Origin of the sequence: Phenylobacterium sp., from assembly GCF_041913825.1 — a bacterium.
Lineage (GTDB): Bacteria > Pseudomonadota > Alphaproteobacteria > Caulobacterales > Caulobacteraceae > Phenylobacterium.
The window spans coordinates 55,343-108,921 of record NZ_JAYSEO010000010.1 but is presented as its reverse complement, the minus strand read 5'-3'; the positions used below and the strand labels follow the sequence as shown (position 1 = coordinate 108,921).

At 71.0% G+C, this 53,579-nt stretch carries 60 protein-coding genes and 1 riboswitch (2 of these 61 running past the window's edge); of the genes, 35 read left to right on the top strand and 25 right to left on the bottom strand.

All coding sequences use genetic code 11. The annotated features are described in order from the left end of the window. The 4 genes from ACE3Q8_RS10270 to ACE3Q8_RS10255 all read left to right on the top strand — a co-directional run. Positions 1–1,212, top strand: the 3' portion of a protein-coding gene (locus ACE3Q8_RS10270) for an O-antigen ligase family protein (RefSeq protein ID WP_374470186.1). 36 nt of this gene lie to the left of the window's left edge; 1,212 of the gene's 1,248 nt are visible here — the last part of the coding sequence; its start codon lies beyond the left edge, outside the window; its stop codon occupies positions 1,210–1,212. A gap of 59 nt (positions 1,213–1,271) precedes the next feature. Next, positions 1,272–2,657, top strand: coding sequence for a class II 3-deoxy-7-phosphoheptulonate synthase (locus ACE3Q8_RS10265; RefSeq protein WP_374470185.1), 1,386 nt, complete (start codon positions 1,272–1,274; stop codon positions 2,655–2,657). A gap of 105 nt (positions 2,658–2,762) precedes the next feature. Further along, positions 2,763–3,188, top strand: a complete 426-nt coding sequence (locus tag ACE3Q8_RS10260; protein WP_374470184.1) for a CBS domain-containing protein — start codon at positions 2,763–2,765, stop codon at positions 3,186–3,188. Positions 3,189–3,456: 268 nt separating this feature from the next. Further along, the gene (locus ACE3Q8_RS10255) at positions 3,457–4,833 is read left to right on the top strand and encodes an MATE family efflux transporter (RefSeq protein WP_374470183.1); all 1,377 of its coding nucleotides are present in this window, start codon (positions 3,457–3,459) and stop codon (positions 4,831–4,833) included. A gap of 6 nt (positions 4,834–4,839) precedes the next feature. On the opposite strand, the gene ACE3Q8_RS10250 is transcribed toward ACE3Q8_RS10255, so the two are convergent. From ACE3Q8_RS10250 to ACE3Q8_RS10240, 3 genes are all read right to left on the bottom strand, one after another. Then, positions 4,840–5,871, bottom strand: coding sequence for an amidohydrolase (locus ACE3Q8_RS10250; RefSeq protein ID WP_374470182.1), 1,032 nt, complete (start codon positions 5,869–5,871; stop codon positions 4,840–4,842). Between the two features lie 63 nt (positions 5,872–5,934). Continuing rightward, a complete protein-coding gene (locus ACE3Q8_RS10245) occupies positions 5,935–6,837 on the bottom strand; it encodes a cobalamin biosynthesis protein CbiG (RefSeq protein WP_374470181.1) in 903 nt (300 codons plus the stop codon). A 76-nt stretch (positions 6,838–6,913) separates the two neighbouring features. Further along, positions 6,914–7,921 carry an NADP-dependent oxidoreductase gene (locus tag ACE3Q8_RS10240; RefSeq protein WP_374470180.1) on the bottom strand — a complete coding sequence of 336 codons (1,008 nt, stop codon included), beginning with the start codon at positions 7,919–7,921 and terminating at the stop codon, positions 6,914–6,916. Between the two features lie 105 nt (positions 7,922–8,026). Between ACE3Q8_RS10240 and ACE3Q8_RS10235 the strand changes: the two genes are divergently transcribed. The 5 genes from ACE3Q8_RS10235 (at position 8,027) to ACE3Q8_RS10215 (ending at position 12,360) form a co-directional block, all read left to right on the top strand. Then, positions 8,027–8,950: a Gfo/Idh/MocA family protein gene (locus ACE3Q8_RS10235; RefSeq protein ID WP_374470179.1), complete on the top strand. Its 924-nt coding sequence runs from the start codon at positions 8,027–8,029 to the stop codon at positions 8,948–8,950. Between the two features lie 37 nt (positions 8,951–8,987). After that, complete coding sequence (locus tag ACE3Q8_RS10230) at positions 8,988–9,467, top strand: glutathione peroxidase (RefSeq protein WP_374470178.1); 480 nt, start codon at positions 8,988–8,990, stop codon at positions 9,465–9,467. A gap of 29 nt (positions 9,468–9,496) precedes the next feature. Then, positions 9,497–9,853, top strand: a complete 357-nt coding sequence (locus ACE3Q8_RS10225; RefSeq protein WP_374470177.1) for a globin — start codon at positions 9,497–9,499, stop codon at positions 9,851–9,853. 73 nt (positions 9,854–9,926) lie between these two features. Beyond that, positions 9,927–11,666: a dihydroxy-acid dehydratase gene (gene ilvD, locus ACE3Q8_RS10220; protein ID WP_374470176.1), complete on the top strand. Its 1,740-nt coding sequence runs from the start codon at positions 9,927–9,929 to the stop codon at positions 11,664–11,666. Position 11,667: 1 nt separating this feature from the next. Next, positions 11,668–12,360: an aspartate/glutamate racemase family protein gene (locus tag ACE3Q8_RS10215; protein WP_374470175.1), complete on the top strand. Its 693-nt coding sequence runs from the start codon at positions 11,668–11,670 to the stop codon at positions 12,358–12,360. On the opposite strand, the gene ACE3Q8_RS10210 is transcribed toward ACE3Q8_RS10215, so the two are convergent. From ACE3Q8_RS10210 to xth, 4 genes are read right to left on the bottom strand one after another with little or no spacing between them, the layout of a single operon-like run. Further along, on the bottom strand, positions 12,357–14,015 hold the full coding sequence (locus ACE3Q8_RS10210; RefSeq protein WP_374470174.1) for an acyl-CoA dehydrogenase family protein: 1,659 nt from the start codon (positions 14,013–14,015) through the stop codon (positions 12,357–12,359). The genes ACE3Q8_RS10215 and ACE3Q8_RS10210 overlap by 4 nt on opposite strands. 38 nt (positions 14,016–14,053) lie before the next feature. Then, positions 14,054–14,746, bottom strand: a complete 693-nt coding sequence (locus ACE3Q8_RS10205) for an NnrU family protein (RefSeq protein WP_374470173.1) — start codon at positions 14,744–14,746, stop codon at positions 14,054–14,056. A gap of 29 nt (positions 14,747–14,775) precedes the next feature. Beyond that, positions 14,776–15,519 carry a hypothetical protein gene (locus tag ACE3Q8_RS10200; protein ID WP_374470172.1) on the bottom strand — a complete coding sequence of 248 codons (744 nt, stop codon included), beginning with the start codon at positions 15,517–15,519 and terminating at the stop codon, positions 14,776–14,778. A 39-nt stretch (positions 15,520–15,558) separates the two neighbouring features. Then, the gene (xth, locus tag ACE3Q8_RS10195) at positions 15,559–16,338 is read right to left on the bottom strand and encodes an exodeoxyribonuclease III (protein ID WP_374470171.1); all 780 of its coding nucleotides are present in this window, start codon (positions 16,336–16,338) and stop codon (positions 15,559–15,561) included. A gap of 113 nt (positions 16,339–16,451) precedes the next feature. Between xth and ACE3Q8_RS10190 the strand changes: the two genes are divergently transcribed. The 3 genes from ACE3Q8_RS10190 to ACE3Q8_RS10180 are packed head-to-tail and all read left to right on the top strand — an operon-like array spanning position 16,452 to position 17,892. Continuing rightward, on the top strand, positions 16,452–17,105 hold the full coding sequence (locus ACE3Q8_RS10190; protein WP_374470170.1) for a glutathione S-transferase family protein: 654 nt from the start codon (positions 16,452–16,454) through the stop codon (positions 17,103–17,105). Further along, a complete protein-coding gene (locus ACE3Q8_RS10185) occupies positions 17,102–17,440 on the top strand; it encodes an ArsR/SmtB family transcription factor (protein ID WP_374470169.1) in 339 nt (112 codons plus the stop codon). Before ACE3Q8_RS10190 ends, ACE3Q8_RS10185 begins: the two co-directional genes overlap by 4 nt. Next, positions 17,437–17,892 carry an SRPBCC family protein gene (locus ACE3Q8_RS10180; RefSeq protein WP_374470168.1) on the top strand — a complete coding sequence of 152 codons (456 nt, stop codon included), beginning with the start codon at positions 17,437–17,439 and terminating at the stop codon, positions 17,890–17,892. Before ACE3Q8_RS10185 ends, ACE3Q8_RS10180 begins: the two co-directional genes overlap by 4 nt. On the opposite strand, the gene erpA is transcribed toward ACE3Q8_RS10180, so the two are convergent. Further along, positions 17,889–18,233, bottom strand: a complete 345-nt coding sequence (gene erpA, locus ACE3Q8_RS10175; RefSeq protein WP_374470167.1) for an iron-sulfur cluster insertion protein ErpA — start codon at positions 18,231–18,233, stop codon at positions 17,889–17,891. The genes ACE3Q8_RS10180 and erpA overlap by 4 nt on opposite strands. Before the next feature lie 81 nt (positions 18,234–18,314). Here erpA and ACE3Q8_RS10170 point away from each other — a divergent pair, with 81 nt between their 5' ends. From ACE3Q8_RS10170 to ACE3Q8_RS10115, 12 genes are all read left to right on the top strand, one after another. Then, a complete protein-coding gene (locus ACE3Q8_RS10170; protein ID WP_374470166.1) occupies positions 18,315–19,487 on the top strand; it encodes a deoxyguanosinetriphosphate triphosphohydrolase in 1,173 nt (390 codons plus the stop codon). A gap of 144 nt (positions 19,488–19,631) precedes the next feature. Continuing rightward, positions 19,632–20,438 (top strand): SPOR domain-containing protein, encoded by an 807-nt coding sequence (locus ACE3Q8_RS10165; RefSeq protein WP_374470165.1) that lies wholly within the window; start codon positions 19,632–19,634, stop codon positions 20,436–20,438. Beyond that, positions 20,435–21,448, top strand: coding sequence for a beta-N-acetylhexosaminidase (nagZ, locus tag ACE3Q8_RS10160; protein ID WP_374470164.1), 1,014 nt, complete (start codon positions 20,435–20,437; stop codon positions 21,446–21,448). The genes ACE3Q8_RS10165 and nagZ overlap by 4 nt, the downstream gene beginning before the upstream one ends. After that, the gene (locus tag ACE3Q8_RS10155; RefSeq protein WP_374470163.1) at positions 21,445–22,251 is read left to right on the top strand and encodes a ScpA family protein; all 807 of its coding nucleotides are present in this window, start codon (positions 21,445–21,447) and stop codon (positions 22,249–22,251) included. The genes nagZ and ACE3Q8_RS10155 overlap by 4 nt, the downstream gene beginning before the upstream one ends. Then, entirely contained in the window at positions 22,248–22,904 is a 657-nt protein-coding gene (scpB, locus tag ACE3Q8_RS10150) for an SMC-Scp complex subunit ScpB (protein ID WP_374470162.1), read from the top strand. Before ACE3Q8_RS10155 ends, scpB begins: the two co-directional genes overlap by 4 nt. Positions 22,905–23,003: 99 nt before the next feature. Then, on the top strand, positions 23,004–23,213 hold the full coding sequence (locus ACE3Q8_RS10145) for a twin-arginine translocase TatA/TatE family subunit (protein WP_374470161.1): 210 nt from the start codon (positions 23,004–23,006) through the stop codon (positions 23,211–23,213). A 75-nt stretch (positions 23,214–23,288) separates the two neighbouring features. Next, positions 23,289–23,774 carry a Sec-independent protein translocase protein TatB gene (gene tatB, locus ACE3Q8_RS10140; RefSeq protein WP_374470160.1) on the top strand — a complete coding sequence of 162 codons (486 nt, stop codon included), beginning with the start codon at positions 23,289–23,291 and terminating at the stop codon, positions 23,772–23,774. Then, on the top strand, positions 23,771–24,664 hold the full coding sequence (tatC, locus tag ACE3Q8_RS10135) for a twin-arginine translocase subunit TatC (RefSeq protein ID WP_374470159.1): 894 nt from the start codon (positions 23,771–23,773) through the stop codon (positions 24,662–24,664). Before tatB ends, tatC begins: the two co-directional genes overlap by 4 nt. Positions 24,665–24,728: 64 nt before the next feature. Beyond that, a complete protein-coding gene (gene serS / locus ACE3Q8_RS10130; protein ID WP_374470158.1) occupies positions 24,729–26,015 on the top strand; it encodes a serine--tRNA ligase in 1,287 nt (428 codons plus the stop codon). A gap of 3 nt (positions 26,016–26,018) precedes the next feature. Beyond that, positions 26,019–26,792 (top strand): 5'/3'-nucleotidase SurE, encoded by a 774-nt coding sequence (surE, locus tag ACE3Q8_RS10125; RefSeq protein ID WP_374470157.1) that lies wholly within the window; start codon positions 26,019–26,021, stop codon positions 26,790–26,792. Positions 26,793–26,794: 2 nt separating this feature from the next. Further along, positions 26,795–27,451, top strand: coding sequence for a protein-L-isoaspartate(D-aspartate) O-methyltransferase (locus ACE3Q8_RS10120; protein ID WP_374470156.1), 657 nt, complete (start codon positions 26,795–26,797; stop codon positions 27,449–27,451). A 95-nt stretch (positions 27,452–27,546) separates the two neighbouring features. Continuing rightward, positions 27,547–29,400 carry a LysM peptidoglycan-binding domain-containing protein gene (locus tag ACE3Q8_RS10115; protein ID WP_374470155.1) on the top strand — a complete coding sequence of 618 codons (1,854 nt, stop codon included), beginning with the start codon at positions 27,547–27,549 and terminating at the stop codon, positions 29,398–29,400. Between the two features lie 5 nt (positions 29,401–29,405). Here ACE3Q8_RS10115 and ACE3Q8_RS10110 read toward each other — a convergent pair whose 3' ends face one another. Next, on the bottom strand, positions 29,406–30,245 hold the full coding sequence (locus ACE3Q8_RS10110; RefSeq protein ID WP_374470154.1) for an ATP-binding protein: 840 nt from the start codon (positions 30,243–30,245) through the stop codon (positions 29,406–29,408). Between the two features lie 116 nt (positions 30,246–30,361). Between ACE3Q8_RS10110 and yajC the strand changes: the two genes are divergently transcribed. The 6 genes from yajC to ACE3Q8_RS10080 all read left to right on the top strand — a co-directional run bounded on the left by yajC (position 30,362) and on the right by ACE3Q8_RS10080 (position 35,126). After that, positions 30,362–30,712 carry a preprotein translocase subunit YajC gene (yajC, locus tag ACE3Q8_RS10105; protein ID WP_374470153.1) on the top strand — a complete coding sequence of 117 codons (351 nt, stop codon included), beginning with the start codon at positions 30,362–30,364 and terminating at the stop codon, positions 30,710–30,712. Positions 30,713–30,726: 14 nt separating this feature from the next. Further along, positions 30,727–32,331, top strand: coding sequence for a protein translocase subunit SecD (gene secD, locus ACE3Q8_RS10100; RefSeq protein ID WP_374470152.1), 1,605 nt, complete (start codon positions 30,727–30,729; stop codon positions 32,329–32,331). A 14-nt stretch (positions 32,332–32,345) separates the two neighbouring features. Then, positions 32,346–33,308, top strand: coding sequence for a protein translocase subunit SecF (gene secF, locus ACE3Q8_RS10095; RefSeq protein WP_374470151.1), 963 nt, complete (start codon positions 32,346–32,348; stop codon positions 33,306–33,308). A gap of 16 nt (positions 33,309–33,324) precedes the next feature. Further along, on the top strand, positions 33,325–33,684 hold the full coding sequence (locus tag ACE3Q8_RS10090; RefSeq protein ID WP_374470150.1) for an Mth938-like domain-containing protein: 360 nt from the start codon (positions 33,325–33,327) through the stop codon (positions 33,682–33,684). An 82-nt stretch (positions 33,685–33,766) separates the two neighbouring features. Continuing rightward, positions 33,767–34,384: a hypothetical protein gene (locus ACE3Q8_RS10085; protein WP_374470149.1), complete on the top strand. Its 618-nt coding sequence runs from the start codon at positions 33,767–33,769 to the stop codon at positions 34,382–34,384. A 58-nt stretch (positions 34,385–34,442) separates the two neighbouring features. Next, positions 34,443–35,126, top strand: a complete 684-nt coding sequence (locus ACE3Q8_RS10080) for a squalene/phytoene synthase family protein (RefSeq protein WP_374470148.1) — start codon at positions 34,443–34,445, stop codon at positions 35,124–35,126. On the opposite strand, the gene trmFO is transcribed toward ACE3Q8_RS10080, so the two are convergent. Then, complete coding sequence (gene trmFO / locus ACE3Q8_RS10075) at positions 35,127–36,530, bottom strand: methylenetetrahydrofolate--tRNA-(uracil(54)-C(5))-methyltransferase (FADH(2)-oxidizing) TrmFO (protein WP_374470147.1); 1,404 nt, start codon at positions 36,528–36,530, stop codon at positions 35,127–35,129. A 128-nt stretch (positions 36,531–36,658) separates the two neighbouring features. Here trmFO and ACE3Q8_RS10070 point away from each other — a divergent pair, with 128 nt between their 5' ends. Beyond that, on the top strand, positions 36,659–37,516 hold the full coding sequence (locus ACE3Q8_RS10070) for a hypothetical protein (RefSeq protein ID WP_374470146.1): 858 nt from the start codon (positions 36,659–36,661) through the stop codon (positions 37,514–37,516). Beyond that, positions 37,513–38,352 (top strand): hypothetical protein, encoded by an 840-nt coding sequence (locus tag ACE3Q8_RS10065; protein WP_374470145.1) that lies wholly within the window; start codon positions 37,513–37,515, stop codon positions 38,350–38,352. Before ACE3Q8_RS10070 ends, ACE3Q8_RS10065 begins: the two co-directional genes overlap by 4 nt. Here ACE3Q8_RS10065 and ACE3Q8_RS10060 read toward each other — a convergent pair. From ACE3Q8_RS10060 to ACE3Q8_RS10030, 7 genes are all read right to left on the bottom strand, one after another. Further along, on the bottom strand, positions 38,343–38,954 hold the full coding sequence (locus ACE3Q8_RS10060) for a glutathione S-transferase family protein (RefSeq protein WP_374470144.1): 612 nt from the start codon (positions 38,952–38,954) through the stop codon (positions 38,343–38,345). The genes ACE3Q8_RS10065 and ACE3Q8_RS10060 overlap by 10 nt on opposite strands. Positions 38,955–38,996: 42 nt before the next feature. Further along, positions 38,997–41,897: an excinuclease ABC subunit UvrA gene (gene uvrA, locus ACE3Q8_RS10055; protein WP_374470143.1), complete on the bottom strand. Its 2,901-nt coding sequence runs from the start codon at positions 41,895–41,897 to the stop codon at positions 38,997–38,999. 168 nt (positions 41,898–42,065) lie between these two features. After that, positions 42,066–43,277: a dipeptidase gene (locus ACE3Q8_RS10050; protein WP_374470142.1), complete on the bottom strand. Its 1,212-nt coding sequence runs from the start codon at positions 43,275–43,277 to the stop codon at positions 42,066–42,068. Between the two features lie 80 nt (positions 43,278–43,357). After that, on the bottom strand, positions 43,358–44,029 hold the full coding sequence (locus ACE3Q8_RS10045; RefSeq protein WP_374470141.1) for a hypothetical protein: 672 nt from the start codon (positions 44,027–44,029) through the stop codon (positions 43,358–43,360). Between the two features lie 94 nt (positions 44,030–44,123). Then, complete coding sequence (locus ACE3Q8_RS10040) at positions 44,124–44,594, bottom strand: DUF1203 domain-containing protein (RefSeq protein WP_374470140.1); 471 nt, start codon at positions 44,592–44,594, stop codon at positions 44,124–44,126. 18 nt (positions 44,595–44,612) lie between these two features. Next, the gene (locus tag ACE3Q8_RS10035) at positions 44,613–45,329 is read right to left on the bottom strand and encodes a 2OG-Fe(II) oxygenase (RefSeq protein ID WP_374470139.1); all 717 of its coding nucleotides are present in this window, start codon (positions 45,327–45,329) and stop codon (positions 44,613–44,615) included. 152 nt (positions 45,330–45,481) lie between these two features. Continuing rightward, positions 45,482–45,829, bottom strand: coding sequence for a hypothetical protein (locus ACE3Q8_RS10030; protein WP_374470138.1), 348 nt, complete (start codon positions 45,827–45,829; stop codon positions 45,482–45,484). A gap of 134 nt (positions 45,830–45,963) precedes the next feature. Here ACE3Q8_RS10030 and ACE3Q8_RS10025 point away from each other — a divergent pair, with 134 nt between their 5' ends. Beyond that, complete coding sequence (locus ACE3Q8_RS10025; protein ID WP_374470137.1) at positions 45,964–46,521, top strand: dihydrofolate reductase family protein; 558 nt, start codon at positions 45,964–45,966, stop codon at positions 46,519–46,521. A gap of 1 nt (position 46,522) precedes the next feature. Here ACE3Q8_RS10025 and ACE3Q8_RS10020 read toward each other — a convergent pair whose 3' ends face one another. Then, positions 46,523–47,035, bottom strand: coding sequence for a GDYXXLXY domain-containing protein (locus ACE3Q8_RS10020; RefSeq protein ID WP_374470136.1), 513 nt, complete (start codon positions 47,033–47,035; stop codon positions 46,523–46,525). Positions 47,036–47,061: 26 nt separating this feature from the next. Further along, positions 47,062–48,141: a DUF2157 domain-containing protein gene (locus ACE3Q8_RS10015; protein ID WP_374470135.1), complete on the bottom strand. Its 1,080-nt coding sequence runs from the start codon at positions 48,139–48,141 to the stop codon at positions 47,062–47,064. A 150-nt stretch (positions 48,142–48,291) separates the two neighbouring features. On the opposite strand from ACE3Q8_RS10015, the gene ACE3Q8_RS10010 reads away from it, so the two are divergent. Further along, positions 48,292–49,875 (top strand): ABC-F family ATP-binding cassette domain-containing protein, encoded by a 1,584-nt coding sequence (locus ACE3Q8_RS10010; protein ID WP_374470134.1) that lies wholly within the window; start codon positions 48,292–48,294, stop codon positions 49,873–49,875. Here ACE3Q8_RS10010 and ACE3Q8_RS10005 read toward each other — a convergent pair. The 6 genes from ACE3Q8_RS10005 to ACE3Q8_RS09980 all read right to left on the bottom strand — a co-directional run bounded on the left by ACE3Q8_RS10005 (position 49,872) and on the right by ACE3Q8_RS09980 (position 53,304). Continuing rightward, positions 49,872–50,162 carry a DUF1330 domain-containing protein gene (locus ACE3Q8_RS10005; RefSeq protein ID WP_374470133.1) on the bottom strand — a complete coding sequence of 97 codons (291 nt, stop codon included), beginning with the start codon at positions 50,160–50,162 and terminating at the stop codon, positions 49,872–49,874. The genes ACE3Q8_RS10010 and ACE3Q8_RS10005 overlap by 4 nt on opposite strands. Beyond that, positions 50,159–50,587 carry a PaaI family thioesterase gene (locus ACE3Q8_RS10000; protein WP_374470132.1) on the bottom strand — a complete coding sequence of 143 codons (429 nt, stop codon included), beginning with the start codon at positions 50,585–50,587 and terminating at the stop codon, positions 50,159–50,161. Before ACE3Q8_RS10000 ends, ACE3Q8_RS10005 begins: the two co-directional genes overlap by 4 nt. After that, the gene (locus ACE3Q8_RS09995; RefSeq protein WP_374470131.1) at positions 50,587–51,096 is read right to left on the bottom strand and encodes a 6,7-dimethyl-8-ribityllumazine synthase; all 510 of its coding nucleotides are present in this window, start codon (positions 51,094–51,096) and stop codon (positions 50,587–50,589) included. Before ACE3Q8_RS09995 ends, ACE3Q8_RS10000 begins: the two co-directional genes overlap by 1 nt. Before the next feature lie 82 nt (positions 51,097–51,178). Beyond that, a riboswitch (FMN riboswitch) is annotated at positions 51,179–51,358 on the bottom strand. Between the two features lie 65 nt (positions 51,359–51,423). Next, the gene (locus ACE3Q8_RS09990) at positions 51,424–51,873 is read right to left on the bottom strand and encodes a flagellar basal body protein (RefSeq protein WP_374470130.1); all 450 of its coding nucleotides are present in this window, start codon (positions 51,871–51,873) and stop codon (positions 51,424–51,426) included. A 10-nt stretch (positions 51,874–51,883) separates the two neighbouring features. Further along, positions 51,884–52,195 (bottom strand): rod-binding protein, encoded by a 312-nt coding sequence (locus ACE3Q8_RS09985; protein WP_374470129.1) that lies wholly within the window; start codon positions 52,193–52,195, stop codon positions 51,884–51,886. Beyond that, positions 52,195–53,304, bottom strand: a complete 1,110-nt coding sequence (locus tag ACE3Q8_RS09980; RefSeq protein WP_374470128.1) for a flagellar basal body P-ring protein FlgI — start codon at positions 53,302–53,304, stop codon at positions 52,195–52,197. The genes ACE3Q8_RS09985 and ACE3Q8_RS09980 overlap by 1 nt, the downstream gene beginning before the upstream one ends. Positions 53,305–53,506: 202 nt before the next feature. On the opposite strand from ACE3Q8_RS09980, the gene ACE3Q8_RS09975 reads away from it, so the two are divergent. Next, positions 53,507–53,579 carry the start of a flagellar assembly protein FliX gene (locus ACE3Q8_RS09975; protein WP_374470127.1) on the top strand. 359 nt of this gene lie beyond the right edge of the window, so 73 of the gene's 432 nt are visible here — the first part of the coding sequence; the start codon lies at positions 53,507–53,509; the stop codon falls past the right edge of the window.

Genomic DNA, 53,579 nt, shown 5'->3' with positions numbered 1-53,579 from the left:
CCCGCCGCCTCGGGCGCGGGCGACGGGGGCGCGCTGGGCGTCTGGTGCGGCGGGGTGCTGGTCTTCGGCGCACTGATGACGCCGCTGATGGCCTGGCTGGCGCCGCTCGGTTTCGCGCCCCTTGTGGCGCTGCTGGGGCTGCTCAGCCTGCCGGCGCTCAGGATGACGTCGAACGACCGTCCCGTGCTCGTCGCCCTGCTGGTGGCCGTGCTCTGGGCTGCGACGGCCTCCACCTGGAGCCCGCACCGGGTGGAGGAGGCTGAAGACAGCACCGCCCTGAAGCTCGCGCTGCAACTGCCGCTCTACTGGAGCGCGGTCTGCGGCGCCCGCCGGGCCGCGCCGCGGCTGCGCACGATCGCGCTGCAGGTGCTAGCCTGGGGGCTCGCGGCGCTCGGCCTGATGCTGATCATCGAGGCGTTCACCGGCGCGGCGCTCTACCAGCTCCTGCACGAGCGCTTCTACGAGCCGACCCGGCCGGACCTCGCTGCGCGCAACCTCAGCCGTTCCACCTTCGTGCTGGCCCTGCTGTGGCCCGTGGCCGCGGTGGGCGCCATGCGGGTAAAGGGCATGGGCTGGCTGTCGATCCCCATGGCGGTCGGCGCGGTCGTCGGCGCCGTCGCCTTCGACGCGGACGCGCCGGCGCTTGCGGTCTTCCTGGCGGGCGGCGTGGTGCTGGCCGCGCTACGCTGGCCAGCCGATGCGCCTCGCGCGCTGGGGAGCCTCGCGGCGGTGGCCTACATCGTCATGCCGGCGGTGGTGATCGCCGTCCGCGCCGCGGCGCGGGCGCTGCACTTCACCCCGGATATCCCGCTCTCCTGGGCCATGCGGCTCGGCTACTGGACGCACGCGGCGGACTGGATCGGCGATCATCCTCTGCGAGGCTGGGGGCTCGACGCGAGCCGCGAGTTCGGTCCCGGCATCGTGCTGCATCCGCACAACGGACCGCTGCAGATCTGGCTGGAGTTGGGCGCCGTGGGCGCGCTGATGGCGGCGGCGATCTGGTGGCTGGCGCTCAGCCGTCTCTCCCGGTCCAAGCCCGACCTGATCACTGCCGCCGCGACGGCCTCGGCGGCCGTCTACCTCCTGTTCGGCGGCGTGAACTTCGGCGTCTGGCAGGAGTGGTGGCTGGCCATGGCGGCCCTCGTCGCCGCGGTCGCCGCAGCGGCAAAAGGGCAAAACGTCCTTCGCCCATCGACCGGAAGCCCTATTTAAGGGTAGAACCCGCCCCTCGCTCCCTCGGGGGTAGCCTTCCTCGTTTCAAGTACAAGACCATGACCGAACACTGGACGCCCGCTTCCTGGAGATCGAAGCCCGCCAAGCACATGCCGACGGACTATCCGGACCTCGGCGAAGTGGCGAAGGTGGAGCAGACGCTTCGTGGGATGCCCCCGCTGGTGTTTGCGGGTGAGGCGCGACGGCTGAAGAGCCTGCTGGGCGAGGTCTCCGAAGGCCGGGCGTTCCTGCTGCAGGGCGGCGACTGCGCCGAAAGCTTCAAGGAATTCCACGCGGACAACATCCGCGACACGTTCCGGCTGATCCTCCAAATGGCGGTGGTGCTGACCTTCGCCGGCGGCAAGCCGGTGGTGAAGGTGGGCCGCATGGCCGGCCAGTTCGCCAAGCCGCGCTCGGCCCCCATCGAAACCCAGGGCGAGGTCACCCTGCCGTCCTATCGGGGGGACAACATCAACGCGATGGAGTTCACCGAGGCCGGGCGCAGGCCCGACCCGCAGCGGCTGATCCAGGCCTATTCCCAGTCGGCCTCGACCCTGAACCTGCTGCGCGCGTTCGCCGGCGGCGGCTACGCCGACCTGCATAACATTCATCGCTGGACGCTCGGCTTCGTGGCCGACAGCCCGCAGGGGGCGCGCTACCGCGAGCTCGCCGACAAGATCAGCGACAGCCTGGCCTTCATGGAGGCGATCGGCGTCACGCCCGAGAGCCATCCGTCGCTGCACCAGGTGGAGTTCTTCACCAGCCACGAGGCCCTGCTGCTCGGCTTCGAGGAGGCGATGACCCGCGTCGATAGCACCTCCGGCCAGTGGTACGACACCTCGGCCCACCTGGTGTGGATCGGCGAGCGCACGCGCGACCCGCAAGGGGCGCACGTGGAGTTCTTCCGCGGGATCAAGAACCCGATCGGCCTGAAGTGCGGCCCGACGATGGAGGGCGACGACCTCCTGCGCCTGATCGACATACTCAACCCGAACAACGAGCCGGGCCGCCTGACGCTTTACGGTCGCTTCGGATACGACAAGATCGCGGACCGCCTGCCGCGCCTGCTGCAGGCCACCAAGGCCTCGGGCCGGCGGGTGGTCTGGGCCATCGACCCGATGCACGGCAACACCCTGACGGCGGCAAACGGCTACAAGACGCGGCCGTTCGACCGGATCCTGTCGGAGGTGAAGTCCTTCGTGGAGATCTGCAAGGCCGAGGGCGTCCACCCGGGCGGCGTGCACCTGGAGATGACGGGCCAGAACGTCACGGAATGCCTGGGGGGCGCGCGGGCGCTCTCCGAAGGCGACTTGGCGGACCGTTACCACACCCACTGTGATCCGCGGCTCAACGGCGAACAGGCCCTGGAGCTGGCCTTCCTAGTCGCCGAGAAGCTGAAGGAAGACCGGCTGGACGAGCAGCGCCGCGCGGTGGCGGGCGGCTGAAGTCGGCGTTTCGGCTGCGCCCGCGGTCACGTCGCCGGCGCGATCCTTCCAGGCATAGGCTGGGGGCGCGGGCGGCGTGGTCGCCCCGCCCCAAGGAGCCTGAGCATGCTGCTGTCGAACGTGCTGGACGCCGAACCGAGCCGGGTCGTGAGCGTGCCGCTCACTCTCCACGTCGCCGACGCTGCGGCGGTCATGAAGCGCGAGGCGGTGGGGGCGCTGGTGGTCTGCGAGACGTGGGGCCGCTACCGAGGGATGCTCTCCGAGCGGAACCTGGCCGTGGCCATCGCCCAGCACGGACGCGATCTCTTCCGGCGCCGCGCCGGCGAGCTGATGTGGGCCAATGCGCCGACGGCGGCTCCGGAGGACACGGTCGAGGCGGCCGTCGACCGGCTGCTGGAGAAGGGCGTGCGGCACCTGCCGGTCCTCGAGCACGGAAAGGTGCTTGGGGTCCTCAGCCTCGACGGTCTGCTGCGTCGCCTGGCGGGTAACGCCCAGTCATCCGCAATGAACACGCGACATCTCGCCGCCTGAGGCGACTCTGAGGGTGGGCGGCGGGCAGCGGCGCCACCGCCTCGTCACGCGGCCGCGGCGCAGCCTCGCTCACCGACGGTGGCGAACGCCGTGAGGGCGCCCATGCGCCGCATGCGGGTTCCGTCAGGCGCCTGCAGCGGGCAGAGGCCAGCCTGTGCCCTGGCGGCCACGCGGTCGGCAGAAGGTTAACCGCCACGAAGCTCGACCTTGCGTTTTCGCGCGCGGCCGTCAGTTTCGGCAGCCTTCTTTGACAATCAGGCGTCCCATCATGGAGCCCGCCCAGGCTCAGGCGGCCTCGCAAGGCGAGGCGCGTCCCCATCCCGTTCGCGACGAGCTGCCCCAGCTACTGAAGCTGTCCGGGCCGGTGGTCCTGTCGCGCCTGGGCATCATGGCCATGGGGCTCACCGACGCCGTTGTCGTCGGACGCTATTCGGCGACCGAGCTCGGCTATCATGCGCTGGGGTGGGCGCCGACCAGCGTGGTTCTGACCGCGCTCGTCGGCCTCCTGGTTGGCGTCCAGGTGATGACCGCACGCGCGATCGGGGAGGGGCGGCGCGAGGGCACCGGCGCCGTGCTGCGGCGTGGCGTCGTCTACGCCTTCTGGCTGGGCGTCATCTCCACGGGCGCCCTGGCGGTCGCGGGGCCTCCCTTCCTGCACGCCATCGGCCTGGAGCGGGACCTTGCCGACGGCGCCAGCCGGGCGCTGCTCGTGTTCTCGCTGTCGCTCACCGGCTATTCGGTCAGCGTGGCCTGCAGCTTCTGGCTCGAGGGGCTGTCGCGGCCCGGCCCGGCGGCGATCGCCATGTGGGCCGCCAACGTCGTGAACCTCCTGCTCGTCCTGCTGTTCGTGCCGGGCACGATGGGACTGCCGGCCGGCGGCGCGGTGGGCGCGGCGTGGGCCACCTTCGGCGCGCGGACGTTCCTGGCGCTCGCCATGCTCGGCTTCATCGCCACCATGCCCGAGGCGCGCGCGCTTGGCGTCTTCCGGAAGCCAGAGATCGACCGCCCGGGCGCCGCCGAGCAGATGCGCATCGGCTTCGGGGCCGGGATCTCGAACTTCCTGGAGGTGGCCTCTTTCGCGAGCATGAACGTGATCGCCGGCTGGCTGGGCGGACTCGCTGTCGCCGCCTGGGCGATCGTGCTGAACGTCGCGGCGATCGTGTTCATGGTGCCGCTGGGCCTCGCCACCGGCGCGGCGGTGCTGGTGGGCAAGGCCTACGGCGCGCGGGACAACGCCGGAGTCAACCGTGCCGGCGCGGTGTCTTTCGGCGTCACTGCGGTGTTCGGCGTCCTGGTCACCCTGATCGTCTGGCCGGCCGCCGAGCTGATCACCCGCGGCTACACCACCGACACGGCGACCATCGCCATCGCCGCGCCGGCGCTGGCGCTTGCGGTGCTGATGTTCCTGCCCGATTGCCTGCAGGTGGTGGCGGCGCAGGCGCTCCGCGCCCGCGGCGACGTCTGGCTGCCCACGGGCGCCCATTTGACCAGCTACATCCTCATCATGATGCCGTTGGCCTATGTGCTGGCGATCCCGATGAAGATGCACCTCATGGGCATCGTCTGGGCGGTGGTGATCGCCAGCGTCGTCTCAGCGGTGCTGTTGCTGGCCCGCTTCTGGCTGCTGAGCCGCCGGGCGCTCTGAGGGCGCTCAGGGCTCCAGCCGATAGACCCGTGTCGCCGTGCCCGCGAAAAGCTCCGCCTTCTCGGCGTCGGACGCTCCGGCGGCCAATCGCTTGAACGCGTTCCACAGCGTTGCGTAGTCGCAGGCGCCCATGTCGACCGGGAAGTTCGACTCGAACATGCACCGCTCGGGCCCAAAGGCCTCGATGCAGGTCTCGATGTAGGGCCGCCACTCCCGCGCGAGCTGTTCGGACGAGGCGCGCGGCTCGGCCAGGAACGACGGAAAGTTGCAGAACGCCATGGCGAGGCCGCCCAGCTTGACCGCCACGTTTGGAGCGCGGGCGAGCTCGCGGATATTCTCGCGCCAGGTGGGGAAGCGCTCGTCGCGTCGACCCTCGTAGCGGCCGCGGCCCAGCGGCGTCCCCACGTGATCCAGGACGATCTGCGTGTCGGGGAAGGTCCGAGCCAGGCCGATCAGGTCGGGGAGCTGCGGCTCCAGCAGCCAGGCGTCGAAGGACAGCCCGAGCGGGGCGAGCCGCGCGAAGCCGTCGCGGAAGTCCTCTCGCCGGTAGAGCCCCGCCGCGAGCCGGTTGAGCGGCCCCAGCACCTCGGGATCGTCGTCCTGCGAGGCCGAGTTGCGGATGCCCCGGAACCGGCCGCCGCCGGCTTGCAGATGCGCCTGCAGCACCTCCTCGACGCGCGCGCCCAGCGTCAGGTCGGCGTTGCCGACGATGCCGGCGCAGACCTGGGTCGGACCATAGAGGCCGCTGGCGCTCATCGCGGCGACGCCATTGACGAACTCAGTCTCGCCGACCGGCCGCAGGACCTCGGGCCCATCCGCCTTGTAGAAGGCCCGGCACTCCACGAACACGGTGGCGATCACATTGTGGCCGCTGCCGGTATCGGCCAGCAGTTCGTCCAGCAGGTACCGTTGCGCCGGCGCGATGGCGGTGACGAAGGGATGCTCCGGGCCCTGCGGCGGCGGATAGTTCCGCCGGTCCCACAGGTGATGGTGCGGGTCGACGATCGGCAGGTCCGGCTCGAGGATTTCTTCGCTCACCTGTCCCTCCCTGGTGGTGCTCGGGAGCAGGCTAGAGCGGAGCCTCCGCCGGTCAACCGGCGATCACGACCCCGCGCCCAGGATCCAGCCTTCCTCGCGCTCCGCGTCGAGCACCACGTCGGCGGCCGTTCCAGCGGGCGGGGCGAACATCGCGCCCAGCTTGCCCGCCTCGTCGAGCCGGGCGAAGTGCTCGGCCGTGGTCCGGACCTGCGCCAGGTCCTTCACCTCGCCCGGACCGGGCGTGACCTTCAGCAGCGAGGGGTAGACCTCGGCGACCACGGCATCCACGCCATCCAGGTCGGCTTCGGAAAGGGCCTTGAATCCCGTCTCGAAGGGCCAGGCCTTCACGGCCTCGCCGCGGGCGAGCTTCAGCCGGCGCACGGCCGGGATGCCGAGGATCGCCTGACCGCCAACTGACCCGTTGTAGTAGAGCTTCCAGATCGAGGCCGCGCCTTTGGCGGCGAGGTCCGCATGCCGGAACTCCGGGAGGTCGTCGGGCCCGTGGTTCCGCGTCCGCTTCGGCTGCAGGGTGGTCAGGGCGTCCTTCGGCGGGCAGCCCCAGAAGGGGAACGGCCCGCCCGTCAGGCGTCGGTTGATCTCCGCGCCCACGCCGAAGCGGTTGTTGGTGTTGTCGGCCTTGTCCTTGGCCATCTTGTCGATCTGGTCCCAGGCCGCGCGCCAGGGCAGCTCGCCCGGCAGGTTCAGCGCTGCGGCGAACCCACGCGGGAATCCCAGGGGGAAGTCGAAGCCCACGAGCGCGCGTTCGGACCGCTTCTTGAAGTCGTCCAGGATCGCGTTCAGCCGCTTCTCGGCCTCGCCGCGGGTCGCCGGGTTGTGGCTCTCGAAGGTGAGGCGGAAACGGACGTCGCGCTTCAGCACGCCGATCCAGACGGAATCCGGGCCGGTGGTCGGCTTGGACGCGGCGCTCCAGTCGACGATCACATAGGCGCTGAACAGGCGCGGCACGTTGGCGGCTCCGATTGCGAGGGACGAGGGCTTCTAGCCCCTCACGAAGAACGGGCCAACGTCCGCGTCGTTCACCTCACGCCAGCTTCACCAGCATCTTGCCGAGGTTCTCGCCCGTGAACAGGCCGAGGAAGGCGTCCGGGGCCTTGTCGATCCCTTCGAAGACCGTCTCTTTCCAGGTCACCTTGCCCTCGCGCACCCAGCCCGAGAGGTCCTCGATAAACTTCGGCATCAGGTCGAAGTGGTGGGAGACGATGAAGCCTTCCATGCGGATGTTCTTGCCGATCAGCAGTGCGAGGTTCTTCGGTCCCGGCGGCGGCTCGGTGGCGTTGTAGATCGAGATCATGCCGCAGATCGCGAACCGGGCGAACAGGCGCGCCGCGTTCAGTGCCGCTTCAAGGTGCGCGCCGCCGACGTTATCGAAGTAGACGTCGATCCCCTCCGGCGCGCCGGCCATCAGGGCCTGGGTCAGGTCCTGCTCGGCCTTGTAGTCGATCACGTGGTCGACGCCGATGGAGCGCAGGAACTCCACCTTCTCCGCCCCGCCCGCCGAGCCGATCACCTGGTGGCCCTTGGCCTTGGCGATCTGGCAGACGAGGGAGCCCACCGCGCCAGCCGCGCCCGAGACGAACACCACGTCGCCGTCCTTCAGCGCCGCGACGCGCAGCAGGCCGGCATAGGCGGTCAGGCCCGGCATGCCCGCGACGCCCAGGAAGGCCTGCGGCGGCAGCCCGCGGGGGTCGAGCTTCTGCAGGCCGGCGGCGGCAGGTGCTGCCGTGAAGGCCTCGCGCCAGCCGAGCTGCGACACCACGAGGTCGCCCTCCTGGAAGTTGGGGTCGTTGGAGGCGGTCACCTGGCCGACCGCCCCGCCGGTCATGACTTCGCCGAGGGCGAATGGCGGGGCGTAGCTCTTCACGTCGTTCATGCGCCCGCGCATGTACGGGTCGACCGTCATCCAGAGGTTCTTCACCTGGACTTCGCCGGGGCCGGGGTCCCGCAGGTCCACCGTGGCGATCTCGAAGTTCTCGGCGGCGGGCATGCCCACCGGGCGGCTCTTCAGCCGGACTTCGCGCACCTGGGCCATGGTCATCCTCCCGTTATGATCGTTCAAACGACTGTTTAGCTCGGAGGACGCGGTGGCGTCGAGGGCGGCCGTCTGCTACCCGCTCGCGCCAATTCGGAGCTTCCCATGCGTGAGTCCCTGCGCGGCGGCGTGATCGGCGCCGGCGTCTTCGGCGGCTACCACGCCCGCCAGTACGCCCGCCTCGACGGCGTCGTCCTGTCCGCGGTCCTCGATCCCCACCCCGACCGCGCCGCCAAGGTGGCCGTTCCGTTGGGGGGCCGCGCCTTCCGCGAGATGGACGAGTTCCTGCGGGCCGTGGACGTGGTGACCATCGCATCGCCCGCCACCGGGCATGCCGAGCAGGCGCTCGCCGCGCTGGCCGCCGGCAAGCACGTCTATGTGGAGAAGCCCATCGCCGTCAGCGTCGCCGACGCCGAGAAGATGCGCGCCGCGGCGGCCGCGCGGAACCTCGTCGTCGCATGTGGCCACCAGGAGCGGGTGGTCTTCCGGGCCATGGGCCTGCTCGACGTGCCCGAGCAGCCGTTGTTCCTCGAAGCCCTGCGCCACGGTCCCCCGTCCGAGCGCAGCCGTGACGTCTCGGCGGTGCTCGACCTGATGGTCCACGACCTCGACCTGGCGCTCTCCATCTCGGCCGCCGATCCCGTGACGGCGGAGAGCGAGGGCGAGCGGGGGGCGGACGGCGTCTGGGACGTCGTGCGCTCAGAGGTCAGCTTTGAGGACGGCTTCACCGCCCGCTTCGACGTGTCCCGCGTGGCGCCGGAGCGCCGGCGGCGGATGAAGGTGGTTTACCCGTCGGGCGAGGTGGAGATCGACTTCGTCACCCGCGAGTTCCGCAACACCACGCCCTTCGTCCTGAACCGCGACTTCGCCGAGACGCCCGCCGCAACCGACCCGCTGGGCGCAAGCGTGCAGGGCTTCCTGCAGGCGGTGCGTGGGGCGGCGCCGCGCCCCGTGGTGACCGCGGACGAGGCGATCCGCGCCCTCGACCTGGCGCTCGCCGTCGAACAGGCGTTGGAAGACGCCGCGTAACGGGTCTAGCGTCGGGGCAACGATCCGGGAGGCCCCCATGACGTCCAGCGCCCACGAGTTCTCGTTCACCAGCATCGACGGCCAGCCGCTGCCGCTGACCAGCTTCCGCGATAAGGCGGTGCTGGTGGTCAACACCGCGTCCCAGTGCGGCCTCACCCCGCAGTACGACGGCCTGGAGCAGCTCTATCGCGCCTACCGCGACAAGGGGCTGGTGGTGCTGGGCGTCCCCTGCAACCAGTTCGCGGGCCAGGAGCCGGGGACGGAGGCCGAGATCAAGGACTTCTGCGAGACCCGCTTCAGCGTCGACTTCCCGCTCACCGGGAAGGTGGACGTGAAGGGCGATCACGCGCACCCGTTCTACCGCTGGGCGCAACAGCAGCTCGGCGAGCCGGCGGTTCCTGTCTGGAACTTCCACAAGATCCTGATCGGCAAGAATGGCGAGGCCGTGCGGGCCTTCGGGCCCAGGACCGACCCGCTCGACAGCGAAGTCACCGAGGCGATCGAGGGCGTCCTCTGAGCGATCCGGTCTCGCGCTCGCTGGAACTGGTGGCGGAGCGGGCCGGGGACCCCGCGCCAGCCATCTATGCGCGCCTGTTCGCCGAGTTCCCCGAGGCGGAGGCGCTATTCGTCCGCGACACCCGCGGCGCCGTGCGCGGCGAGATGCTGGCCGTGGCCTTCCAGTGCCTGCTCGACCTCGACGGCAGCTACGGGGCCAACTTCATCGCCGCCGAACGCGTGAACCACGAGGCCTTCGGGGTGGCGCCGGAGGCGTTCGGCCGCTTCTTCCCCATCGTCCGCGACGTCTGCCGCGAGCTGTTGGCCGGGGACTGGACGCCGGAGATCGACGCCGCCTGGAACCTGCGCCTGGCTCGCGTCGGCCGGCTGACCCAGGTTGAGGCATAATTTCCCACATCCGCCTCTTTCCCACCGCGGACAGCGCCTCTAAGACGGCCCCGCCAAGTCGGAGGCGCAACAAATGCATCGCAAGCCGGACGGATCCTGGGACAAGTCTAAGCTGCCCAGCCGCCACGTGACCGAAGGGCCCGCCCGGGCTCCGCACCGGTCGTACTACTACGCTATGGGGCTCGGCAGCCGAGAGATCGCCCAGCCGCTGGTCGGCGTAGCGTCCTGCTGGAACGAGGCGGCGCCGTGCAACACGGCCCTGATGCGCCAGGCCAACGCCGCCGCCGAGGGCGTCAAGTCGGCCGGCGCGACGCCTCGCGAGTTCTGCACCATCACCGTCACCGACGGCATCGCCATGGGCCACGAGGGCATGCGCGCCTCGCTCGCCAGCCGTGAAGTGATCGCCGACTCGGTCGAACTCACCATGCGCGGCCACAGCTATGACGCCCTGGTGGGCGTCGCGGGCTGCGACAAGAGCCTGCCCGGCATGATGATGGCCATGCTGCGCCTGAACGTGCCGTCGGTGTTCCTCTACGGCGGCTCGATCCTGCCGGGGCGTCTGGACGGCAAGGACCTTACCGTCCAGGACGTCTTCGAGGCTGTCGGCCAGTTCTCCGCCGGCACGATCAGCGAAGAGCGGCTCTGCCAGGTGGAGCAGCACGCCTGCCCCGGCGAGGGGGCCTGCGGGGGCCAGTTCACCGCCAACACCATGGCCCTGGTGTCCGAGGCCATCGGCCTGGCCCTGCCGCTCTCCTCGGCCCTGCCGGCCGCCTACACCGACCGCGACCAGTACGCGCGGGCCTCCGGCGAAGCGGTGGTGCGGCTCATCGAGAAGAACATCCGTCCGCGCGACATCTGCACCCGGAAGGCCTTCGAGAACGCCGCGGTGGTCGTGGCCGCCACGGGCGGCTCGACCAACGGCGGCCTGCACCTGCCCGCCATGGCGCACGAGTGCGGCATCGAGTTCACCCTGCGCGACTTCGCCGAGATCTGCGCCCGGACGCCCTACATCGCCGACCTGAAGCCCGGCGGTCGCTTCGTGGCCAAGGACATGGGCGAGGCCGGCGGCGCGCCGATGCTGCTCAAGACGCTGCTGGAGGGCGGCTATCTCCACGGCGACGTCATGACCGTCACCGGCAAAACGCTGGCGGAGAACGTGGCCGACGTGAAGTGGCGCGACGACCAGGAGGTGATCCGCCCGGTGTCCAACCCGCTGTCGCCCACCGGCGGCGTGGTCGGCCTGTGGGGCTCGCTGGCCCCTGACGGCGCCATCACCAAGGTCGCCGGCCTGAAGCACACCAAGCACCGGGGCCCCGCCCGGGTGTTTGACGGCGAGGAGGCCTGCTTCGCCGCTGTCGAGAAGCGCGACTACAAGGAAGGCGACGTCCTGGTGATCCGCTACGAGGGTCCGAAGGGGGGGCCGGGCATGCGCGAGATGCTGGCCACCACCGCGGCGCTCTACGGCCAAGGCGTGGAGAACATCGCGCTCATCACCGACGGCCGGTTCTCCGGCGCCACGCGCGGCCTGTGCATCGGCCACGTGGGTCCGGAGGCCGCCGCGGGCGGGCCGATCGCGCTGGTGAAGGACGGCGACATCATCTCCATCGACGCCGACGCTGGGACCATCGAGCTGGAGGTCGACCCCATCGAGCTCGAGCACCGGGCGCACCTCCTGGCCCAGGAGCCGGCGCGCAAGCCCATGTACGCCAGCGGCGCCGTCTGGAAGTTCGCCCAGAGCGTGGGGCCGGCTCACCTCGGCGCCGTGACCCACCCGGGCGCCCAGGCCGAGACCCACGTCTACGCGGACCTCTGAGGTGCGCACCCTCGGCCTCATCGGCGGGATCAGCGCCGAGAGCACGCTCGTCTACTACCAGCTGCTCAACCGCCTGGTCCGCGAGCGGCTGGGCGGCCTGCACTCGGCCAAGCTGATCCTCTGGTCGGTGGACTTCGCGCCGGTCGCCGAGCTGCAGGCCAAGGGCGACTGGGACGAGACGGGCCGGCAGTTCGCCGACGCCGCGCGCCGGCTCGTGACGGCGGGCGCCGAGGCGCTGATGATCTGCGCCAACACCATGCACCTGAACGCCCCGCAGGTGGCGGAGGCCGGCGGCGTGCCGCTGATCCATATCGCCGACGCCACGGCCGAGGCGCTGAAGGCGAGGAGGGTGAGCCGGCCGCTGCTGCTGGCCACCCGCTTCACCATGGAGAAGCCGTTCTACCTGGACCGCCTGCGCCGCCAGGGCCTCGACGGCTTCGCTCCCGATCCGGAGGATCGCGAGCGCCTGCACGCGATCATCTACGACGAACTCTGCCAGGGGGTGATCCGGGAGGACTCCCGGCGCGCCGTGCTGGAGATCCTCGCCCGCGGCCAGGCCGCCGGGGCCGACGGGATCATCTTCGGCTGCACCGAGATCGGCCTGCTGCTCGACCCCGCCGACATGCCCCTGCCCACCGTGGACAGCGCCGTCGCTCACTGCGAGGCGGCGGTGGCCTTCGCGCTCGGCGGCTAGGCCTCCAGACGCTGGCGGGCGACGATGGTGTCGACGTCCGCGCCGCCCGGCAGGATCCCGAACGAGCGTCCGCCCTCGTCGCCTAGCCGCGTCGCGCAGAAGGCGTCCGCCACCGCCGGAGGCGCATGGCGCACGAGCAGCGCGCCCTGCAGCACCAGGGCCAGGCGCTCGGCCGTCCAGCGGGCGTCGCTCTCGGCCGGCACACGCTTGGCCAGTCGGTCGAGCAGGTCCGTGGCCGCGGCGTCCAGCCGGTGGTCGGCGCTGCGCGCCTCGGCGATCTCCGCGGCATAGGCCTCCAGCGCCAACGGCTCGCGGGCCAGGGTGCGCAGGATGTCGAGGGCGATAACGTTGCCCGAGCCTTCCCAGATGGCGTTCAGCGGGCTCTCGCGGAACAACCTGGGCATCGGCGTCTCCTCCACGTAGCCGACGCCGCCGTGGCACTCCATGCACTCGTAGACGAAGTTCGGGTTGCGCTTGGTCAGCCAGTACTTGCCGACGGCCACCGAGAGCCGCGCGAACGCCCGGCCTGCCGCGTCTTCGGCGTCGAACGCGCGGGCCACGCGGAGGGAGAGCGCGACCGCCGCCTCGTACTCCACCGCGAGGTCCGCGATCACCGCGGTCATCGTCGGCTGGTCGATCAGGGTCTTCTGGAAGGCGCGACGCCCGCTCACCTGGTGCACCGCCTGCGCCAGCGCCATGCGCATGATGCCGAGGGTGCCGCCCATGGTGCCCAGACGCGTGTGGTGGACCATGTCGATGATGACCTTCACGCCTTCGCCCTCGTCGCCAAGCAGCTCGGCGTAGGCGTCGTGGTACTCGATCTCGCTGGAGGCGTTCGACCTGTTGCCGAGCTTGTCCTTCAGCCGCATGACCCGGATCGTGTTGCGCTCGCCGTCCGGCGTGAGCCGCGGAACCAGGAAGCAGGACAGGCCCCGGTCTGTGTAGGCGAGCGTCAGGAAGCCGTCGCTCATGGGCGCCGAGCAGAACCACTTGTGGCCGACCAGCCGGTAAGCGCGTGGGTTGGATGATTCCAGCCGGTGGGCGCGGGTGCTGTTGGCCCGCACGTCGCTGCCGCCCTGCTTCTCGGTCATGGCCATGCCGACCGTGATCCCGGCTTTCCCGGGGATCGGCCGGAGCGGCGCGTCGTAGCGGCCGCCGATCAGCTTGCCGAGCCAGGGTCCGGCCACGTCGGGCTGGGTCCGGAGGGCCGGGACCGCGGCGTAGGTCATGTTGATGGGGCACATCACCCCGGCTTCGGCCTGGGTGAAGAGGGCGAGGAGGCCCAGGTGGCCCACGTGGCCGCCCGGCTTGTCCGCCGCCCAGGCGATGTCGTGGATACGGTGCTCCATGGCGAGCGCCATGAGCTGGTGGTACGCCGGGTGGAAGCGCGCCTCGTCCACGCGCCGGCCGTAGCGGTCGAAGGTGACCAGTTCGGGCGGGAAGCGGTTGGCCTGCTCACCCCACTCCAGCACCTGTTCGGAACCGACCGCCGCGCCGAGCGCGGAGAAGGGCGCGTCCAGCCAGGCGCCGCCCTCCCGGCCCACGCCCTCGCGGAACGCCAGGTCGGTTTCGTAGAGGTTGCGACCGGCGAATTCCGGCGGCTGATTCGTGACCTCGTGGGTTTCGAGGCGGGTGGTGGGGGCGAAGGCTGGCATGGGTTCATTCCAGACCCGGCGCGGCCCTGCCGCAAGCCTCAGTAGAGGACGCCGACCCCGAACAGGAACGGGTGGGCCAGCGTCAGCCCGATCCAGACCACGACGGCCGCCAGGATCCGCCACGCGCCGATCTCGCCGAGGTCGAGCCGCTGCCGGCCCTGCGCCACGGCCAGGAACGGGATGTTCGAGGTCTGGGCGGCGAACTGGTCCCACTTGCCGCCGAGCGCGCGCCTGCGCTTGGCGTCGATGCTGGCGGTGCCGAACAGCGCCAGCGCGAGCATGGAGCCGAACAGGATCAGGCTGGCCGGGTCGCCGTTCACCAGCAGGTGGCCGAGCGCCCACAGGGCGACGCCCCACAGGAACGGATGCCGCGTGATCCGTAGCACACCCTGCACCGACTGCGGCCGGTCGAGCACCGTCTCCTGGCGCACGCTGGTCGGGTTGGGCGTGGCGAGCCCCACGACGACGAACAGGACCGCCACCATCTGCAGCAGGAACTGCAGGCCGTGGGTCACCGCGGACATGCTCCAGATGGGCGCCCCGTCAATGGCCTCCCGGGCCCCGGCGAAGGCGAACCCCAGCCAGACGAGGCCGGCCACCGAGACCAGAGAGAACAGGCCCATGTAGGCGTTCGCGCCCAGCCGGCCGACAAGGGCGTCACGCACGCGAGTACCGGACACGGCCAGGTGAATGAGCAGGAAGAAGCTCGCCGCGGCGATCAGGTTGAGCATGGTTCGCGCCTCCTCCGCCGAGTTTGCGTCTATGAATTTACGCCGTCAACTTTTCCGTCCTCGGCATCATCCTCCCAGGGCGGCGGGTCCGGAGGATCGAACAGCGGCAGGGCTGGAGCCGCAGGGAGCCTCGGTGCGGCCGCTGCCGCAGGCTCGGCCGTGCGGGGTGCCGACGGTCCGGGCTCGGCGGCGGCGGGGGCTTCCGCCCGGCCCTCGGCCGCGGCCGCGCGGCTCGGGGGCAGGGGTTTGCGGACAATGGCCTCGGTGCGGGCGATCCAGCGGTTGGCTTCCTGCACGGCCTCGGCCGCGCTCATGGCGTCCTTGCGCGCGTCGTCGTCGGGGAGCCACAGGTCGAGGTCGAAGTCCGGCCGGTGCGGGTCCTCGAAGATCAGCCGCAGCCGCACGAGACGGTCGGCGCCCGTGAGCAGGTCCAGCGCCCGGCGCGGCTCGCCGCGGTAGGCGCGGGCGATCACCTGGCCATCGACGATCAGCTCGGCCCCTAGCAACTCGTCCACCTTGTAGATCAGGCACCAGGCGCCGGCGTCCCAGGTCACCGCGATCAGGTTGGCCGCGAAGTTGAAGCCGGCCCCGCGGCCGCGGCCACGGGCCACCAGGAAGGCGTGCGGCTCGCCCTTCAGCACCTTCTTGAGGCTGCGCCGGATGCGGCGCTCTTCGGTGGACAGCTTGGCGCCGATGGTCCCCACGACCGTGAGGGCCACGCCCGTCAACGCGAGCAGCAGCAGGAGGCGCGCGAGCTCGTTCATCGCCCGCAAGGCTAAGCCTGTTTCGTGAGTCCCCGGAAGGGCTCCGACTCAGATGTCGAGCTCGATCACCAGCGGCACATGGTCCGAGGGCTTGTCCCAACTGCGGACGTCCCGGTGGATCGAAACGCCCTGCAACAGGTCGACAGCCTGCGGGGAGAGCAGGGCGTGGTCGATGCGGATCCCGTTGTTCCGCTGCCAGGCGCCGGCCTGATAGTCCCAGAAGGTATAGGCGCCGGGCGCGCCGTCTGCCTCGAGATAGGCGTCGGAGAGCCCGAGCCACTTCAGCGCTCGGAACGCCTCGCGGCTCTCGGTCTGGAAGAGGGCGTCGTCCACCCAGTTCTTGGGGTACTCGGCGTCGCGCGGCTCCGGGATCACGTTGTAGTCGCCGGCCAGCACCAGCGGCTCCTCGAAGGCCATCAGCGTGCGGGCATGGGCGTTCAGCCGGGCCATCCAGGCCAGCTTGTAGGCGAACTTCTCCGTCCCGATGGGATTGCCGTTCGGCAGGTAGATCGACGCCACCCGCACAGGCCGGGGCCCGGAGATCACCGCCTCGACATAGCGGGCCTGCTCGTCGCTGTCGTCGCCGGGCAGGCCGCGGCGGACATCCTCCAGCGGCGCCTTCGAGAGAATGGCCACGCCGTTGTAGGTCTTCTGGCCATGCACGGCGAGGTTATAGCCAAGCCGTTCAAAGGGTTCTGCGGGGAATTTCTCATCGACGCACTTCAGCTCCTGCAGGCAGGCCACGTCCGGCTTCGCCTCCTCGAACCAGCGCACCACCGTCTCCAGGCGGGCGTTGACCGAGTTCACGTTCCAGGTGGCGATGCGCATGCGGGGCTCCGTCGAGGTGGCGCGGAAGCTAGAGGGCCAGGGCCGCGGGCTCAATGGCTTGCGGGGTCGGCATCTCGCTGATACTTAAGTTGCGACTTAAGTGAGGTCCGCCGATGAGCCTGATCCTGCACCAGCACCCCCTTTCGTCCTTCTGCTGGAAGGTGAAGATCGCCCTCTACGAGATGGCCGTACCGTTCGAGCCGCGCCTGGTCGAGCTGCACGACGAGGCTTCTCGGGCCGCCCACTACGCTCGCTGGCCGCTCGGCAAGATGCCGGTCCTGGAGGACACCGCCGCCGGCAAGGTAGCGCCCGAGACCAGCATCATCATCGAGTACGTGCAGGGCCGCTATGCGCCAGGCGCCGGCTTGATTCCTGCGGACCTGGAGCCGGCGCTGACCGTCCGCCTGCTCGACCGGGTGTTCGACTTCTACGTCATGGAGCCCATGTCCCGGATCGTCGCGGAGAACTTCCGGGGCGGCGAGGATCCCGTCGGCGTGGCGGCCGCCGACGCATTGCTGGCGCGGAGCTACGACTACCTCGAGGCCGAGCTCGCAGGCCGTGCCTGGGCGGCGGGAGAGGCGTTCACCCTGGCCGACTGCGCCGCCGCCCCGGCGCTGTTCTACGCGGACAAGGTCCTGCCGTTCCGCGCCAGCCATCCGACGCTGGGGGGCTACCTCGACCGCCTGCAAGCCCGCCCGTCCTTCGCCCGCACGCTCGAGGAAGCGCAGCCGGTGTGGCACATGTTCCCGGGCCGGAAGGCGGCGTGACCGACAGGCTGGACACCCTTTTCCAGGCGCTGGCGGACCCCACGCGGCGGGCGATCCTGGAACGGCTGAGCCGGGGACCGGCTTCGGTCAGCGACCTCGCCCGGCCGTTCGACATGAGCCTGCCCGCGGTGGTCCAGCACCTGGCGGTGTTGGAGGCGGCGGGGGTGGTGAGGTCGGAGAAGGTCGGCCGCGTGCGCACCTGCCAGCTCGACCCCGGCGGCCTGAGCCGCGCCGAACAATGGATCAACGAGCGGCGCACCGCATGGGAGCGGCGGCTCGACCGGCTCGGCGCCTATCTCGCCGCCAATCCCGCGTCCCCTGAGGAGACCTCATGACCGAACGCAACGTGGTCCACGCCACCTTCCGGCTGGAGCGGACCTATCCAGTCCCACCGTCGCGGGCGTTCGCCGCCTGGGCGACCGCCGAGGCCAAGGCGCAGTGGTTCGACGGACCCGAGGGGACCGAGATCTACCAACGCTCGCTCGACTTCAGGTCCGGCGGCTCGGAGCGGCTCTGGGGCAAGCACCCGAGCGGCAAGGTCTCCGACTTCCAGGCGCGCTACTTCGAGGTGATCCCGGACACGAGGATCATCTACGGCTACGACATGTGGGTGAACGGAACCAAGCTCTCGGTGTCCCTCGCCACGATCGAGTTCCACGCCGAGGGCGAGGGGACCCGCCTGGTGATGACCGAGCAGGGCGCCTTCCTCGACGGCTACGATGACGCCGGCAGCCGGGAGGAGGGCACGGCCTGGCTTCTCGGCAAACTGGCGGCGGTCCTGGGCTAGATCGAGAAGCTGACGCCGCAGCCGCAACTGGACTTGGCGTTGGGATTGCGCACCCGGAACTCGGCGCCGGCGAGTTCGTCCACGAAGTCGATCTCGGACCCCTTCAGGAAGGGCAGGGAGACCACGTCCACCAGGGCCGCGGCGCCGTCGCGTTCCACGCGCAGGTCGTCGTCCTGCGGCGCGTCCACCAGGTCGAACTGGTATTGGAAGCCGGAACAGCCGCCGCCTTCCACCGCCACGCGCAGCATCACCGGGCGGCCTTCGGCCTGGCCGATATCGCGGAGGCGCCGGGCGGCGCGTTCGGAGAGCGAGACGTCGGCGGTGAGTTGGGTCGTGGTCATCGGTGTTAAAGGTTTGTGCGGCTTAGCCTATATGAGGTCCCCCGCGGCTTCGACCAAGAGGCCAGCTTCCAGAATGGTTTGATGGCCGCCACGATCCCGCCCCGCGCTCCGTACGCCGAGACCCCCGCCGCCAGCCGCGGCCGCAAGGTCCAGGAGGCGGAGAGCCGCACCCGCACCCCGTTCGCCCGCGACCGCGATCGGATCATCCACTCCACGGCCTTCCGGCGGCTGAAGGAGAAGACCCAGGTCTTCGTCGCCCACGAGGGCGACCATTTTCGGACGCGGCTGACGCACTCGCTCGAGGTGGCGCAGATCGCCCGCAGCCTGGCCACCGCGCTCGGGCTCGATCCGGACCTCGCCGAGACGATCGCGCTTGCCCACGACCTGGGCCACCCGCCGTTCGGCCACGCGGGCGAGGACGAGCTGCAGGTGCAGATGCAGTCCTACGGCGGCTTCGACCACAACGTGCAGACGTTCCGGGTCGTCACGAAGCTGGAGCGCCGCTACCCGCGCTTCGACGGCCTGAACCTCACCTGGGAGACCCTGGAAGGAGTCATCAAGCACAACGGTCCAGTGGCGGATAAGCTGGAGAAGCCCTCCTGGAGCGCCATCGCCGAGTTCGATGCGCAGTACGACCTGCGGCTCTCCACCTGGGCGTCGGCCGAGGCCCAGGTGGCCGCGCTCGCCGACGACATCGCCTACAACAACCACGACGTGGACGACGGCGTGGAGGCCGGCCTCTTCTTCCTGAAGGAGCTGCGCGACGTGCCGCTGATCGGGCCGCACGTGCATTCCGCCATGGCCGACTTCCCCGACTGCGACCAGCGGATCATCCGGCTGGAGGCGGTGCGACGGATGATCGGCGCCATGGTGGACGACGTCCTGGATGAGACCCGCCGCCGGGCCGCCGGCCTGACCTCGCCCGAGGATGTGCGCAATCTCGACCACGCGGTGGTCGCCTTCTCGCGCGACATGGTCGAGGACCTGTCGGCGCTGCGCGCCTTCCTGATGGAGCGGATGTACCGCCACTGGAAGGTCAACCGGACCCGCAGCCAGGCGCGCCGAATCCTGGCCGAGATGTTCCAGCTCTTCATGCACGAGCCGGACGTCCTGCCCGCGGAGTGGGGGGAGCGCGCCAAGGCGCGGGACGAGGCCGGCCGCGCGCGGGTGGTCTGCGACTACATCGCCGGCATGACCGACCGCTTCGCCATCGAGGAGCACCGCAAGCTCTTCCACCTCGACGTGCTGGGCTAGGGCGGGCGCCACACTTCCGCCGGGGGCCGCCCACAGGAAATGCCGCGGCGCCGCAGTCACGACGCGTAAGGCTTCGTTAGACTGTCGGCCGACGACCCGATTCGCCGCGCGGCGAGTCGCGCCCTGTGATTCGCGGAGCCTTCGATGTCCGACCAAGACCGCGGCGCCTACACGCCGCCCACCACCGACGCGCCGCTGTCGTTTGACGCGCGCCAGCCGGTGCGGGGCGCGCGCCCGATCCCCTTCACCCTGATCATCTCCGCCCTGGTGCTGGTCGCGCTCGTGGTGGCTATCGTCATCTTCTACCGCTCGGGCGTGCGCGAAGCCGGCCAGCCGCCGCAGACCGTGGGCACCCCGGTGGCCGAAATGAAGGCCGCCCCGCCGGCCGAGGCCCAACCGCAGGATCCGGCCGCCGGCCTGCAGATCTACCGCTCGGAAGCCGGCCAGGCCCCCGAAGCCGTTCCCCCCACCTTCGCCCCGCCCCCGGAGCAGCCGCAGCCGCGTCCCGCGCCGGCCCCTGTGGTCGTCGCGCCGCCCGCCGCCGCGCCGACCCAGCCGGTGACCGCCGGCCCGGCGCTGCGCCCGGCGCTTCCTGCCGCCCAGGCGTCGGCTCCCAAGGCCGCGCCGCCGACGCAGGTGGCCACGGCGCCGCCGCCCCCCGCGGCGAAGGCGCCCCCGGCGCCGGCCCCGGCGCCCGCGGCGAATGCCGCCGGAGGCGCGGCCGTGCAGATCGGCGCGGTGTCCTCCACCGCGCTTGCCGACAAGGCCTGGAACGACGCCGTGGCCGCGGCCCCTGGCCTGGCAGCCGGCAAGGGCAAGAGCGTCGAGCGCATCGAGCGCGACGGCTCGGTGCTCTACCGCACGGCGGTCACGGGCTTCGCCGACCGCACCCAGGCGACGGTCTTCTGCAACCGCCTGAAGGCCGCCGGGAAGAGCTGCTTCGTCCGGTGACGGTCCGCGCCGCCATCCTCGGATGCTCGGGCCCCGCGCTCACGCGCGAGGAGGCGGCCTTCTTCCGTGACGCGGAGCCGTGGGGGTTCATCCTGTTCGGCCGTAACGTGGAGACCCCGGACCAAGTGCGCCGACTCACGGACGACCTGCGGGCGGCCGTCGGACGCGCGGACGCGCCGGTGCTGGTCGATCAGGAGGGCGGGCGCGTCGCGCGCCTGAAGCCGCCGCACTGGCGGCGTTTTCCCGCCCCCCGCGCCTATGGTCGCCTGCCGGCCGCGCAGCGCGAGGAGATCGCCCGGCTGGGCGGGCGGCTGATCGCGGACGAACTGACGGCCGTCGGCCTGAACGTCGATTGTGCCCCGGTCCTCGACGTGCCCGATCCGACCGGCCACGAGGTGATTGGCGACCGCGCCTATGCGGAGAGCGCCGTGGACGTCGCCCGCCTTGGCCGCGCCGCGGCCGAGGGCCTGCTGGCCGGGGGCGTGCTGCCGGTGATCAAGCACATGCCGGGGCACGGCCGCGCCCGGGTGGACAGCCATCGGGAGTTGCCGGTGGTCGATGCGACCCCTGACGAGCTGGCGGCGCGCGACTTCGCTCCGTTCCGTGCGCTCCGCGACCTGCCGATGGCGATGACGGCGCACGTGATCTACGCCAGGATCGACCCTGAGCGTCCGGCCACCACCTCGAAGGCCTGCTTCGATCGGGTGATCCGCGGCGCCATCGGCTTCGATGGGTTGGTGATGAGCGACGATCTCGCCATGAAAGCCCTGTCTGGGCCCTTCGCCGCGCGGGCTCAGCAGGCGCTGGACGCGGGCTGCGACGTCGTCCTGCACGGCAACGGCGAGATGGCCGAGATGCGCGGCGTGATCGACGGGGCCCGCCCGCTCGCAGGCCGGGCCGCCGAGCGGGCCGTGGCGTCGCTGGCGCGCATCGCCGCCCCGCCGCAGCCGTTCGACAAGGCCGAGGCGCGGATGCGCTTCGACGCCGCCTTCGAAGGGGCCTATGCATGAGGGGCGGCTTCCAGCCGAGCCTCGATTTCTCCGCCGCCGCCAACGCGGCTGAGGATGGCGAGGCCCTGGTCATCGACATCGAGGGCTATGAAGGCCCGCTGCACGTGCTGCTGGCGCTCGCCCGCAGCCAGAAGGTGGACCTGCTCCACCTGTCGATCCTGAAGCTCGCGGAGCAATACCTCGCCTTCGTCCAGCAGGCGCGGCGGATGCGGTTCTCGTTGGCCGCCGACTACCTCGTGATGGCCGCGTGGCTGGCCTACCTGAAGTCGCGTCTCCTGCTGCCGAAGCCGGAGAAGGCGAAGCCCGAGGAGGCCCCGGCCGAGGAGGTCGCCGCCCAGCTCGCCTTCCGGCTGGCCAAGCTCGACGCCATGCGCAAGGCCGGCGAGGCGCTGCGGGAGCGGCCGCAGCTCGGGCGCGACGTGTTCGGTCGGGGCGATCCCGAGGCGATCAAGGTGATCCCGTCCACCCGCGTCGAGGGCGACCTCTATGGGTTGATGAGCGCCTATATCGAGCAGCGGCGGAAGGAGGAGGGGCGCCACTACACGCCCAGGCCGCCCGCCGCCTATCCGCTCGAGGACGCCCGCGATCGCCTGCGCAAGCTGCTGCCGGATCTCGACCGCTGGACGCCGCTGACGGGCGTCGCCCCGCTGGGCTCGGCGGGGCAGGGGCCCAGCCGCGCGTCTTTCGTCGCCTCGACGCTGTCGGCCAGCCTGGAGCTGGTGAAGGAGGGTGCGCTGGAAGCCCGACAGCTCGAGGCCTTCGCCGACATCTACCTGAAGCGGCGGGCGGAGCTGCGGCCGTGAGCCTGGATCCGGCCCAGACCGAGCGCGAGGTCGAAGCGCTGCTGTTCGCCGCCGCCGGCCCGTTGAGCGAGGACGACCTCGCGCGGCGCCTGCCCGAGGGCGCGGACGTGCCCGCCGCCATCTCCGCCCTGCAGGCCCGTTACCAGGGACGCGGCGTGGAGCTCGCCGACGTCGGCGGTCGTTGGCGGTTCCAGACCGCCGCCGACCTCGGCTGGCTGATGACCGAAGAGCGCGAGGAGCCGCGGCGGCTGTCCAAGGCGGCGCAGGAAACCCTGGCGATCATCGCCTATCACCAGCCGGTGACCCGGGCCGAGATCGAGGCTGTGCGGGGCGTGCAGGCCAGCAAGGGCACGCTGGACGTCCTGCTGGAGCTCGGGCTGGTGCGGATGCGCGGGCGCCGCCGCTCGCCGGGCCGGCCGGTGACCTACGGCACGACGGACGCCTTCCTCGAGCATTACGGCCTGGCGAGCCTCGCCGACCTGCCAGGCATGGCCGAGATGAAGGCAGCAGGCCTTCTGTCCATGGACCTGCCGCCGGACTTCGCCATCCCCAATCCCGAGGCGCCTGTCGGCGACGAGGAGCCGCTCGACTTCGAGGGCGAGGCGCCCGAGTTCCACGTCGACTTCCTCTCGGAGGATGAGCCGGGGCGGTAGGCCGCGCGCGTGGCCGTGGCGCGCGTCTGCGGGACGGACTATATAGCCCCCGAACCACGGATCCGCCGGGGGCGGGATCCACCAAGGAGTTTGGCCGTCATGGGCTCTTTTTCCATCTGGCACTGGCTGATCGTGCTGGTCGTCGTCGCGCTTCTGTTCGGCGGCCGCGGCAAGCTCTCCGGCCTCATGGGCGACGCCGCCAAGGGCATCCGCGCTTTCCGCGACGGCCTCAAGGGCGACGACGAGACCCAGCAGGCCGACGCCAAGCCGCTCCCCAAGGAGCGCGAGACGGACACCACGCGCGGCTGAACCGCCCGCGTTTTCGCTGACCTCCGAACGCCGGCGCGCTTGATCGCGGCCGGCGTTCCTGTCTAGGCCACCGGCATGCTTCCCGACGTCGGCGTCACCGAATACCTGATCATCGCCATCGTGGCGCTGATCGTGGTCGGCCCCAAGGACCTGCCGGTCCTATTGCGCAAGCTCGGGCAGTTCGTGGCCAAGCTGCGCGGCATGGCCAGCGAGTTCCGCGCCAGCTTCGACGAGATGGCCCGCCAGTCCGAGCTGGACGAGCTGCGCAAGGAGGTCGAGGCGATGCGCCGCGGCCAGTTCGCCGACCTGCCGACCACCGAGGTCAACCAGGCCTTCGACGACATCAATTCGAGCCTCAACGACGTGGGCGTCCAGCTCCACCCGCCGATGAGCCACCAATGGGACGCGCCGCCCGCCACGCCTGAGCCTGAGCCGGCGGTCGCGCCCGTGCCGGAGCCGGCCAAGAAGCCCCGAGCCCGCAAGCCGAAGGCCGAGGCGGAGACTGCCGCCAAGCCCCGGAAGCCCCGGGCCAAGAAGGCGGCGGAAGGGGGCGCGCCGTGAGCGACTACGATCCCGACGAGGCCGAGATCGAGGCCAGCCGCGCCCCGCTGCTCGACCATCTGATCGAGCTTCGCAAACGCCTGATCATCTGCGTCGCCGCGGTGATCGTCGGCTTCATGATCTGCTTCGGCTTCTCGACGCCGATCTACCAATTCCTGCTGCACCCGTTCGAGATGGCCGCTCGGATGTTCGCGGCCCAGAAGGCGGGCGCCAGCCACGGCCCGTTCGACCTGATCTTCGTGCTCCTGGGCGTCAAGGACGTCCCGGCCCTGGCGGGGGATGACCTGCGGCTGGTGTTCACCGCCCCCCTGGAGTTCTTCTTCACCAAGCTGAAGCTCGCCGGCTTCGGGGCGGTGGTGCTGACCTTCCCGGTGCTCGCCTGGCAGGTCTACGCCTTCGTGGCGCCCGGCCTCTACAAGCGCGAGCGGCGCGCCTTCCTGCCGTTCCTGGTGGCCGCGCCGACCCTGTTCCTGCTGGGCGCGGCGCTCGTCTACTTCATCATCCTGCCGTTCGTGCTGTGGTTCTCGCTGAGCCAGCAGATCGTCGGCACGGGCGGCATCGCCGTGGAGCTGCTGCCGAAGGTTTCAGACTACCTCACCCTTGTCACGACCCTGCTGCTCGCCTTCGGCCTCTGCTTCCAGCTTCCGGTGGTGCTGACGCTCCTCGGCATGGCGGGGCTGGTCACGTCCAAGATGCTCCGCGCCGGCTGGCGCTACGCGGTGGTCGGCGTGTTCGTGGTCGCCGCCATCGTCACGCCGCCGGACCCGATCAGCCAGACCATGCTCGCGGTGCCGATCATCCTGCTCTACGAGATCTCGATCTGGTGCGTGCGCGTCATCGAGGGCCGTCGGGCGCGGGAGGAAGCCGGCACGGACGTGGTGGCCGTCTAGAGGGCCTTGGCCCGCCCGCCGACGCGCTCTAGGAAAGCGGCTCACTCCCCTGCAAGCGGCCGCCATGCACGATATCCGAGCCATTCGCGAAACACCCGAGCTTTATCGCAAAGCCTGGGAGGCGAAGGGCCTGTCTGGCGCCGCGCTGGTGGAGCAGATCCTCGAACTCGACGGCCGGCTACGGGCCGCCCAGACGACGCTTCAGGCGGCGCAGGCCGAGCGGAATGATGCGTCCAAGAAGATCGGCCAGGCCAAGGCCCAGAAGAACGATGACGAGGCCACGCGCCTGATGGCGCACGTGGAAACCCTCAAGCGCACGCTTGAGGAGCAGGCCGAGATCGAGCGCACGGTGTCGGAGGAGCTGCGGAACCTCCTCGCCACCCTGCCGAACATTCCTGCGCCGGACGTGCCGGAAGGCGCGGACGAGGGCGACAACGTCGAGGTGCGCCGCTGGGGCGAGCCCTTCGCGATCTCCAACCCCAAGGACCACGTCGACATCGGCGAGGGGCTCGGCCTGCTGGACTTCGAGGCCGCGGCGCGCATGAGCGGCGCGCGCTTCGCGGTGCTGAAGGGCCAACTCGCCCGCCTCGAACGTGCGCTCGGCCAGTTCATGCTCGACCTGCAGACCCAGGAGCACGGCTACCTGGAAGTGGCCCCGCCGCTGCTGGTCAACGACGCCGCCGCCTACGGCACCGACAAGCTGCCGAAGTTCGCCGAGGACCTGTTCCAGACCACCGACGGCCGCTGGCTGATCCCCACCGCTGAGGTGCCGCTGACCAGCCTGGTGATGGGCCAGATCGTCGCGGAGGAGGAGCTGCCGCTGCGCTTCACCGCGCTGACGCCCTGCTTCCGCTCGGAGGCCGGCGCCTCGGGGCGCGACACGCGGGGCATCATCCGCCAGCACCAGTTCAACAAGGTGGAGCTGGTGTCGGTGACCACGCCGGAGCAGTCCGAGGCCGAGCACGAGCGGATGGTCGGCTGCGCCGAGGCGGTCCTGAAACGCTTGGAGCTGCCGTTCCGGACCATGCTGCTCTGCACGGGCGACATGGGCTTCGGCGCCCGCAAGACCTACGACCTCGAAGTCTGGCTGCCGAGCCAGGGCAAGTACCGGGAGATCAGCTCCTGCTCGAACACGGGCGACTTCCAGGCCCGGCGGATGGACGCTCGGAGCAAGAAGGCCGGCGAGAAGGGCACGCGCTACGTCCACACCCTGAACGGCTCGGGCCTGGCGGTCGGCCGTACGTTGGTGGCGATCATGGAGAACTATCAGGACGAGGGCGGCCGCATCGCCATCCCACAGGCGCTGCACCCCTACCTCCCGGGGCTCACCCACATCGGCGCCGAGGCCTGAGCCTTGCGGATCCTGCTGACCAACGACGACGGCATCCACGCAGACGGCCTGGTGGCGCTGGAGAAGATCGCTGCGGCGCTCTCCGACGACGTCTGGGTGTGCGCCCCGGAGTACGAGCAGTCCGGCGCCAGCCGCGCGCTGACGCTGGCCGAGCCGATCCGGGTCCGGCAGGTGGCGGAACGGAAGTTCTCCACCACGGGCACCCCGACCGACTGCGTGATGCTAGGGATTCATGAGCTCGTCGCCGGCAAGCGGCCTGACCTGGTGCTCTCCGGGGTGAACCGCGGCGCCAACCTGGCCGAGGACGTGACCATGTCGGGTACGGTGGCGGGCGCCATCGAGGGCATGGCCCTAGGCGTGCCGGCCGTCGCCCTGTCGCAGCAGGGGTTCTACGAGCCTGGCACAAGCTTCGAGGCCGCCGAGACCTTCGCGCCGGGGATCATCAGACGGCTCGTGGAGACAGGCTGGCCCAACGACGTCGTCATCAACATCAACTTCCCGGCCCGTCCGGTGGCGGAGATCACCGAAGTCGAGGTCACCCGCCAGGGCTTCCGCGACGTGCACGTGCGCCATGCCGAGAAGCGCACCGACCTGCGCGGCAAGGACTACTACTGGATCGGCTTCCGGCAGACGCCCTCGAAACCGGCCGAAGGCACCGACCTGCGAGCGATTTACGAGGGTCGCATCTCGGTCACCCCGCTGCATATCGACCTCACGCACATGGCCACCGTCCACGACCTGAAGGGTCGACTGGGCGGTCCGCCGCCGAAGGCCTGAGCATGGCGAAGTCCGAGAACCCCGCCGACGTCCGCATGGCGACCCTGATCCTGGCGCTCAAGCAGCAGGGGGTGAACGACGCGAAGGTGCTGAACGCCATCGAGAAGACGCCGCGAGAGCTGTTCACGCCCGAGCTGTTCAAGGAGCGCGCCTTCGAGGATTCGGCTCTGCCGATCGCCTGTGGCCAGACGATCAGCCAGCCGTTCATCGTCGGCCTGATGACCCAGGCGCTGCAGATCGAGAAGCGCGACCGGGTGCTCGAGATCGGTACCGGCTCCGGCTACCAGACGGCGATCCTCTCGAAGATGGCGCGGCTGGTCTACACGGTGGAGCGCTACCGCACGCTGATGAAGGAGGCCGAGGGCCGCTTCAAACAGCTCGGGCTGACCAACATCATCACCAAGTTCGGGGACGGCGGCGAAGGCTGGCCCGAACAGGCGCCGTTCGACCGCATTATGGTCACGGCCGCGGCGCCGGGAGAGCCCAAGGCTCTGCTCGCGCAACTCAAGCCCACGGGGATCCTCGTGGCGCCGATCGGCCGCGGGCCGGTCCAGACCCTGCGCCGCTACACCGGAGACGGGGAGGGCGGCTTCACGGTCGAGGACCTGCTCGACGTCCGTTTCGTGCCGCTGCTCGAAGGCGTCGCCAAGGAGCTGTGAGTCTGCGGCCGAATGCGGGTTGGCCGTGGCGTCCGGCCGGTCCCACTATGCCCCGACGCCCCGAACTGATTCTGAATAACCCTACCGGAGCGGCGATGACGCTTTTCCTGCAGAGAACGGTCCTGGCCCTGCTGGCCACCAGCGCGCTCTCCGCCTGCGCGACCCAGACCGAGCCCCTGCGCCCGAACTTCCCGGTCCGCACAGCCGACGTGCCGCCCCCGGCCACGCAACCCGCGCCGCCGCCCGTGGAGGACGCGCCGGTCGCCCAGGCGCCGCCGCCAGCCGTGGAGAGCCGCCCGCTCGAGCAGCTTCCGCCCGCCCGGCCCGCCGCGCCGCCGCCCCGCACCGAGCCCACCTACCGGACGGTGACGACGCGCACCGTCACGGGCCGCGTGGTCGACGCGGACGGGCGTGCGACCACCTATGAGGTGCAGAAGGGCGACACCCTCATCGGCATCGCGCGCAAGCTCGACACCACGGTGGAGCAACTGCGCGAGGACAACGACATCTCGGGGTCGAACATCCGGCCCGGGCAGACGCTGAAGGGGCCGACCACTGCGGCCAAGGCCTACATCGTAGGCTCGGGCGATACCCTGTTCGGCATCGCCCGCCGGTTCAGCGTGACCGCCGACGCCCTGGCGGAAGAGAACGACATCGGCCGCAACGCCCCCCTGCGCGTCGGCCAGCGCCTGCGCCTGCCGGAAGGTTTCCGCGACCGTGGCCCGACGGTGACCACCACCCGGGTGGCCGTCGAGGGCGAACCGGCGGTCCCGGCGCCGCCGCCCACGCGCCCCGCGCCCGCTCCGGCGGCCGAGCGCCCGGCGCCGCCGCCGGTCACGCGGCCCACGCCGAGCGCCGAGGCTCCGCCCGCCACCCGCACCGTCACGACCCGCAGTGTCACCGGACGTGTGGTGGACGTGGAAGGCAAGCCGGTCGTCTATGAGGTGAAGAAGGGCGACAACCTCACCGAGATCGCCCGCAAGCTCGACACCACCATCGAGCAGCTCCGCGAGGACAACGGCCTCAAGGGCTCGAACATCCGTCCCGGCCAGGAGCTGAAAGGCCCCCGCTCGACCACCAAGGCGTATGTGGTCGGCTCCGGCGACACACTCGACCTAATCGCCCGGCGGTTCTCGGTGACCGTGGCGGCGCTGCGCAGCGAGAACGGCCTCTCGCGCAACGCCGGCGTCCGCACCGGCCAGCGCCTGCGCCTGCCGTCCGGCTACCGCGACCGTGGGCCGGTCACCTCAACGACCCGCGTGCCGGTGGAGCGGCCTGCGCCCTCGCCCGCGGAGGAAGCCCCGCGGATCACGGCGCCCACGCCGGCTCCCGCGCCGCGCACGCCCGCGCCCGAGGTCGCTCCGCCGCTGCCGTCACGGCCGCAGCCCTATACGCCCCCGGCCAGCAGCCGCCCGAGCCCGCCGCCGCAGTCGCCGCGGCCCGCGCCGACGACGCCTTCGCGTCCGCAGCCCTACACCTCGCCCGGCGCGCCGCCGGTCGCCGGGCCCACGGCCGCCGCGCCGGTCAGCGACGCCCAGATCTCGCAGCTCGGCCGGGGCCGCTTCATCTGGCCGCTGCAGGGCGACGTCGTTTCGGGCTACGGGCCGAAACCCGGCAACCAGCGCAACGACGGCGTGAACATCCGCGCCCGCACGGGCGACCCGGTCCGCGCCGCCGCCGCCGGGGACGTGGTCTATGCCGGTGACCAGGTGCCGGGCTTCGGCAACCTGGTGCTGATCAAGCACGAGGACGGCTGGGTGACGGCCTACGGCCATCTGTCCCGTGTGGACGTGAAGATGACCCAGAAGGTCACCCAGGGGCAGCAGATCGGCCAGGCCGGCTCCACGGGCGGCGTCCCAGAGCCGCAGCTTCATTTCGAGGTGCGGTTCGCGCCGTCGCCGCTCGACCGCGCTCGGCCAATCGACCCCGAGCTCGTGCTGCCCCGCTGAGGCCCTCAGAGGGGGAGGGGCTTGCCCTGCTCCCCCGCAAGGTCGCGGATGAACTGCCAGGCGACGCGGCCCGAGCGGCCGCCGCGCAGTTGCGCCCACTGCAGGGCCCGGCGCTCGAGGTCGGCCGCGGCGAGGCCGAAGCGCTCGGCGTAGCCCTGCACAGCGGCGAGATAGGTGGCCTGGTCCATGGGCGGGAAGCCGACCCACAGGCCGAAGCGGTCGGAGACGCTGACCTCCTCCTCGGCGTCCTCGGCGGCCGCCAGCAGACCGCGCTCCTCGGTGTTCGTCCGCGGCATCAGGTGGCGGCGGTTGGACGTGGCCACGAACAGCACATTGCCCGGGGGCCCGGAGACGCCGCCCTCCAGCGCCGACTTCAGCGCCTTGGCGGCCGCCGCGCCTTCCTCGAACGAGAGGTCGTCGCAGAGCACGACGAATCGCTCCGGCCGCGCGCGCAGCAGATCGAACAGTCCTGGCAGCGCCGTCACCTGGTCGCGGTCGACCTCGACGAGCTTCAGGTCCGCCGCCTCGCGGGAGGCGGCCATGAACGCGGCCTTGGCCAGCGAGCTCTTGCCGGTGCCCCGCACGCCCCAGAGGAGCGCGTGGTTGAAGGGCAGGCCGCGGGCGAACCGCTGCAGGTTCTCGAGGAAGCGCTCCTTCTGCCGATCGACCCCCACCAGGCTCTCCAGCGCCAGCGGATAGTCGGGCGCGGGATGGAAGGCGCCGCTGTCCGGATCGTGGCGGAACAGGCAGGCGCCGTCGAAGGAGGCGGGACCGATGTTCGGCGGAGCCAGGCGCTCCAGCGCCTCGGCGATGCGTTCCAGAACGGGCTTCAACTCGGGGTCCATGCCGCGAGCCATAGCCGCGGGCCGGTTCCATTGCAAAACCAGGGCGCAGCGCATAGCTTCCGCCGACTTCGAACGGGGGCTGGTCGGCCGCCCGTCAGCGCTATTCCGGAGAGGCCATGTTCGCCACCCCCGCCTATGCCCAAGCCGCCGCCGGCGCCCCCACCGGGGGCCCGCAGGACATGCTGATCCAGTTCCTGCCGCTGATCGGCCTGGTCATCCTCTTCTACTTCCTGATGATCCGTCCGCAGCAGCGCCGGATGAAGCAGCACCAGCAGATGCTGGGCGGGCTGAAGCGCGGCGACACCGTGGTCCTGTCCTCGGGCATGATCGGCAAGGTGGTCCGCGTCGAGGACAAGGAAGTCGGCCTCGAAATCGCCACGGGCGTGACCGTGAAGGTGGTGAAGACGATGATCGCCGACGTCCGCACGCGTGGCGAGCCGTCCGCCGCCAACGATTCCAAGGTCTGAGCTGAACCCCCTCGATGCTGAACCTCTCCCGCTGGAAGGTCCTTCTCGTCGTTCTGGCGGTGATCCTGGGCGTCCTATTCGCCCTGCCGAACGTCATCCCGGCCGAGGCCCGCGCCAAGCTGCCTGGCTTCCTCCCGAAGCAGACCCTCAACCTCGGCCTGGACCTGCAGGGCGGCTCCTACCTCCTGCTGGAGGTGGATACCGCCGCGCTGCGCCGTGAACGGCTGACGAACCTCGTCGAGGACGTCCGGCAGAACCTGCGCAACGAGCAGATCGCCTTCACCGACCTCGGCGTGGCCGACGGCGGCGTCACCCTTCGGGTCACCGATCCGGGGCAGGTGGAGGCCGCCGCCCGGGCTCTGCGCAACTCGGTGGGCACGCCGCTCGCCGGCACGACCGGCGGCCGCGACGTGAACGTCGCCGTGGCCGGCGACCAGCGCCTGCGCCTGACCTTCGCCGCCGAGGCCATGAACGCCGAGGCGAGCCGCGCGGTGGAGCAGTCCATCGAGATCATCCGCCGCCGGGTGGACGAGCTCGGCACGCGGGAGCCCAGCATCACCCGCCAGGGCGCCGACCGCGTTGTCGTGCAGGCGCCGGGCGAGAGCGATCCCGAGCGCCTGAAGGACGTGATCGGCCAGACGGCCAAGCTGACCTTCCAGATGGTCGACGACTCGGTCACCCCGGCCGAGGCCGCCGCGGGTCGCGTACCGCCGGGCTCGCAACTGCTGCCGCAGGACGATCCCAACGAGCCGTTCGTGGTGGTGAAGCGTCGTTCGGTCGTGACCGGCGAAATGCTGGTGCACGCCAATGCCGGGTTCCACCCGCAGAACGGCACCCCGATCGTCGAATTCCGGTTCAACGGCCAGGGCGCCCGCCGCTTCGGCGACGTGACCAGCGCCAACATCGGCAAGCGGTTCGCCATCGTCCTCGACGAGAAGGTGATCTCGGCGCCGGTGATCAACAGCGCCATCACCGGCGGCTCCGGCTACATCGAGGGCAACTTCACCACCGAGACCGCCAACGACCTGGCGCTCCTGCTGCGGGCTGGCGCCCTTCCGGCGCCGCTGAACGTTGAGGAGCAGCGGACGGTGAGCGCCGAACTCGGCGCGGACGCGATCAAGGCCGGCCAGGTCTCCACGCTGGTCGCCTTCGTCGCCATCGTTGCCTTCATGGTGCTCGCCTATGGGCTGCTGTTCGGCGGCATCTCCGTTGTGGCCCTGCTGATCAACGGCCTGCTGATCATCGCGGCCATGAGCCTGACCCAGGCCACGCTGACGCTCCCCGGCATCGCCGGCCTGATCCTGACGCTGGCGGTGGCGGTCGACGCCAACGTGCTGATCTACGAGCGCATGCGAGACGAGATCCGCGCCGGCCGGTCGGTGATCTCGGCCATGGACGCGGGCTTCTCGCGCGCCATGAGCACGATCATCGACGCCAACCTGACGACGCTGCTCGCGGCGCTGCTCATGTTCCAATTCGGCGCGGGCCCGGTGAAGGGCTTCGCCTGGACGCTTTCCATCGGCGTGATCACCTCCGTGTTCACCGCCGTCCTCATCACCCAGGTGCTCCTGGCCGTGTGGTTCCGCGCCGCCCGGCCGAAGACCCTGCCGATCGCGTAAGGAGGGCCTGACCCATGTGGCCCCTGATCAGGATCCTGCCGGTGAAGACGAACTTCCAGTTCGTCCGCTTCGCCAAGTTCGCCGCCGTCATCTCGGCCGTCGCCGTCATCGCATCGCTTGCGCGGGCGATGATCCCGTTCGAGCCGCCGTGCGGCGGCCTGAACTGCGGCATCGACTTCACCGGCGGCACGGTGATCGAACTGTCCACCGCGCCCAAGCAGGTGGACCTCTCGGCCGCCCGCGCGGCGGTGAGCGGCCTGGAGCTCGGCGACCCGCAGGTCCAGGGCTTCGGCGACGGCACCGCCGCCATGGTGCGTTACCAGCCGCCCGCCGGCGCGAACGCCGACCAGGTGGCCGAGCAGGTGCGCGGCGTGCTCACCCAGGCGCTGGGGCAGGTGCGCTTCGACGCGCCGGACGTGGTGGGCGCGAAGGTGTCCGGCGAGCTGTTCCAGAGCGGGTTGATGGCGCTCGGCCTCGCGATCCTGCTGATGCTTGTCTACATCTGGTTTCGGTTCGAGCTGCAGTTCGGCGTCGGCGCCGTCGTGGCCCTGTTCCACGACGTGATCCTGACCTTCGGCATCATCGCCTTCTTCCGGCTGGAGTTCAGCCTGACGACGGTGGCCGCCATCCTGACGGTCATCGGCTACTCGATGAACGACACGGTGGTGGTGTTCGACCGCCTCCGCGAGAATCTCCGCAAGTACAAACGCATGCCGCTGCGCGAGCTTATCGACCTGTCGATCAACGAGACACTGTCGCGGACCATCATCACCGGCCTGACCGCCGTGCTGGCTCTGGCGGGGCTCGCCGTCTTCGGCGGGCCGACTCTGTTCGGAATGTCGCTGGTGCTGATGTTCGGCATCGTGATCGGCACCTACTCGTCGATCTATGTGGCCGCGCCGGTGATCCTGCTGTGGGGCGTCAAGCGCGGCGAGGAAGAGGCCCAGCCGCTCAAGCCGGCCGACGTCCGGCCGTAGGGCAGGGGAGCCGCCCGTGGCCCGCGACGCGCCCACCATCGACGCCTACGGCGGCGGCGGCTTTCGGCTCTCCGGGGAGCGGCACGAGGGCTCCCTGCTCATCCTGCAGGACGAGGCGCGGACCTGGTCCGTCACGGATCTGGAGGCGCTGACGCCGGAGAGCCTGGAGCCGGTGCTGGCCGCCGGCCGCGCCGAGGTGGAGTTCCTGCTGCTGGGCGTCGGCGCGCGGAACGCCCAGCCGCCTCGGGCCGTGCGGGAGGCGCTGCAGCGCGCCGGCATCGGCCTGGAGTTCATGGACACCCCGGCCGCGGCCCGGCTCTACAACGTGCTGACAGCCGAGGGACGGCGGCTCGCCGCCGCGCTCATCGCCGTCTGACACGCGGCCGCTGCAGGAGCTTTGCGCCTGCGTCAAAACGACCCTATACCTGACAGCCTAGGTAGGATTCGAGGGTCACAAGATGGCTGGGCTGCTTTCCAATTTCCGCAACACCGTGATCGTGAGCGTGATCCTCGCGCTCATCATGGTGATTGCCTACTCGCAGGGGCCGCAGGGCGTCGACGCCACCTTCTGGCAGGCCGTCTTCCGCTGGCTCCACACCTTCTTCGGCATCCTGTGGATCGGGCTGCTCTACTACTTCAACTTCGTCCAGATCCGGAAAATGCCGGAGATCCCGGCCGAGCTGAAGCCGGCGGTCTCCAAGTACATCGCGCCGGAGGCGCTGTTCTGGTTCCGCTGGGCGGCGTTGTTCACCGTGCTGATGGGCCTGATCCTGGCGTACACCCGCGGCGCCGAGTACGCGCACGAGGCGCTGACCTTCGGCCTGTTCGGCGGCTATGCCCCGGGCGACGACCGCTTCACCCTGCTCGGCCTCGGCATGTGGCTGGCGATCATCATGTTCATCAATGTCTGGGCGTTCATCTGGCCGAACCAGAAGATTGCGCTCGGCATCGTCGAGGCCGACGCCGATGCGAAGGCCAAGGCGGGGCGCACCGCGATGCTGTTCTCGCGGACGAACCTGCTGCTTTCGATCCCGATGCTCACCTCGATGACCATGACGCAGACCATCTACGGCTGATTGTCGCAAACTTGCGGAGAGGCCCGCCCTTGCGGCGGGCCTTTTTCGTTGAAGCCCCATGTCCGACGCCGCCCCGCATCCCGACCGCGACCTCGACGACCTGGTCCGCCGCGTCGACCCTGACCGCTGGCTGTCCAGCCGCTTCATCGCGGACGCCGAGGCGCGGGCGGACGTGATCGCTCTCTACGCCTACGATCACGAACTCGCGCGCGCGCCGCGTGTCGCCTCCAACTCGCTGCTGGGGGAGATCCGGCTCGCCTGGTGGCGTGAGGTCCTGGACGAGGTCTTCGAGGGGCGCGCAGTCCGGCGCCATCCGACCGCGCAGGCCGTTGCCCGCGCCGTGACGCGACACGGTCTTTCGCGCGCCCCGCTGGAGGCGATGATCGACGCCCGCTACCGGGAGCTGGATCCGACGCCGCTGTCCGTCGCGGAATCGCTCGAATGGGCCCGGGACACGGCCGGGCTCGCCGCGGAACTCGCCGCCCGTATCCTCGACCCGACCGCGGACGTGGCAAGGGCGCGGGGCGCCGGCTCGGCCTGGGCCCTGGCGCGACGCGCGCGGGAGGCTCCCGTGTTCGCCCCCACGGCGGCCGAGGCCCTGCGCGGCGCGCGTGAGGGCGTCAGGGGGCTCAGCCCCGCAGCGTTCCCGGCCGTGGCGCACGCCGCCCTGGCGGGGCGGGGCGGCTCGGAGTTGTCCCGCCGCCTGCGGCTTATCTGGGCGGTCGCGCTGGGCCGGATCTAGCTACTCGGCGGCTTCCAGCACCGGCGCGTCCGCCGCCCAGGCGTCGAGATCGGCCAGCGCGCGCTCGCCCATCAGCCGCTTCTTCGCCCGGCCGCGCTCCTTGTTCGGCAGGCGCTTGCCCTCGGCGTCGCGCTTGGGCGCTTCCAGCGGCGGCAGCAGGCCGTAGTTGATGTTCATGGGCTGGAACGAACCCGTGCCGGCCTCGATGTGGCCGCCGGTGATGTGGTTCACCAGGGCGCCGAGCGCCGTGGTCGCCGGCGGCGCCTCGACCGGACGCCCCAGCCGCTCGGCCGCGGCGAGCCGCCCCGCCAGCAGGCCCACGGCCGCGCTCTCCACATAACCTTCGACTCCGGTCACCTGGCCGGCGAACCGCAGCCGCGGCTGGGCCTTCAGCCGCAGTTGCCGATCGAGCAGGCGGGGCGAGTTCAGGAAGGTGTTGCGGTGCAGTCCGCCCAGCCGCGCGAACACCGCCTTTTCGAGCCCCGGGATCATGCGGAAGATGTCTGTCTGCGCGCCGTGCTTCAGCTTGGTCTGGAAGCCCACCATGTTCCACAGCGTGCCCAGCGCATTGTCCTGGCGGAGCTGGACAACGGCCCAGGGCTTCTCGTCGGGCTTGTGGGCGTTGGTCAGGCCCACCGGCTTCATCGGCCCGTGCCGCAGGGTCTCGCGGCCACGCTCGGCCATCACTTCGATCGGCAGGCAGCCGTCGAAATAGGGCACGTGCTCCCAGTCCTTGAACTCGGACTTCGGACCCGCCAGCAGGGCGTCGATGAACGCCTCGTACTGCTCCTTGGTCATAGGGCAGTTGATGTAGGCGGCCGCGTCTCCGCCCGGGCCTTCCTTGTCGTAGCGCGACTGCCGCCAGGCGACGTCCATGTCCACGGACTCGAACGTCACGATGGGGGCGATGGCGTCGAAGAACGACAACTGGCCCTCGCCGGTGAGCTGGAGAATGGCGTCGGCCAGCGCGGGAGAGGTGAGGGGGCCGGTGGCGATCACCACGCTGTCCCAGTTGGCCGGCGGCAGCCCGGCGACCTCTTCGCGCGCGATCGTCACCAGCGGGTGCGCCTCGAGGCGGTCGGTCACCGCCTGGGAGAAGCCCTCGCGGTCGACCGCCAGCGCGCCGCCGGCCGGGACCTGGTGGGCGTCTCCGCAGGCCATGATGATCGAGCCCAGCTTGCGCATCTCGGCGTGGAGAAGGCCGACGGCGTTTCCGGCCCAGTCGTCGGCGCGGAACGAGTTGGAGCAGACCAGCTCCGCCAGGCGGTCGGTGTGGTGGGCGTCGGTGCCGCGCACCGGCCGCATCTCGTGCAGGATCACGGGCACGCCGGCCTGGGCGATCTGCCAAGCGGCTTCCGAGCCGGCGAGGCCGCCGCCGATCACGTGTACAGGGGCTGTCGTCATGCGTGGCTAACTAGCAACGATCGCTCCGGATCGCGAGCGGGGCCTTGCGCCGCCGGGCGACGGAGAACAGGTTGCAGCCGGAGGGCCGGCGACTCGTTTACCTGAACGTGTCGGGCCAAGGGACGAGAATGAACCAGTTTTCGGCGAGCGAAGCCGCTCTGGAAGGCTTCCGCCTGATCCGGTCGCGGCCGGGGACCATGCTCGCTTGGGCCGGGGTCTACTTCCTCGGCATCATGGTCATCGGCGCCCTGATGGCGGTGGCGCTCGGCCCCCGCTTCGCCGAGGCCATGCAGGGCTCAGATTATACCGCCGAGAAGGCCGACGCCGTAGCCGCCATGCTGGCTGAGTCCTGGCCGGCGTTCCTGCTGGTCCTGCTGGTCGTGATGACGCTGATGTCGGTGATCATCGCCGGCATCTACCGCCTGGTGATGCGGCCGGAGGAGCCTGGGCTGGCGCACCTCCGCCTCGGGCGAGACGAGTTCCGGCTGACGGCGGTGAACCTGGCGCTGTTCTCGATCGGGTTCGTGTGCCTGTTCGCTGGGATCATCGCGCTCACCATGGTGCGGGAGACCAGCTCGCTGGTGTCGTTGGGCCTGCTGGTGGTGGTGATCGGCCTGACAGCCTGGCTCGGCGCGCGGCTCTCGATGGTCACTCCGATGACCTTTGCCACACGCCGGATCGCCTTCGGGCCGGCCTGGCGGCTCACCCGGGGTCGGATGTGGCCGCTGCTGGGCATGATGCTGCTCGCGGCCATCTTCTACGTGATGATCTGGCTGGTGATCAGCCTCGCGGGCCTGGTGGTGGTGGCCTTGGCGGGCGGCAGCCAGGCGCTCGAGGAGGGACACGTGAACGCCGGCGCCGTGATCGCGGGCGTGGCCACCCTGGTCATGCAGTTCCTGCTCTATGTGCTGCAGGTGGTGATGATCTACGCCCCCTTCGCCGTGGCCTATCAGCAGCTCACCGGCCAACCGGTGACCCACCGTTGAGCCGCTTCTCCGCGTCCGACGCCGCCCTCGAGGGCTTCCGCGTGATTGGCCGCCGCTGGCGGATCGTCGCCGGCTGGGCCCTGTTCAACCTGCTGGGCCTGCTGGGCGCCTGCGTGGTCGCCGGGGTGCTGATCGCCATCGCCGCCTTCGCCGCCACCTCCAGCGAGGCCGCGGGCACGGCGGGAGCCGCGGTCGGCGCGCTGGTGCTGGCGTTCGCGGCCTTCGCGGTGGAGGTGATGATCGTCTGCGCCCTGTTCCGGATGCTGCTGCGCGGCGACCCGCCCGGGTTCCTCCACCTGCGCCTGGGCGCGGACGAGCTGCGGGTGGCGGTCGTCTGGCTGGTGATGCTCACCGCCTTCGTCGCCGCTGGCCTCCTGGCGCTCTATGTGGCCGGGCTGGCGGGGCAGGCGGCCGGCGCGCGCCTGGGCGTTCCGTCCCTGGTGATCCTGTTCGGCGTGCTGGTCTGGCTGGCGATCCGGCTGTCGCTAGCCGCGCCGGCGTCGGTGGCAGAGCGGCGGATGGGCTTCGTGGCATCGTGGCGGCTCACCCGCGGCCGGGCGTGGGCGCTGTTGGGCATGTCAGCCATCGCCCTGTGCCTGCTGGCGATGATCGCCATCATGGCCTGGTTGGCGCTGGCGCTGATCGGCGGCGCGATCAGCGGCTGGAGCGATCTGGGCCTCCTGCTGCGCACCGACGCCGAGGCGATGGCCGAGCGGCCAGGCTTCTACGTCGCGCAGCTCGCCGTGCAGTTTCTCTTCGCGCCGGTGCTTTGGGTGATCAGCCAGGCGCCGTTGGTGGCGGCCTACAAGGCGTTCGCCGAGACCCGTCAGGCCTGAGCGCTCGGGCGGGCCGAGACCCGCGCGTGCCAGGCGCGGACGTTCGCCAGCTCGTCCGGAACCGGCAGGCCGATCCAGGTCGCGAAGTCCACCGTCGTCAGGCCGCAGATGTCGGCCATGCCGTAGTGCTCGCCGGCCAGGAAGGGCCGGTCGGCCAGCTCCCGGTCCAGCCAGCGCAGGGCGCCGGCGTAGGCCTCGCGGTTGGACTCCCCGAAGGCCTGGTGCTGGTCCACCACCTTGGCCGTGAACGGGTGGGCGTGGCGCCAGAAGTTCCCCACCGGCCCCATCACGGTGAACTCGATCCGGCGGACCCACATGTCCACCGTGGCCTTCTCCAGCGGCGTGCGGCCGAACAGCGGCGGGTCCGGCTGGGTCTCCTCGAAGTAGCGGCAGATGGCCACCGTCTCGGAGATGGCCGTGCCGTCGTCCAGCACCAGGGTCGGCACCTGGCCCAGCGAGTTGCGGGCCCGGTGCTCCGGGCTCTTGTGCTCCCGCTTCAGGATGTTCACCGGCGTCTCGGGCAGGTCGACGCCCTTCTCGGCCAGGAAGATCCGCACCCGCCGCGGATTGGGGGCGGGCATCGGCGCGCCGTAGAGGATCATGCTGGTCTCCAGAAAGCCTGGAGACCAGCTTAAACGTCCGTTCTACGCCCTCGCCAGCTTCTTGCGACGCTCGCCGCGGCGCTGGCGATGGCGCTCCAGCAGCTCGTGCAGGTAGCGGCCGGTCCAGCTCCGCGGGTTCTCGGCCACCTGCTCGGGCGTGCCCTGGGCGACGATCTCGCCGCCGCCGTCGCCCCCCTCGGGACCGAAATCCACCAGCCAATCCGCGGTCTTGATGACATCGAGGTTGTGCTCGATGACCACCACCGTGTTGCCCTGATCGGCCAGCTCGTGGAGCACCTCAAGCAGCTTCTTCACGTCCTCGAAGTGCAGGCCCGTGGTGGGCTCGTCGAGGATGTAGAGCGTCTTGCCCGTGGCGCGACGAGACAGCTCCTTGGAGAGCTTCACCCGCTGGGCCTCGCCGCCGGACAGGGTGGTGGCCTGCTGGCCGACCTTCACATAGCCCAGGCCGACGCGCTTCAGCGTCTCCATCTTCTCCCGGATCGGCGGCACCGCCTTGAAGAACTCGGCCGCCTCTTCGACCGTCATATCAAGGACATCGGCGATGTTCTTGCCCTTGAACATGATCTCCAGGGTCTCGCGGTTGTAGCGATGACCGTGGCAGACGTCGCAGGTGACGTAGACGTCCGGCAGGAAGTGCATCTCGATCTTGATCAGGCCGTCGCCCTGGCAGGCCTCGCAGCGGCCGCCCTTGACGTTGAACGAGAACCGCCCCGGGCCGTAGCCGCGCGCCTTGGCCTCCGGCAGTCCCGCGAACCAGTCACGGATCGGCTGGAAGGCGCCGGTATAGGTGGCCGGGTTCGACCGCGGGGTGCGGCCGATCGGGCTCTGGTCGATGTCGATGACCTTGTCGAAGTGCTCCAGGCCCTCGATCCGCTCGTGCGGGGCGGGCGCATCCGACGCATTGTGCAGCCGGCGCGCGGCGGCCTTGTAGAGCGTCTCGATCGTGAAGGTGGACTTGCCGCCGCCGGACACCCCGGTGATGCAGGTGAAGGTGCCCACCGGGATTTCGCCGGTGATGTTCTTCAGGTTGTTGCCATTGGCGCCCACGACCCTCAGCACCTTCTTTTTCGAGATCGGGCGACGGTCCTCGGGGACCTCGATCTCGCGGGCGCCGGAGAGGTACTGGCCGGTGAGGCTCTTGGGGTTGGCCATGATCTCGTCGGGCTTGCCCTGGGCGATGATCTCGCCGCCGTGCACGCCCGCCGCCGGGCCCATGTCGATGACGTAGTCGGCGGTGAGGATCGCCTCCTCGTCGTGCTCCACCACCAGCACCGAGTTGCCCAGGTCGCGCAGGCCCTTGAGCGAGGTGAGCAGGCGGGTGTTGTCCCGCTGGTGCAGGCCGATGGAGGGCTCGTCGAGCACGTAGAGCACGCCGGTCAGGCCCGAGCCGATCTGGCTGGCCAGGCGGATGCGCTGGCTCTCGCCGCCGGACAGGGTGCCCGAGGCGCGGGAGAGGTTCAGGTAGTCCAGGCCGACGTTGACCAGGAACCGCAGGCGGTCGTTGATCTCCTTCAGGATCCGCCGGGCGATTTCCATCTGCTTGTCGGTGAGCACCCGGTCCAGGCTCTCGAACCACTCGCCGGCGTGCTTGATGGAGAGGGTGGAGACCTCGCCGATGTGCTTGCCGTCGATCTTCACGGCCAGGGCTTCGGGTTTCAGGCGGTAGCCCGAGCAGGCCTCGCAGGGGGTCTCGGACTGGTAGCGGCCGAGTTCCTCCCGCACCCAGGAGCTGTCGGTCTCGCGCCAGCGGCGCTCGAGGTTCGGCAGCACGCCCTCGAAGGTCTTGTTGACCTCGTACTTGCGGGCGTTGTCGTCGTAGATGAAGCGGATCTTGTCGCCGCCCGAGCCGTGCAGGATCACCTGTTTCGCGCTCTCCGCCAGCTTGTGCCAGGGCGCGTCCATCGAGAAGCCGTAGTGCCGCGACAGCGCCTGCAGCGTCTGGGTGTAGAGGGGCGAGGGGCCCTTGGCCCAGGGCGAGATGGCGCCCTTGTGCAGGGTGCGGTCCTTGTCCGGGACCACCAGGTCGGCGTCGAAGGCGAGCTTGGCGCCCAGGCCGTCGCAGACCGGGCACGCGCCGTAGGGGTTGTTGAACGAGAACAGCCGCGGCTCGATCTCGCTGATCGTGAAGCCGGAGACCGGGCAGGCGAACTTCTCGGAGAAGATCAGCCGGCGGGGCTGCTCCTCGCCGGGGTCCTTGTCGGCCCACTCGGCCACGGCGATACCGTCGGCGAGCTTCAGCGCGGTCTCGATCGAGTCCGCGTAGCGGCCCTCGAGGCCGGCCTTGGTGACCAGCCGGTCCACGACCACGTCGATGTCGTGCTTGAACTTCTTGTCGAGCGCCGGCGCGTCCTCGATCGGGTAGAACTCACCGTCGATCTTCAGGCGCTGGAAGCCGGCCTTCTGCCACTCGGCGATCTCCTTGCGGTACTCGCCCTTGCGGCCGCGGACCACCGGGGCCAGCAGGTACAGGCGGGTGCCTTCGGGCAGCGCCGAGAGCTTGTCCACCATCTGGCTGACGGTCTGGCTCTCGATGGGCAGGCCGGTGGCCGGCGAGTAGGGCACGCCCACCCGCGCCCACAGCAGGCGCATGTAGTCGTGGATCTCGGTCACCGTGCCCACGGTGGAGCGCGGGTTGCGGCTGGTGGTCTTCTGCTCGATGGAGATGGCCGGCGACAGGCCCTCGATGAGGTCCACGTCGGGCTTGCTCATCAGCTCCAGGAACTGGCGCGCATAGGCCGAGAGGCTCTCGACGTAGCGGCGCTGGCCCTCGGCGTAGATGGTGTCGAAGGCCAGCGAGCTCTTGCCCGAGCCGCTGAGGCCGGTCAGGACGACCAGCTCGCCGCGCGGGATGTCGACGTTCACGTCCTTGAGGTTGTGCTCACGCGCCCCGCGGACGCGGATCATGTTCGTCTGGTCGGCCATCTTGTCCCGGAAACACTGAACGCCCGCGGAGAGGTCCCCCGGGCGAGCTGCCAAATGTAGTTATCCGACTCGTAGATAACACCAGAACGCAAGCGGAACGAAGGGCCTGCGTCGGCCCGCCGCGGGCCCTGCTGACACAACGGTGTCAGCAGGGAGAACAAAGCCGGCTCAGCGCGCGGCGGCGGCCTGGGCCTGGTCGAAGACCCGCAGGGCGTTGCCGCCCATAATCTTGGCCACATCGTTGCGGGAGTAGCCTCGGGCGCGGAGCGCCGCGGTCAGGTTCGGGAAGTCGGCCGCGCCGTCGAAGCCCTCCACCCCGCCGCCGCCGTCGAAGTCGCCGCTGACGCCCACGTGGTCGATGCCGGCCACCTTGATGGCGTGGTCGATGTGTCGGACGAAGTCGTCGAGGCTGGCCCGCTTGGCGCCGCCGTAGCGGGCGAGGACGGCGTTCCGCTCGGCGGTCATCTTCCGCATCAGGTCGAGCGTCTTCGGCTCATCGCCGTACTTGCGGCCAAGCTGGGCGAGCGCCTTGTCCCGCTCGGGGTTCGGGGCCTGGGCGGCCGCCACGTAGGACGAGACGGCGTTGAGCTGGATCACCCCGCCCTTGGCCGCCAGCTTGCGCAGCAGGTCGTCCGGCAGGTTGCGGGGGTGGTCGTAGACGGCGCGGACGCCCGAGTGGGACAGGATGATCGGCGCCTTGGACAGCTCGATCATCTGCTCGGTGGAGGCGTCGGAGGCGTGGCTGGCGTCGATCACGATGCCGACCCGGTTCGCCTCGGCCACCCACTGGCGGCCGAGCGGCGAGAGCCCGTTGTGCTCGGGCTTGTCCGTGGCGGAGTCGGCCAGGTCGTTGTTGCGGAAGTGGACCGGGCTCATCATCCGCGCGCCCAGCTCGTGGAAGGTCTTCATCAGGCTGAGGTCGCGGCCCAGCGGGTAGCTGTTCTCGAGGCTGATGAAAACGAAACGCGTCTTGCCGTTGGCGAGGGCGCGGGCCTCGGCGGCGGTGGTGACGATCCGGAACTGCTGGTGGTTGCGCGCGGCCATCTCGCGGATCTCGTTGATCCGGACGAGCGCGAAGTCGCGGGCGGCGGCATGGCCCTCGGGCGTGCGCGGGCCCTGGGCGGTGAAGACCACGAATACGCCGCCGTCGACGCCGCCGTCGATCATCCGCGGCAGGTCCACCTGGCTGCCGTCCCTGGCCACGTCGTGCCGGTCGAGGATGTCCCAGCCCTCCACGTGGAACAGGGCCGGGGTGTCGAAGTGGGTGTCGAGGACCGTCAGGCCTTCGTGCAGGCTCCGGTCGGCGCGGCCCTGGGCGGTCGCGGGGAAGGCTGCGGAGGCGAGGAGGGCGGCGGCGAGAAGGGCGGTGCGGACGGACACGGAGGACTCCAGGCGAAATGGAGCGCCACCGTATCCACACCCGCCGCGTCGGGTCGAGCCGCCCCGCAGGTCCGCGCGGGTCAGAACCGGCGGCTGACGCCGATCTGGACAACCGGGTAGTACTTGAAGTCCTTGGCGTCGTCGCGGATGTCGGCTTCCTCTTGGCGCAGGCGCGCCTGGAAGGTCGGGTCGCCCGACAGCGTCCCGCCGGAGGCCTGCAGGCTCACGTCCGGGTCGTCGGAGAACGAGACGCCGACCAGGGCTCGGAAGCCCCAGGCCCGCTCTGTGGTGAAGGTGTTGTCGAAGCCGACGCCCACGAAGGGCTGCGCCGACGACAGCTTGGCCTTGCCGTCGATCCGTCCCACCTGGGCCGGCGTGAAGGTCGCCCCGCCGATCTCCACCGGGCCGGTCGGGCGCGCCGTGAGGTCGAGCTTGCGATCGCCGAAGTAGGCGCCGCCCGAAACCAGGAAGGCCGAGCCGCCGGGATGCCAGTCGGCGAACAGACCCGCCGTGGCGGCCTTCAGCTTGCCGTCGTAGTTCACGCCCGAATAGTCCTCGTCGTGGCTGAGGTTCAGCCAGTCGCCGCCGCCGCGGACCACCAGGCGGTCGCCGACGCGGAGCTTGGCTTCCACGCCAAGACCTGGCGTGCCGGCGTTCAGGCCGATGGCGAACGGCCCGGACTGGGCGAAGGCCGCGCCCGCGGGCGCAGCGGCGAGCGCCGCCGCGGCGGCCAGGATCTTGAACAAGCGCATGAGGGTCTCCGGTGGGCCTGGGCGGCCCGGGGTCGCGCGGGGTCTATGCCGGGCTGCGGCGCGGCGGGAGGAGACGTCTCGCCGCGTCGGACATCTAGCCGCGGTCAATCCGGGCGGCGTAGCAGCCGCGCCCCGCGTTGTGGGCGTGGAGGTAGGCGGTGTCCGGCCGGGCCAGCAGGCGCTCGACGGCCGGCTCCAGCTCCGCGCCCGGCGCGAGCGCGGCGTCCACCATCATGCCGGCCGCGTCGAACGCCCTGAGCGAGATCATCGGCCGGACGGTGAGCACCGGCGGCAGCGCGTCGACGTAGCGGGCGGTCTCCGTGGCGGCCTCGCCGACGAAGATCGCGTGGCGCGACCGGTAGGGCGTGTCGGCGGCCTGGTGCTCGTAGTTCAGGAGCAGCAGGGTCTCGCCGGGCCGGGCGTCGGCCAGGCTCACGCGGCAGGGGAAGCCCACGGGCGCGTCGGCCGTGCAGCGTAGCACGCCGCGCTCGGCGAGGTCGGCGTCGGAGAGGCCGAACAGGGGGCGGAATTCCTCCAGCGGCAGGCCGGAGACGACGTAGGACATGGGACGGACTCCTTCAGGTCAGGCGGCGTCGTGGAAGATGACGCCGAGGGTGTGGCGGCGGCCGGCTCGCAGCCGGCTGACGCCGTGTCGAAGATTGACGCGATAGGGGCCGCGGGCGCCGGTCACGGGCCGCTCGCGGACCGGGAAGATCACGGCGTCGCCCCGCCGGAGCGGGACGACCTCGACGCGGGACTGCATCCGCGGCCGCTGTTCGGTGAGGACGAACTCGCCGCCCTCGAAGTCGCGGCCCGGCGCGTCGAGCAGGATCGCCGCCTGCAGCGGGAAGACGTGCTCGCCGTAGAGGTCCTGGTGCAGGCAGTTGTAGTCGCCGGGGCCGTAGCGCAGGAGGAGCGGCGTCGGCCGCGTCTGGCCGGCGCCGTGGCAGCGGGCCAGGAACTCGGCGTGGGTGGCGGGGAAGCGGGGCTCGACGCCAAGCCAGGCGTCCCAGCGGTTCGCGATCTGCGCCAGCGGCGGGTAGAGCGCGCGCCGCAGATGGGCGACCAGGTCCGGCAGCGGATCTGTGAAGTAGCGGTACTCGCCGCGGCCGAAGCCGTGCCGGGCCATGACCACGGTGCTGCGGAACAGCGCCGGCCGGTCGTACCAGCCGGCCACGGCGGCGCAGGTCTCCGGATCGAGCAGGTCCGGGACGAGCGCGCAGCCGTGGGCGTCCAGCTCGGCGGCGACTGCGGCCCAGTCGAGGGTCGAGAGGCGGGGCAGGGGAAGGGCGGCGTCCATGGGCGAGAGATCGCGCCCGACCGGCCAAGCCTCAACCGGGCGAATTCAACACAGGTCCGAAAGCCGCCAGGCGGTGCGCCCGCCTGCACGCCGACGTTCTGAAGATCGCCGCGGCGTCGTTAGCAGGCGTCGGCGGCGCTCTTCGAGGGGGGTTAGCGCTGCCGCCGGAGCGTTCGCTGGATAAGCCGGAGATGGAGCGCGTGCGCGGCGACGAAGACCAGCGCAACTAGGACATGCACCGGCAGCGCGAGGTGTTCCTGACCCGGTCGAGGCTTCAGGAATATGGACAGGGCAGCCATGCAGGCGAGGCATCCTGCGGCCAACACAGGCGTAAAGGCCAGCGCCACGGGACGTGGCGCGGTCCAGGTCACCGTCCCATCCAGAAGCCACTGCATGGGCAGTCGACGCTCCATCCCGAAGCGGCGGTCGGCGCGCACCGACATGGCCGTCAGACACGCCACAGCAACCAAAGTCACAGCCGTGGCCGCTATGGTGGGCATCAACTCGATCGCCTCCGTCCCCCCGAAGACTAGGTGCTCGGGGAACGGTCAGCAACGGGTCGGTTGCGGAGAGGCGACATCCGTCGCGAGCCGTCCGTCTACCTCCGGTCCGGCCGATGGCTTAGGGTCGCCGGATGGGACTGCTGACCTTCAGTATCAACGTCACCCTGGACGGCTGCGTCGACCACCAGGAGGGGATCGCCGACGACGAGACCCACGCCTTCTTCACCCGCCTCATGGATGAGGCCGGGGCGATGCTGTGGGGGCGCGTCACCTACGAGATGATGGAAGGCTACTGGCCGGCGGTCGCCCGGGGCGAGGTGGGGGCGCCGCCGGCGATCCGCGAGTGGGCGGTCAAGCTGGAGGCCAAGCCGAAGTACGTGGTGTCGTCGACGCGGACGAGCTTTCCGTGGACCAACAGCCACCACCTGGCCGGCGATCTGCGCGCCGGCGTGCAGAGGCTGAAGGACGCCACGCCGGCGGGCGTGCTGCTCGGCAGCGGCAAGCTCGCCGCCGAGCTGGACCGGCTGGACCTGATCGACGCTTACAGGTTCCTCGTCCACCCGAGGATCGCCGGCCACGGGCCGACCCTTTACGAGACCGGGCTGCCCGCCACGCGGCGGCTCGAGCTGGTGTCGGCGGAGCCGCTCCGATGCGGGGCGGTGGCCATGCACTACCGCCGGGCGGCCTGAGTCAAAGCCAGTCGAGGTCGGTGCGGCGGCCGTTGATGATCACGCCCTTGAGCCGGGCCTTGCCGTCGCGGCCGATGGAGACCACGGCGAAGGCCCCCGCGGCGCCGGGCGCCCGCAAGGCCTCCTGCATCGCCTCGGCCTCCGCCTGGCTGGCGTGGAAGCGGTCGACCCCGAGGTCCAGGGTCGCTTCGCCGTCCCCGCAGTAGAGGCGTCCCTGGACGGGGAGACCGAGCGCTGCGGCGCTCTCGCGGTCCTGGGCGACCGCCACGGCGCGGTGGCGCACCCCGTCGCGCCGCAGGGCGATCCAGTGGCGATCGTAGGAGCCGATCATCGGCGCGGGGCAGCCGTCGACCTCGCCCCGGTCGCGGATCTGGAACCGCATGTAGTGTCCGCTGAGCGGGGACCGGGGATCGAAGCCGGTGATGGCGAGCCGCACCTCGGTTCCGGCGGCGCGGGCGGCGCTCTCCCGAACGACCAGGCCGATGAGCGCCGCGACGAGGAGGGCGGCTGCCACGGCGATCCTCGCGGGAAGGCCAAGGCTCAAGCCGGGCTCGAGCGGCGCAGGAGAACGGCTATGGCCAACGCGATCACCGCCAGTCCGGCGAAGACGCCCGCCGAGGCGAGCAGCCCGACGCCCAAGTCGAACAGCAACGCCAGGCCCGCGGCGATCAGGCTGACGACGCCGACCGCGCTGACGATCGCATGGGCGTCATGCCGGCCGAGCGCTACCGCGCCCGCGGACAGGGCGAGCCAGGCCACCGGGTGGAGGAGCGGCATGCCGCCGTCGCCGAAGCCCGACAGGCCGAAGTAGGCGAGGGCTCCCAGCACGCACCAGCCGTAGAGGACCGTCGTCGGGCCGCCGTAGCGTTCCCGTCCGTGGCGGGCGGCGGCGGCGAGGCCGGCGAAGACCAGGCTGGTGACCAGGAACGTCGTCCGTGGCTCTCCGCTCGTCAGCCGCAGGGCGACGATGACGACGGCCGCGAGGCCCGCGGCATGGGCCAGCGGGGCCGACCGCCACCGGATCGCGAGCGCCGCCGCGAGCGGCGCCAAGGCCAGGGTCCAGGGCAGGCGTTCGATCCTGCCGTAGGGCAGCCGCTCGGCCACGCCGTCGAAGACGCCGGGCGCGGCGGCGTCGCCGGCCAGCGTCAGAAGCACGGCGGCCGCGCCGGCCCAGGGGGATCGCCCCGCCAGCGCCAGCACGGCCGCGCCAAGGCCTGCGCCGCGCAGCGCCGCCGCCGGATCGCCCGCCAGGTCGAAGATCTGGCCGGTCAGGCCGATGGCGGCGGCGAACACCAGGGCCGCGACGCTGAGCAGGACGTTCTTGGTGACCTCCCGGCCGCGCCCGGCCGCCCAGGCCGCGCCCAGGGCGGAGGCGAGGAAGGCCGCCAGGATCAGGCCGAAGCGGACGATCCGCGGGATCTCGGACCAGTTCGCCGCCACGAAGGCGATCACGGCGGCGCCCGCCAGGAACGCGCCGATGGCGGCGAGCGCGGTGGCGGCGTCGAGTCGGCGCTCCCGGCCGACGCCGGCGAGGATCGCCTCCCGGCTCGCGGCGGGCACGAGGCCGTCGCGGATCCAGGCGTCCAGGTCGCTCTCGAGGCGGCGTCGATAGCTGGCCATGCGCGGCTGAGAGTGGCCGACTTGGCCGCGGCCCGCAATTGCGGGGCCGGTTCCGCGGCGTTAGAACGCCGGCCCGCACCAAGGAGACCGCCATGCGCCAAGCGACGGACACCCGCCTCGTCCCGAACGCCCACGCGACCCTGGTCTCCCATGCCCGCCTTCGTCACGCTCGATTCCCTGAGCTTCCGCGCGCCTGACGGCCGCGCCCTTCTCGACAACCTGACTCTTGCCTTCGGGGCGGAGCGCACCGGCCTGGTCGGCCGCAACGGCGTGGGCAAGACCACGCTGCTGCGCCTGATCCTGGGCGAGCTCGCGCCGCTCGCCGGAACCGTGACCGTGCGCGGGCGCCTGGGCGTGCTGCGCCAGGCGCTGCAGCCGCCGCCGGGCGCCACGGTGGCCGAGCTGATGGGCCTGGCCGACGCGCTCCGGCGGCTGGCGCGGATCGAGGCCGGGTCGGGGACCGAGGCCGACTTCGCGGACGCCGACTGGGGCCTGGAGGCCAGGCTCGCCGAGGCGCTGGCCGGCGTCGGGCTGGCAGGGCTCGATCCCGACCGGCCGGCCGCGACCCTGAGCGGCGGGCAGGTCACCCGGGCGGCGCTCGCCGGCCTGGTCGCCGCCGGGCCCGACCTGCTGGTGCTGGACGAGCCGACCAACAACCTCGACGCCGAGGCGAGGGCGCTGGTCGGCGAGGTGCTGGGCCGCTGGAAGGGCGGGGCGCTGGTGGTCAGCCACGACCGCGGGCTGCTGCGCCGGATGGACCGGATCGTCGAGCTGACCGGGCTGGGCGCACGGGTCTACGGCGGCGGCTACGACCTCTACGCCGAGCGCAAGGCGGCCGAGGCCGCCGCCGCCGAGCGGGCCCTGGACCAGGCCGAGCGTGCGGTCGAACGGGTCGCCCGCGAGACGCAGGCCGTGGCCGAGCGCAAGGCGCGGCGCGACGCGGGGGGCCGGCGCTACGCCCGGTCGGGCTCGGCGCCGCGGATCCTGCTGGGCGGGCTGAAGCGGCGGGCGCAGGAGAGCGCCGGGCGCGGCGAGGCGCTGGCCGAACGCCTGCGCGGCGAGGCGGCGGAGGACCTGGCCGCGGCGAAGGCGCGGGTGGAGCCGGTGCGGGCCCTGGCCTTCGAACTGCCGTCGTCCGGCCTGCCCGCCGGTCGGAACGTCCTGGCGATGGACGAGGTGGCCTTCGGCTACCCCGGCGGACCGCGGCGGCTGGACGCGGTGTCGCTGCAGATCACCGGCCCGGAGCGCGTGGCGGTCACCGGCCCGAACGGGGCAGGCAAGACGACCCTGATCCGGCTGGCGGCCGGCGAGCTCGAGCCGACGGAGGGGCGGGTGCGGCGGAACGCCCCCTCGGCCTTCCTGGACCAGCAGACGGCGCTGCTGCGGCCGCAGGAGACGCTGGTGGAGGCCTTCCGGCGGCTGAACCCGCAGGCCGGCGACAACGCCGCGCGGGCGGCGCTGGCCCGCTTCTTGTTCCGCAACGTCGCCGCCGACCGGCGGGTGGCCGAGCTTTCCGGGGGCGAGCGGCTGCGCGCCGCCCTGGCCTGCGTGCTGATGGCGGACCAGCCGCCACAGCTCCTGATCCTCGACGAGCCCACCAACCACCTGGACCTGGACTCCGTCGCCGCCGTGGAGGCGGCGCTCGCCGGCTACGACGGAGCCCTCCTGGTGGTGAGCCACGATCCCGACTTCCTGGCGGCGGTCGGGATCGGTCGGGAGCTGTCGCTGAGCTAGCCGAAGCCCTCGGCGAGCACGACGATGGCGTCCGAGCCCGCGATGCGGTCCTCGGCGATGGCCCGGTACTCGGGCGACTCCGCCCAGCGCAGCGCCGCGGCGCGGTCTTCGAAGGCGAGGAGGACGAGCTTGCGCCCGTCCCATTCGCCCTCCAGCGCCTCCGGGGTCTCCTCGGACGCCAGCAGCCGGCCGCCGTGCGCCTTGAGCACCGGCAGGAACGCCGCGGCGTAGCGACCGTAGCGCTCCCGGTCGTGGATGGCGATCCGGCCCACGAGGTAGCAGGTCATGCCGCCGCCCTCCGGGTCAGCACCCGGAAGGTGGCGTTCGCCCGGGCGCAGGGCTGGCCGTCGGCGGTGACGAAGGCCTGGGCGAAGCAGAGGGTGGAGCCCGGCTTCACGAAGACCGTGTCGAACTCCAGCCACTGGCCCTTCAGCGCCGCGCCGAGGAAGTCGACCGCCAGGTTCACCGTCACCAGCCCGCCCGCGGCGCCAATGCGGCGCGCGCAGGACAGACCCATGGCGTTGTCGGCCAGCGCCGAGATCAGCCCCCCGTGGACGAAGCCGCGGCTGTTGGTGTGGGCGTCGCCGGCGCGCAGGGCCAGGACCACGTCGTCGCCGTCCAGGCGGCTGTAGATCGGCTCCCAGGGCTCGGTGAGCGGGCTGCGGCGGTCGTGCCGCGCGAAGCCGGCGGGGATGTCGGACCGGGCGTCCATCACGCGGCCGCCAGCCGGGCGAGGCTTTCCAGCGTGCCGGCGCACGCGCGGGCCGCCTCCTGGCCCTTCACGCGGAAGTGGCCGTGGAAGAACCTCTGGTGGACGTCGTGCTCGTGGAAATGGTGCGGCGTCAGCACCACCGAGAAGATCGGCGTCTCCGTGGCGAGCTGGACCTGCATCAGCGCCCGGATCACCGTCTCGGCGACGAACTCGTGGCGGTAGATCCCGCCGTCGACCACGAAGCCCGCGGCGACGATGCCGGCGTACTTGCCCGTGCGGGCGAGCGTCTGGGCGTGTAGCGGGATCTCGAACGCGCCGGGGGTCTCGAAGACGTCCACCGCCGAGGCGGGGAAGCCGAGGGCGACGATCTCGTCCATGAAGCCCGCATGGGCTTCGCGCACGATGTCGGCGTGCCAGAGGGAATGGATGAAGGCGATCCTGGCGGCGCGGTAGGCGCCGTTGGCGGTGGGCAGTTCGCCGGAAAGCGGAACGGAAGCGACTTGGGTCATGGTTCTCTCCCTGACCGGGTTCGAGGGACCACGACTCAGGGAGACGCCGACGCGCACGGACGGACTCCGCCCCTGACGCGACGACGGTTCTCATAACCGGACTATGACCGTCGGCCCCGGAATCGCACCGGGTCTGCTCGTCCCCTCCGCCGCCCCGAGGGGCTTCGGAGGGCGCCCGCGGGCTCGTCCCCCTTGAGCTCCTGACGGAGCTTCGGGAGGCATTACCGCCGGTGGGGAGTTCCACCCCGCCCTGAGAACGTAGGCCGCCGAGCACTCGGCGGCATCAGCAAGCTACGCCGGTTCCGCAGGGTCAAACAAGTGTTCGGATCAGGCCCGTCGGTTGAGGGTGATGGCGGTGGCGGTGCTGGCCGGCTGGCCCGAGAGGGTCGCGCCGGGACCGTAGCCGGAGACCTGCTGGCGCTGGCCGGCCACTTCCTCGGCGATGGCGCGCACCAGGCCCTCGGTGACGGTCTTGGCCGCCTCGATGGCGCGGCCGTGGCGGGCGAGCACCGCGTCGAAGGCCTTGGTGGCCTGGATCAGCCGCTGGCGCTGGGCCGGCGGCGCGCCCTGGACGAGGCGCGGGTCGGCGCGCACGCGGGTGCTCTCGTGGCGGTAGAGGTTCGCCAGCCGGCCGGTCTCCTCGATGTTCGCCGCCGCGTCCTGCGGACGGCGGCCCTCGAAGGCCTGGCATTCCACGGCGATCAGCTCCGTCAGCCGTTCGGTGAGGATGATCAGTTGCTCCACCCGGTCGGCGGCGTTGTCGGCGGCAAGGGCCATGGGGCGCTCCTCAGCTCAGTCCCTGGAGTTTCAGCATTTCGCGCGAGATCTGGTCGGTCAGGCCGACGCCGCCGGCGCGGGTCATCTGCTTGGCCATGGCCTCGCTCATGAACGACTTGAACATCTCCTCGCCGGGGCCGCCGCCGAACGGGGCGGAGACGTTCACGCCCTCGAACATCTGCTGCAGCATGATCGAGAGGAACTGCGCTTCGAACTTCTCGGCGGTCTCGCGGATCTGGCCGCGCTTGGCGAGCTCGGCGGCCGAGCTGGCGCCGGCGGCGACGGGCTGCAGCAGGGCAGGGGAGACGCTGACCGGGCCCATCACATCACCTCGATGTCGGCCTGCAGGGCGCCGGCGGCCTTGATAGTCTGCAGGATGGAGATCATGTCGCGCGGCGTGACGCCCAGCGCATTCAAGCCCGACACCAGGCTGGAGAGCGAGGCTCCCTCGCGCAGGGTGACGAACTGGCGGCCGGTCTCCTCGTCCACGTCCACGTCGCTCTGCGGCACCACGGCGGTCTGGCCGGTGCGGGCGAAGGGCGGCGGCTGGCTGACGGCGGGGCTCTCGCGGACGGTGATGGTCAGATTGCCCTGCTGGATCGCCACCGTGGAGATGCGGACGTTCTCGCCCATCACGATCACGCCGGCGACCTCGTCGATGACCACCTTGGCCGGCGCGTCCGGATCGACGGTCAGGTTCTCCACCTGAGAGACGAAGGTCATCATGTCCCGGCCGGCCGGCGGCCGGATGGCGACGATGGTGGGGTTCTCGGCGTAGGCCGTGCCCGGGTAGCTCTTGTTGACCGCATCGGCGATGCGACGCGCGGTGGTGAAGTCGGGATTGCGGAGCGTCATCCGCAGGCTGTCCATGCTCGCGAGCTGGAAGCCGATCTCCTTCTCCACGATCGCCCCGCCGGCGATGCGCCCGGCGGTGGGCACGCCCTTCGAGATGCTGGAGCCCGAGGCGCCCGAGGCGCTGACCGAGCCGGTCTGCACCGTGCCCTGGGCCACGGCATAGGCCTGGCCGTCCGCGCCCAGCAGGGGGGTGACCAGCAGGGTGCCGCCCAGCAGGCTCTTGGCGTCGCCGAGCGCCGAGACGCTGGCGTCGATCTGGGCCCCCGCCGCGGCGAAGGCCGGCAGCCGGGCCGTCACCATCACCGCGGCGACGTTCTTGGTGTTGAGGTTGGCGTCGCGGGTGTTGACCCCCAGACGCTCCAGCATGGCCTCGAGGCTCTGCTTGGTGAAGGGCGCGTTCCGCAGGGCGTCGCCCGTGCCGTTCAGGCCGACGACGATGCCGTAGCCGACCAGCATGTTGTCGCGCACGCCCTCGAACTGGACGATATCCTTGATGCGGGACTTGGCGAACGCCGGCTGGGCGGTCAGTCCCAGGACGGCCAGGAGCGACAGGAGGAGACGGAAGGCGCGGATCATGGTTAACCGTGAAGCTGCTTCCGGCGGCGCCATGCGATAGGCGTGCCAACTCCTCCGCGGCGTGAAAGTCTCGTGAAATCAAGGAGCGGAGAGCTGAGGGCGGCCGGCGCCGGGCGGCCCCGGCAGAAATTGCCCGGCATTAACCATACCGCAAGCGACGCAACCGACTCTGCCGGCCATCAGTGGGAGTGGGCCTGAACACATGAAGGTCATCGGACCAGGCGGGATCAGTCAGACGGGCGGACCGTCGAAGGCCAAGACCTCGGGCGGGTCGG

Coding starts and splice junctions, on each gene's coding strand:
- ACE3Q8_RS10265 (WP_374470185.1), top strand. CDS start 1,272: ATGACCGAACACTGGACGCCCGCTTCCTGGAGATCGAAGCCCGCCAAG.
- ACE3Q8_RS10260 (WP_374470184.1), top strand. CDS start 2,763: ATGCTGCTGTCGAACGTGCTGGACGCCGAACCGAGCCGGGTCGTGAGC.
- ACE3Q8_RS10255 (WP_374470183.1), top strand. CDS start 3,457: ATGGAGCCCGCCCAGGCTCAGGCGGCCTCGCAAGGCGAGGCGCGTCCC.
- ACE3Q8_RS10240 (WP_374470180.1), bottom strand. CDS start 7,921: ATGGCCCAGGTGCGCGAAGTCCGGCTGAAGAGCCGCCCGGTGGGCATG.
- ACE3Q8_RS10235 (WP_374470179.1), top strand. CDS start 8,027: ATGCGTGAGTCCCTGCGCGGCGGCGTGATCGGCGCCGGCGTCTTCGGC.
- ACE3Q8_RS10230 (WP_374470178.1), top strand. CDS start 8,988: ATGACGTCCAGCGCCCACGAGTTCTCGTTCACCAGCATCGACGGCCAG.
- ilvD (WP_374470176.1), top strand. CDS start 9,927: ATGCATCGCAAGCCGGACGGATCCTGGGACAAGTCTAAGCTGCCCAGC.
- ACE3Q8_RS10210 (WP_374470174.1), bottom strand. CDS start 14,015: ATGCCAGCCTTCGCCCCCACCACCCGCCTCGAAACCCACGAGGTCACG.
- ACE3Q8_RS10205 (WP_374470173.1), bottom strand. CDS start 14,746: ATGCTCAACCTGATCGCCGCGGCGAGCTTCTTCCTGCTCATTCACCTG.
- xth (WP_374470171.1), bottom strand. CDS start 16,338: ATGCGCATCGCCACCTGGAACGTGAACTCGGTCAACGCCCGCCTGGAG.
- ACE3Q8_RS10190 (WP_374470170.1), top strand. CDS start 16,452: ATGAGCCTGATCCTGCACCAGCACCCCCTTTCGTCCTTCTGCTGGAAG.
- ACE3Q8_RS10180 (WP_374470168.1), top strand. CDS start 17,437: ATGACCGAACGCAACGTGGTCCACGCCACCTTCCGGCTGGAGCGGACC.
- erpA (WP_374470167.1), bottom strand. CDS start 18,233: ATGACCACGACCCAACTCACCGCCGACGTCTCGCTCTCCGAACGCGCC.
- ACE3Q8_RS10170 (WP_374470166.1), top strand. CDS start 18,315: ATGGCCGCCACGATCCCGCCCCGCGCTCCGTACGCCGAGACCCCCGCC.
- ACE3Q8_RS10165 (WP_374470165.1), top strand. CDS start 19,632: ATGTCCGACCAAGACCGCGGCGCCTACACGCCGCCCACCACCGACGCG.
- ACE3Q8_RS10155 (WP_374470163.1), top strand. CDS start 21,445: ATGAGGGGCGGCTTCCAGCCGAGCCTCGATTTCTCCGCCGCCGCCAAC.
- ACE3Q8_RS10145 (WP_374470161.1), top strand. CDS start 23,004: ATGGGCTCTTTTTCCATCTGGCACTGGCTGATCGTGCTGGTCGTCGTC.
- tatB (WP_374470160.1), top strand. CDS start 23,289: ATGCTTCCCGACGTCGGCGTCACCGAATACCTGATCATCGCCATCGTG.
- serS (WP_374470158.1), top strand. CDS start 24,729: ATGCACGATATCCGAGCCATTCGCGAAACACCCGAGCTTTATCGCAAA.
- ACE3Q8_RS10120 (WP_374470156.1), top strand. CDS start 26,795: ATGGCGAAGTCCGAGAACCCCGCCGACGTCCGCATGGCGACCCTGATC.
- ACE3Q8_RS10115 (WP_374470155.1), top strand. CDS start 27,547: ATGACGCTTTTCCTGCAGAGAACGGTCCTGGCCCTGCTGGCCACCAGC.
- ACE3Q8_RS10110 (WP_374470154.1), bottom strand. CDS start 30,245: ATGGACCCCGAGTTGAAGCCCGTTCTGGAACGCATCGCCGAGGCGCTG.
- yajC (WP_374470153.1), top strand. CDS start 30,362: ATGTTCGCCACCCCCGCCTATGCCCAAGCCGCCGCCGGCGCCCCCACC.
- secD (WP_374470152.1), top strand. CDS start 30,727: ATGCTGAACCTCTCCCGCTGGAAGGTCCTTCTCGTCGTTCTGGCGGTG.
- secF (WP_374470151.1), top strand. CDS start 32,346: ATGTGGCCCCTGATCAGGATCCTGCCGGTGAAGACGAACTTCCAGTTC.
- ACE3Q8_RS10085 (WP_374470149.1), top strand. CDS start 33,767: ATGGCTGGGCTGCTTTCCAATTTCCGCAACACCGTGATCGTGAGCGTG.
- ACE3Q8_RS10080 (WP_374470148.1), top strand. CDS start 34,443: ATGTCCGACGCCGCCCCGCATCCCGACCGCGACCTCGACGACCTGGTC.
- trmFO (WP_374470147.1), bottom strand. CDS start 36,530: ATGACGACAGCCCCTGTACACGTGATCGGCGGCGGCCTCGCCGGCTCG.
- ACE3Q8_RS10070 (WP_374470146.1), top strand. CDS start 36,659: ATGAACCAGTTTTCGGCGAGCGAAGCCGCTCTGGAAGGCTTCCGCCTG.
- ACE3Q8_RS10060 (WP_374470144.1), bottom strand. CDS start 38,954: ATGATCCTCTACGGCGCGCCGATGCCCGCCCCCAATCCGCGGCGGGTG.
- uvrA (WP_374470143.1), bottom strand. CDS start 41,897: ATGGCCGACCAGACGAACATGATCCGCGTCCGCGGGGCGCGTGAGCAC.
- ACE3Q8_RS10045 (WP_374470141.1), bottom strand. CDS start 44,029: ATGCGCTTGTTCAAGATCCTGGCCGCCGCGGCGGCGCTCGCCGCTGCG.
- ACE3Q8_RS10040 (WP_374470140.1), bottom strand. CDS start 44,594: ATGTCCTACGTCGTCTCCGGCCTGCCGCTGGAGGAATTCCGCCCCCTG.
- ACE3Q8_RS10035 (WP_374470139.1), bottom strand. CDS start 45,329: ATGGACGCCGCCCTTCCCCTGCCCCGCCTCTCGACCCTCGACTGGGCC.
- ACE3Q8_RS10030 (WP_374470138.1), bottom strand. CDS start 45,829: ATGCCCACCATAGCGGCCACGGCTGTGACTTTGGTTGCTGTGGCGTGT.
- ACE3Q8_RS10025 (WP_374470137.1), top strand. CDS start 45,964: ATGGGACTGCTGACCTTCAGTATCAACGTCACCCTGGACGGCTGCGTC.
- ACE3Q8_RS10015 (WP_374470135.1), bottom strand. CDS start 48,141: ATGGCCAGCTATCGACGCCGCCTCGAGAGCGACCTGGACGCCTGGATC.
- ACE3Q8_RS10010 (WP_374470134.1), top strand. CDS start 48,292: ATGCCCGCCTTCGTCACGCTCGATTCCCTGAGCTTCCGCGCGCCTGAC.
- ACE3Q8_RS10005 (WP_374470133.1), bottom strand. CDS start 50,162: ATGACCTGCTACCTCGTGGGCCGGATCGCCATCCACGACCGGGAGCGC.
- ACE3Q8_RS10000 (WP_374470132.1), bottom strand. CDS start 50,587: ATGGACGCCCGGTCCGACATCCCCGCCGGCTTCGCGCGGCACGACCGC.
- ACE3Q8_RS09995 (WP_374470131.1), bottom strand. CDS start 51,096: ATGACCCAAGTCGCTTCCGTTCCGCTTTCCGGCGAACTGCCCACCGCC.
- ACE3Q8_RS09990 (WP_374470130.1), bottom strand. CDS start 51,873: ATGGCCCTTGCCGCCGACAACGCCGCCGACCGGGTGGAGCAACTGATC.
- ACE3Q8_RS09985 (WP_374470129.1), bottom strand. CDS start 52,195: ATGGGCCCGGTCAGCGTCTCCCCTGCCCTGCTGCAGCCCGTCGCCGCC.
- ACE3Q8_RS09980 (WP_374470128.1), bottom strand. CDS start 53,304: ATGATCCGCGCCTTCCGTCTCCTCCTGTCGCTCCTGGCCGTCCTGGGA.